55 protein-coding genes and 1 tRNA gene (1 of these 56 cut by a window edge) are annotated in these 55,327 nt (G+C 51.5%); 48 read left to right on the top strand and 8 right to left on the bottom strand.

The genetic code is table 11. The features are described from left to right. A partial coding sequence (locus H8K47_RS13745; protein WP_186881635.1) for an IS3 family transposase occupies positions 1-91 on the top strand: 91 nt, incomplete at its 5' end. 76 nt (positions 92-167) lie between these two features. Here the strand turns inward: H8K47_RS13745 and H8K47_RS13740 are convergent. After that, positions 168-1,847 carry a methyl-accepting chemotaxis protein gene (locus H8K47_RS13740; RefSeq protein ID WP_186881980.1) on the bottom strand — a complete coding sequence of 560 codons (1,680 nt, stop codon included), beginning with the start codon at positions 1,845-1,847 and terminating at the stop codon, positions 168-170. Positions 1,848-2,077: 230 nt separating this feature from the next. Between H8K47_RS13740 and H8K47_RS13735 the strand changes: the two genes are divergently transcribed. The 27 genes from H8K47_RS13735 (at position 2,078) to tatC (ending at position 26,585) form a co-directional block, all read left to right on the top strand. Beyond that, positions 2,078-2,785 (top strand): transposase, encoded by a 708-nt coding sequence (locus tag H8K47_RS13735; protein ID WP_186881979.1) that lies wholly within the window; start codon positions 2,078-2,080, stop codon positions 2,783-2,785. A 190-nt stretch (positions 2,786-2,975) separates the two neighbouring features. Beyond that, positions 2,976-7,658, top strand: a complete 4,683-nt coding sequence (locus H8K47_RS13730) for a glutamate synthase-related protein (RefSeq protein WP_186881978.1) — start codon at positions 2,976-2,978, stop codon at positions 7,656-7,658. A gap of 114 nt (positions 7,659-7,772) precedes the next feature. After that, positions 7,773-9,236: a glutamate synthase subunit beta gene (locus tag H8K47_RS13725; protein WP_186881977.1), complete on the top strand. Its 1,464-nt coding sequence runs from the start codon at positions 7,773-7,775 to the stop codon at positions 9,234-9,236. 315 nt (positions 9,237-9,551) lie between these two features. Beyond that, positions 9,552-10,355 (top strand): ABC transporter ATP-binding protein, encoded by an 804-nt coding sequence (locus tag H8K47_RS13720; RefSeq protein ID WP_186881976.1) that lies wholly within the window; start codon positions 9,552-9,554, stop codon positions 10,353-10,355. Next, positions 10,352-11,122 carry a lipid asymmetry maintenance ABC transporter permease subunit MlaE gene (gene mlaE, locus H8K47_RS13715; RefSeq protein WP_186881975.1) on the top strand — a complete coding sequence of 257 codons (771 nt, stop codon included), beginning with the start codon at positions 10,352-10,354 and terminating at the stop codon, positions 11,120-11,122. The genes H8K47_RS13720 and mlaE overlap by 4 nt, the downstream gene beginning before the upstream one ends. 115 nt (positions 11,123-11,237) lie before the next feature. Beyond that, positions 11,238-11,714: an outer membrane lipid asymmetry maintenance protein MlaD gene (mlaD, locus tag H8K47_RS13710; protein WP_186881974.1), complete on the top strand. Its 477-nt coding sequence runs from the start codon at positions 11,238-11,240 to the stop codon at positions 11,712-11,714. Then, entirely contained in the window at positions 11,711-12,484 is a 774-nt protein-coding gene (locus H8K47_RS13705) for an MlaA family lipoprotein (protein WP_230405189.1), read from the top strand. The genes mlaD and H8K47_RS13705 overlap by 4 nt, the downstream gene beginning before the upstream one ends. 84 nt (positions 12,485-12,568) lie before the next feature. Then, positions 12,569-13,207, top strand: coding sequence for an MlaC/ttg2D family ABC transporter substrate-binding protein (locus H8K47_RS13700; RefSeq protein WP_186881973.1), 639 nt, complete (start codon positions 12,569-12,571; stop codon positions 13,205-13,207). A 10-nt stretch (positions 13,208-13,217) separates the two neighbouring features. After that, a complete protein-coding gene (locus H8K47_RS13695) occupies positions 13,218-13,505 on the top strand; it encodes an STAS domain-containing protein (RefSeq protein WP_329604173.1) in 288 nt (95 codons plus the stop codon). Between the two features lie 151 nt (positions 13,506-13,656). Next, the gene (locus tag H8K47_RS13690) at positions 13,657-14,577 is read left to right on the top strand and encodes an ABC transporter ATP-binding protein (protein ID WP_186881971.1); all 921 of its coding nucleotides are present in this window, start codon (positions 13,657-13,659) and stop codon (positions 14,575-14,577) included. Positions 14,578-14,582: 5 nt separating this feature from the next. Next, entirely contained in the window at positions 14,583-15,338 is a 756-nt protein-coding gene (locus H8K47_RS13685; protein ID WP_186881986.1) for an ABC transporter permease, read from the top strand. Positions 15,339-15,451: 113 nt separating this feature from the next. Further along, on the top strand, positions 15,452-15,688 hold the full coding sequence (locus tag H8K47_RS13680; RefSeq protein ID WP_162019418.1) for a BolA family protein: 237 nt from the start codon (positions 15,452-15,454) through the stop codon (positions 15,686-15,688). Next, a complete protein-coding gene (murA, locus tag H8K47_RS13675) occupies positions 15,688-16,938 on the top strand; it encodes a UDP-N-acetylglucosamine 1-carboxyvinyltransferase (RefSeq protein ID WP_186881970.1) in 1,251 nt (416 codons plus the stop codon). Before H8K47_RS13680 ends, murA begins: the two co-directional genes overlap by 1 nt. Then, positions 16,938-17,591: an ATP phosphoribosyltransferase gene (hisG, locus tag H8K47_RS13670; protein ID WP_186881969.1), complete on the top strand. Its 654-nt coding sequence runs from the start codon at positions 16,938-16,940 to the stop codon at positions 17,589-17,591. The genes murA and hisG overlap by 1 nt, the downstream gene beginning before the upstream one ends. Positions 17,592-17,609: 18 nt before the next feature. Further along, positions 17,610-18,923, top strand: coding sequence for a histidinol dehydrogenase (hisD, locus tag H8K47_RS13665; RefSeq protein ID WP_186881968.1), 1,314 nt, complete (start codon positions 17,610-17,612; stop codon positions 18,921-18,923). Between the two features lie 16 nt (positions 18,924-18,939). Then, positions 18,940-19,716: a DNA-methyltransferase gene (locus tag H8K47_RS13660; RefSeq protein WP_186881967.1), complete on the top strand. Its 777-nt coding sequence runs from the start codon at positions 18,940-18,942 to the stop codon at positions 19,714-19,716. Between the two features lie 72 nt (positions 19,717-19,788). After that, positions 19,789-20,874: a histidinol-phosphate transaminase gene (gene hisC, locus H8K47_RS13655; protein ID WP_186881966.1), complete on the top strand. Its 1,086-nt coding sequence runs from the start codon at positions 19,789-19,791 to the stop codon at positions 20,872-20,874. Then, positions 20,871-21,473, top strand: a complete 603-nt coding sequence (gene hisB / locus H8K47_RS13650; RefSeq protein WP_186881965.1) for an imidazoleglycerol-phosphate dehydratase HisB — start codon at positions 20,871-20,873, stop codon at positions 21,471-21,473. Before hisC ends, hisB begins: the two co-directional genes overlap by 4 nt. Positions 21,474-21,523: 50 nt before the next feature. After that, on the top strand, positions 21,524-22,162 hold the full coding sequence (gene hisH / locus H8K47_RS13645; RefSeq protein ID WP_186881964.1) for an imidazole glycerol phosphate synthase subunit HisH: 639 nt from the start codon (positions 21,524-21,526) through the stop codon (positions 22,160-22,162). Positions 22,163-22,249: 87 nt separating this feature from the next. Then, on the top strand, positions 22,250-23,041 hold the full coding sequence (gene hisA / locus H8K47_RS13640; RefSeq protein WP_186881963.1) for a 1-(5-phosphoribosyl)-5-[(5-phosphoribosylamino)methylideneamino]imidazole-4-carboxamide isomerase: 792 nt from the start codon (positions 22,250-22,252) through the stop codon (positions 23,039-23,041). Further along, on the top strand, positions 23,038-23,802 hold the full coding sequence (gene hisF, locus H8K47_RS13635; RefSeq protein ID WP_186881962.1) for an imidazole glycerol phosphate synthase subunit HisF: 765 nt from the start codon (positions 23,038-23,040) through the stop codon (positions 23,800-23,802). The genes hisA and hisF overlap by 4 nt, the downstream gene beginning before the upstream one ends. Further along, positions 23,799-24,200 (top strand): phosphoribosyl-AMP cyclohydrolase, encoded by a 402-nt coding sequence (gene hisI, locus H8K47_RS13630; protein ID WP_186881961.1) that lies wholly within the window; start codon positions 23,799-23,801, stop codon positions 24,198-24,200. The genes hisF and hisI overlap by 4 nt, the downstream gene beginning before the upstream one ends. Next, positions 24,197-24,550 (top strand): phosphoribosyl-ATP diphosphatase, encoded by a 354-nt coding sequence (locus H8K47_RS13625; protein ID WP_186881960.1) that lies wholly within the window; start codon positions 24,197-24,199, stop codon positions 24,548-24,550. The genes hisI and H8K47_RS13625 overlap by 4 nt, the downstream gene beginning before the upstream one ends. Before the next feature lie 55 nt (positions 24,551-24,605). Then, the gene (locus tag H8K47_RS13620; protein ID WP_186881959.1) at positions 24,606-24,977 is read left to right on the top strand and encodes a histidine triad nucleotide-binding protein; all 372 of its coding nucleotides are present in this window, start codon (positions 24,606-24,608) and stop codon (positions 24,975-24,977) included. Between the two features lie 38 nt (positions 24,978-25,015). Then, on the top strand, positions 25,016-25,228 hold the full coding sequence (gene tatA, locus H8K47_RS13615) for a Sec-independent protein translocase subunit TatA (protein ID WP_186881958.1): 213 nt from the start codon (positions 25,016-25,018) through the stop codon (positions 25,226-25,228). Positions 25,229-25,264: 36 nt separating this feature from the next. Beyond that, complete coding sequence (tatB, locus tag H8K47_RS13610; protein WP_186881957.1) at positions 25,265-25,759, top strand: Sec-independent protein translocase protein TatB; 495 nt, start codon at positions 25,265-25,267, stop codon at positions 25,757-25,759. A gap of 58 nt (positions 25,760-25,817) precedes the next feature. Continuing rightward, positions 25,818-26,585, top strand: a complete 768-nt coding sequence (gene tatC / locus H8K47_RS13605) for a twin-arginine translocase subunit TatC (protein WP_186881956.1) — start codon at positions 25,818-25,820, stop codon at positions 26,583-26,585. Between the two features lie 13 nt (positions 26,586-26,598). On the opposite strand, the gene H8K47_RS13600 is transcribed toward tatC, so the two are convergent. Then, positions 26,599-27,267 carry a DUF2461 domain-containing protein gene (locus H8K47_RS13600; RefSeq protein ID WP_186881955.1) on the bottom strand — a complete coding sequence of 223 codons (669 nt, stop codon included), beginning with the start codon at positions 27,265-27,267 and terminating at the stop codon, positions 26,599-26,601. 3 nt (positions 27,268-27,270) lie between these two features. Next, a complete protein-coding gene (locus H8K47_RS13595; protein WP_186881954.1) occupies positions 27,271-28,437 on the bottom strand; it encodes a Do family serine endopeptidase in 1,167 nt (388 codons plus the stop codon). Between the two features lie 9 nt (positions 28,438-28,446). On the opposite strand from H8K47_RS13595, the gene H8K47_RS13590 reads away from it, so the two are divergent. Continuing rightward, a complete protein-coding gene (locus H8K47_RS13590) occupies positions 28,447-29,214 on the top strand; it encodes a Nif3-like dinuclear metal center hexameric protein (protein ID WP_186881953.1) in 768 nt (255 codons plus the stop codon). 91 nt (positions 29,215-29,305) lie between these two features. Here the strand turns inward: H8K47_RS13590 and mscL are convergent, their stop codons facing one another. Next, positions 29,306-29,728 (bottom strand): large conductance mechanosensitive channel protein MscL, encoded by a 423-nt coding sequence (mscL, locus tag H8K47_RS13585; protein WP_329604172.1) that lies wholly within the window; start codon positions 29,726-29,728, stop codon positions 29,306-29,308. A 479-nt stretch (positions 29,729-30,207) separates the two neighbouring features. Here mscL and petA point away from each other — a divergent pair, with 479 nt between their 5' ends. The 10 genes from petA (at position 30,208) to H8K47_RS13535 (ending at position 41,504) form a co-directional block, all read left to right on the top strand. Then, positions 30,208-30,822 carry a ubiquinol-cytochrome c reductase iron-sulfur subunit gene (gene petA, locus H8K47_RS13580; protein ID WP_186881952.1) on the top strand — a complete coding sequence of 205 codons (615 nt, stop codon included), beginning with the start codon at positions 30,208-30,210 and terminating at the stop codon, positions 30,820-30,822. Further along, entirely contained in the window at positions 30,822-32,234 is a 1,413-nt protein-coding gene (locus tag H8K47_RS13575) for a cytochrome b (RefSeq protein ID WP_186881984.1), read from the top strand. Before petA ends, H8K47_RS13575 begins: the two co-directional genes overlap by 1 nt. Positions 32,235-32,259: 25 nt before the next feature. Beyond that, positions 32,260-33,024, top strand: coding sequence for a cytochrome c1 (locus H8K47_RS13570; RefSeq protein ID WP_186881951.1), 765 nt, complete (start codon positions 32,260-32,262; stop codon positions 33,022-33,024). 148 nt (positions 33,025-33,172) lie between these two features. Next, the gene (locus H8K47_RS13565) at positions 33,173-33,784 is read left to right on the top strand and encodes a glutathione S-transferase N-terminal domain-containing protein (RefSeq protein ID WP_162018945.1); all 612 of its coding nucleotides are present in this window, start codon (positions 33,173-33,175) and stop codon (positions 33,782-33,784) included. Positions 33,785-34,038: 254 nt separating this feature from the next. Next, on the top strand, positions 34,039-34,512 hold the full coding sequence (locus tag H8K47_RS13560; RefSeq protein ID WP_186881950.1) for a ClpXP protease specificity-enhancing factor: 474 nt from the start codon (positions 34,039-34,041) through the stop codon (positions 34,510-34,512). A gap of 61 nt (positions 34,513-34,573) precedes the next feature. Continuing rightward, positions 34,574-34,649 (top strand) — tRNA-Thr (locus H8K47_RS13555). A gap of 231 nt (positions 34,650-34,880) precedes the next feature. Next, positions 34,881-37,067: a S9 family peptidase gene (locus H8K47_RS13550; RefSeq protein ID WP_186881949.1), complete on the top strand. Its 2,187-nt coding sequence runs from the start codon at positions 34,881-34,883 to the stop codon at positions 37,065-37,067. A 253-nt stretch (positions 37,068-37,320) separates the two neighbouring features. Continuing rightward, positions 37,321-38,739 carry a PAS domain-containing protein gene (locus H8K47_RS13545; protein WP_230410213.1) on the top strand — a complete coding sequence of 473 codons (1,419 nt, stop codon included), beginning with the start codon at positions 37,321-37,323 and terminating at the stop codon, positions 38,737-38,739. Further along, positions 38,696-39,085 (top strand): ATP-binding protein, encoded by a 390-nt coding sequence (locus H8K47_RS13540; RefSeq protein ID WP_186881947.1) that lies wholly within the window; start codon positions 38,696-38,698, stop codon positions 39,083-39,085. The genes H8K47_RS13545 and H8K47_RS13540 overlap by 44 nt, the downstream gene beginning before the upstream one ends. Then, positions 39,075-41,504 (top strand): two-component system response regulator, encoded by a 2,430-nt coding sequence (locus tag H8K47_RS13535; RefSeq protein WP_186881946.1) that lies wholly within the window; start codon positions 39,075-39,077, stop codon positions 41,502-41,504. Before H8K47_RS13540 ends, H8K47_RS13535 begins: the two co-directional genes overlap by 11 nt. A 146-nt stretch (positions 41,505-41,650) precedes the next feature. Here H8K47_RS13535 and H8K47_RS13530 read toward each other — a convergent pair whose 3' ends face one another. The 3 genes from H8K47_RS13530 to H8K47_RS13520 form a co-directional block, all read right to left on the bottom strand. Continuing rightward, positions 41,651-42,238: a UbiX family flavin prenyltransferase gene (locus tag H8K47_RS13530; protein WP_186881945.1), complete on the bottom strand. Its 588-nt coding sequence runs from the start codon at positions 42,236-42,238 to the stop codon at positions 41,651-41,653. Positions 42,239-42,242: 4 nt separating this feature from the next. Then, positions 42,243-42,554, bottom strand: a complete 312-nt coding sequence (gene grxD / locus H8K47_RS13525) for a Grx4 family monothiol glutaredoxin (protein ID WP_186881944.1) — start codon at positions 42,552-42,554, stop codon at positions 42,243-42,245. Positions 42,555-42,710: 156 nt separating this feature from the next. Continuing rightward, positions 42,711-45,059 (bottom strand): Tex family protein, encoded by a 2,349-nt coding sequence (locus H8K47_RS13520; protein WP_186881943.1) that lies wholly within the window; start codon positions 45,057-45,059, stop codon positions 42,711-42,713. A 257-nt stretch (positions 45,060-45,316) separates the two neighbouring features. On the opposite strand from H8K47_RS13520, the gene H8K47_RS13515 reads away from it, so the two are divergent. The 5 genes from H8K47_RS13515 (at position 45,317) to H8K47_RS13495 (ending at position 49,895) form a co-directional block, all read left to right on the top strand. After that, entirely contained in the window at positions 45,317-46,243 is a 927-nt protein-coding gene (locus H8K47_RS13515; protein ID WP_186881942.1) for a dienelactone hydrolase family protein, read from the top strand. A 230-nt stretch (positions 46,244-46,473) separates the two neighbouring features. Next, positions 46,474-47,982: a COG3014 family protein gene (locus H8K47_RS13510; protein ID WP_186881941.1), complete on the top strand. Its 1,509-nt coding sequence runs from the start codon at positions 46,474-46,476 to the stop codon at positions 47,980-47,982. Positions 47,983-48,003: 21 nt separating this feature from the next. Then, positions 48,004-48,405, top strand: coding sequence for a YcfL family putative periplasmic lipoprotein (locus tag H8K47_RS13505; RefSeq protein ID WP_186881940.1), 402 nt, complete (start codon positions 48,004-48,006; stop codon positions 48,403-48,405). A gap of 35 nt (positions 48,406-48,440) precedes the next feature. Continuing rightward, positions 48,441-49,055: a penicillin-binding protein activator LpoB gene (lpoB, locus tag H8K47_RS13500; RefSeq protein WP_186881939.1), complete on the top strand. Its 615-nt coding sequence runs from the start codon at positions 48,441-48,443 to the stop codon at positions 49,053-49,055. A gap of 21 nt (positions 49,056-49,076) precedes the next feature. Beyond that, positions 49,077-49,895 carry a penicillin-binding protein activator LpoB gene (locus tag H8K47_RS13495; protein ID WP_186881938.1) on the top strand — a complete coding sequence of 273 codons (819 nt, stop codon included), beginning with the start codon at positions 49,077-49,079 and terminating at the stop codon, positions 49,893-49,895. A gap of 189 nt (positions 49,896-50,084) precedes the next feature. Here the strand turns inward: H8K47_RS13495 and H8K47_RS13490 are convergent, their stop codons facing one another. Further along, positions 50,085-51,431 (bottom strand): MFS transporter, encoded by a 1,347-nt coding sequence (locus H8K47_RS13490; RefSeq protein WP_186881937.1) that lies wholly within the window; start codon positions 51,429-51,431, stop codon positions 50,085-50,087. Positions 51,432-51,581: 150 nt separating this feature from the next. On the opposite strand from H8K47_RS13490, the gene cyoA reads away from it, so the two are divergent. The 4 genes in view from cyoA to cyoD are tightly spaced (at most 7 nt apart) and all read left to right on the top strand, a layout consistent with a single transcriptional unit that may run on beyond the window. Further along, positions 51,582-52,598 (top strand): ubiquinol oxidase subunit II, encoded by a 1,017-nt coding sequence (gene cyoA, locus H8K47_RS13485; protein WP_186881936.1) that lies wholly within the window; start codon positions 51,582-51,584, stop codon positions 52,596-52,598. A 2-nt stretch (positions 52,599-52,600) separates the two neighbouring features. Beyond that, positions 52,601-54,598 carry a cytochrome o ubiquinol oxidase subunit I gene (gene cyoB / locus H8K47_RS13480; RefSeq protein WP_186881935.1) on the top strand — a complete coding sequence of 666 codons (1,998 nt, stop codon included), beginning with the start codon at positions 52,601-52,603 and terminating at the stop codon, positions 54,596-54,598. Positions 54,599-54,605: 7 nt separating this feature from the next. Then, positions 54,606-55,232 carry a cytochrome o ubiquinol oxidase subunit III gene (cyoC, locus tag H8K47_RS13475; RefSeq protein ID WP_186881934.1) on the top strand — a complete coding sequence of 209 codons (627 nt, stop codon included), beginning with the start codon at positions 54,606-54,608 and terminating at the stop codon, positions 55,230-55,232. Then, positions 55,229-55,327, top strand: partial view of a cytochrome o ubiquinol oxidase subunit IV gene (cyoD, locus tag H8K47_RS13470; protein ID WP_186881933.1) — the start only. It continues 354 nt past the right edge of the window; the window shows 99 of its 453 coding nt (coding positions 1-99); it begins with the start codon at positions 55,229-55,231; the stop codon falls past the right edge of the window. Before cyoC ends, cyoD begins: the two co-directional genes overlap by 4 nt.

The following is a 55,327-nucleotide window of genomic DNA, read 5'->3' as shown; positions in this document are numbered from 1 at the left end:
CTACATCCACTACTATAATCATGACCGTATAAAACTGAAATTAAAAGGGCTGAGTCCTGTTCAATACAGGAATCAGCCCTTGGCCACGTAACTATCAAGCTGTCCAACTAAATGGGGTCACTTCACAGGGCTCCTTTTTTATTGTTTAAATGACCTGCTGTTGCAGATCAAAACTCTTCCCAATCCTGTTCATCACTTTTCCGCGTGGCAGGGCGGTTCAGTTGCGCTGGACGAATCACGGGGCTTTTTGCCGGAGGGCTGCTACGCACTGGTGCCGGGCGCGGTGCTGGCGTGCCGGGGGCTGTGAGATGAGTAACGCGGAATTGCTCAACCACGTGTGACAGTTTTTCTGACTGATCTCGCATACTTTCGGCAGCAGCGGCCGCTTGTTCGACCAATGCGGCATTTTGCTGCGTCATTTCATCCATCTGGTTGATAGCAAGGTTAACTTGCTCAATACCTGAGCTTTGTTCCTGGCTGGCGGAGCTGATTTCTGCCATGATATCTGCTACCTGTTGAACGCTATTGACAATATCTGCCATGGTTTTACCGGCAGTATCTACTAACTTACTGCCGTGCTCTACTTTGCCGACCGAGTCGTCAATGAGCGCTTTAATTTCTTTGGCGGCAGACGCACTGCGCTGTGCCAGGTTGCGCACTTCGGATGCCACCACCGCAAAGCCGCGTCCCTGTTCACCGGCACGTGCCGCTTCTACTGCCGCATTTAGCGCCAGAATATTGGTCTGAAACGCAATGCCGTCGATGACCGCGATGATATCGACTATTTTGTTCGAGCTTTCTTTGATCGAGCCCATGGTTTCAACCACTTGCCCAACCACCTCACCGCCCCTGACCGCAACGCCACTAGCGGAAACCACCAGTTGGTTCGCCTGACGTGCGTTGTCGGCATTCTGTTTGACAGTTGAAGTCAGCTCTTCCATTGAGGACGCCGTTTCTTCCAGCGAGCTGGCCTGATTTTCTGTGCGCGACGATAAATCTGCGTTACCGGAGGCGATTTCAGAAGCGGCCACATTGATAGCCTGTGTACCTTCCCTGACATCAGCGATGACGTGGCTAAGGCCTGCACTGATGCCGTTGATGGCATTCATTAGCATGCCAATCTCATCGCCACGAGTGACTTCCAAATGATCACGCAGATCACCTTGAGCCATTTTTTGTGCTACTTCGGTTGCTTCATGCAGCGGGTGGGTGATGGAATTCGTCATCAGCCAAGCGCAAACGATCGCAAACAGTGAAGATAACAGGATCAATACGACCAGCAGAACGCGGCTGTTTTCATAGCTTTTCTGAATATCTGCTGCGGTTTCATCAATTTGCAGACGCTGTTCTTTGAGGATTTCTTCGACTTTTTTGACGTAGGCGCTTGAGGTTGGCACGAATTTTTGATCGAGCAAGGCATTCGCTTCATCAGCCTGACCTTCCTTTTTGAGCGCAACGATTTTATTACGTGCTGCCAGGTAGGCTTCACGTAATTCACTGACTTCTTTCAGCAGCTTTTGCTCTTTTTCGCTTTTCATTTTAAGCGTGATTTCTTTGAGTAATTCCGCAGAGGTTCTTGAGGATTCAGCCTGATCTGCTTCAAAGAAAGTCGCGAGCGATGGGTCGCTACTCTTGGCGATGGCCGCTGTTCTGCGTATCCCGGTGTGAATATTGCGATACCAGTCGCTCATCAGACGTTCAGTCGCAAGCGGTTCCTGCAACAGGGTTCGGGTCGCTGAGGCAACGGAATTAAGTTGCGTCAGGCCAACCAAGGTCGAGCAGATCGATAACAATAAGATCAGGGCGAAACCCAGACCCAGTCGTTTGCCAACAGAAAGTTGTTTCATTAAATTATTCATAATCAAATTGGGACACGCGAATTTGGAGGAAGGAGCTTTCAAGGGTATGTCACTTTGAAAAATTCCTGTAGCGCAACATTGTAAGTGCTAGATAAGTGTGCATAGATGAAAGCTATTCACTTATGTAGTGTAGATCTAAATCGTCTAGGATAACTGAGTATCGTCGCTTAGACCTTGATTTACTTTACACTGCAGATATTTATACATTCAGATTTCTTATGGCCAGGTTACCGCGGCTGGTGATCCCATCAGCCTTGCATCATGTGGTTCAGCGTTGTCACGAAGGCGTGCAACTGTTTCGGGATGAGCAGGATTACCTGCAGTTTCTAAGCTGGTTGCGTCAGGGGGCGCGTCAGTTTCAAGTGGCAATTCATGCCTATGTGCTTATGCCGGATCATGTGCACTTGCTATTGACACCGGCAGATGGGGATGGCCTGGGCAAGCTGCTCCAATGGCTGGGGCGTTACTATGTTCCTTATTACAATCGCAAGTATGTGCGTATGGGTAGTCTGTGGCAAGGGCGCTACAAAGCAACTGTGCTGGAAGCGGAAAATTACTTTTTGCCATGCAGCGTTTTTGTGGAATCCAATCCAGTCCGTGCGGGTTTGGTGGAAGAGGCGGCGGCTTACCCCTGGTCCAGCTATCAGCATCACGCAGGTCAGCGTATCGATCCCGTCTTGTCTGACCATCCTATTTTTTGGGCTTTGGGTAATACCCCGTTTCAACGTGAAGCCAATTACAAAGAACTGATGGCGCAGTCCCTGAGTAAGTCTGTGATGGATCAATTGCGTCAGGCAACCCAGCACGCCTGGGCCTTGGGTAGTGAAAATTATGTGCAAATGCTGAGTAAAGGCGCATCGCGCCGGCTGGTGCCGGGCAAACGTGGACGACCACGCAAGTTGCCTGTTGCGGAGACGTCCAATTAAGTAAGTCATGCCTGAGACCTTATCGCGCCATCTTGAATTGTTGAAAATAATTACTCTGACCCTATTTAATATAGAGTGAAAAAATAGAGTGATTTTAAACACTCTGACCCTGTTTTATTTCGATTGATGTTTCTATTGCGCTGCACTATTCTCTTTTCCAGACAGTCCATTTTGCCTTCTGGAGATAGTGATGCAAGCTCAAGGTTTATACGATCCTAGCAACGAACATGACGCCTGTGGTGTGGGTTTTGTCGCCCATATCAAAGGTAAGAAAAGCCACGCGATCATTGATCAGGGCTTGTTGATCCTGAAAAATCTCGACCATCGCGGTGCGGTCGGTGCCGACGCACTGATGGGTGATGGTGCCGGTATCCTGATACAGATACCAGACGCGTTTTACCGTGCAGAAATGCTCAAACAGGGTATTAGCCTGCCACCCCCAGGTGAGTACGGTGTAGGTATGATCTTTTTGCCGAAGGAGCATGCGTCCCGCCTGGCCTGTGAGCAAGAGATAGAACGTGCTGTGCGTGCCGAAGGCCAGGTGGTGCTGGGCTGGCGCGATGTACCGGTCGACCGCGACATGCCTATGTCGCCAACAGTGCGCGAAAAAGAACCGGTGATCCGTCAGATCTTCATCGGACGTGGGCCAGACATCATGGTGACTGACGCGCTGGAGCGTAAGTTGTACGTGATCCGTAAATCGGCTGTCCACGCGATTGAAGCGCTCAAGCTGCTGCATGGTAAAGAATACTTTGTACCATCGATGTCGGCCCGTACTGTGGTCTACAAGGGCTTATTGCTGGCCGATCAGGTAGGTGTGTATTACAAGGATTTGCAGGACAGTGCCTGCGTCTCAGCGCTGGCGCTGGTACATCAACGCTTTTCTACGAATACTTTCCCGGAATGGCCACTCGCTCATCCTTACCGCATGATTGCGCATAACGGTGAAATCAATACGGTCAAAGGAAACTTCAACTGGATGCGTGCTCGCGAAGGCGTGATGAAATCGGCGGTGCTGGGCGACGATTTGCAAAAGCTGTATCCCTTGATTTTTGAAGGCCAGTCGGACACAGCCAGCTTTGACAATGCGCTGGAACTGCTGGTGATGGCGGGTTATCCGATTGCCCAAGCCATGATGATGATGATTCCTGAAGCCTGGGAAAATCACAGCATGATGGACGACAATCGTCGTGCGTTCTACGAATACCATGCAGCGATGATGGAACCTTGGGATGGTCCGGCAGCGATGGCATTTACCGATGGCCGTCAGATTGGCGGCACGCTGGATCGCAATGGCTTGCGTCCAGCGCGTTACATCGTGACCGATGATGATCTGGTCGTGATGGCTTCAGAATCGGGGGTGTTGCCTATTCCGGAATCGAAAATCATCAAGAAATGGCGTCTGCAACCCGGCAAAATGTTTCTGATTGACCTGGAAGCCGGTCGCATTATCGACGACAAAGAAATCAAAGATACTTATGCCAATGCCAAGCCTTATAAGCAATGGATACAATCGGTACGCATCAAACTCGATGGTCTTAAAGGCCAGGCTGCTGAGCAAGTGGAAAGCGCCAGTCTGCTCGACCGTCAGCAAGCTTTTGGCTATACCCAGGAAGACGTGAAATTCCTGCTGACGCCGATGGCGCTCAGCGCGGAAGAGGCGATAGGCTCCATGGGGAATGATGCGTCACTGGCGGTGATGTCGAATAAACTCAAGCCGCTGTATAACTACTTCAAACAGCTGTTTGCGCAGGTGACGAATCCGCCTATCGATCCTATTCGTGAGGCGATGGTGATGTCGCTGGTTTCCTTCATCGGCCCGAAACCGAATCTGCTCGATACCAATAACATCAATCCACCGATGCGGCTGGAAGTCGCACAACCTGTGCTGGATTTTGAAGATATCGCCAAGCTGCGCAATATCAGTGCCAATACCGGCGGTAAGTTCAAGTCCTATGAGCTGGATATTTGCTATCCGGTCGCCTGGGGCAAGGACGGTATCGAAGCCCGGCTGGCGTCTATCTGTGCGGAAGTGGTGGACGCGGTTAAATCCGGTCACAACATCATGATCATCACGGACCGTAAGATGGACGCCAACAATGTCGCGATTCCTGCGCTGCTGGCGACGTCAACCGTGCATCAGCATCTGGTCAGCAAGGGTTTGCGTACCACGACAGGTCTGGTAGTCGAAACTGGCTCGGCACGCGAAACCCATCATTTTGCCTTGCTCGCAGGTTATGGTGCGGAGGCGGTGCATCCGTATCTGGCGATGCAAACGCTGGCTGATATGGTAAAAGATCTGCCCGGTGACCTGAGTGCTGAAAAAGCCATCTACAACTATACCAAGGCGATTGGTAAGGGCCTCATGAAGGTGATGTCCAAAATGGGTATTTCGACTTATATGTCGTATTGCGGCGCGCAGATTTTTGAGGCGATTGGCCTCAACAAATCCCTGGTCGACAAATACTTCCGTGGTACAGCATCGAATGTCGAAGGCATAGGCGTGTTTGAAGTCGCAGAAGAAGCCTTGCGTCTGCATCAGGCCGCCTTCGGTCAGGACCCGGTATTGGCCAATGCGCTGGATGCCGGTGGTGAATATGCATTCCGTATTCGTGGTGAAGACCATATGTGGACGCCGGATGCGATCGCGAAGCTGCAGCATTCGACCCGTGCCAATAACTACAATTCTTACAAAGAATATGCGCAGATCATCAATGATCAGTCTAAGCGCCATATGACTTTGCGCGGTTTGTTTGAATTTAAGATTGATCCGGCTAAGGCAATTCCTTTGGAGCAGGTCGAACCCGCCAAAGAAATCGTAAAGCGCTTTGCGACCGGTGCGATGTCTCTGGGCTCTATCAGTACTGAGGCGCATGCCACACTGGCGATTGCGATGAACCGTATCGGCGGTAAATCTAATACCGGCGAAGGTGGTGAAGATCCGGCGCGCTATCAGCAAGAGCTCAAAGGCATCCCGATTCGCAATGGTGAGACACTGGCATCGGTGATTGGTAAAGAACAGATAGAAGTAGATATCCCGCTGCAGGATGGCGATTCGCTGCGCTCCCGTATTAAGCAGGTGGCATCTGGCCGTTTTGGTGTGACGGCTGAATACCTGAGCTCTGCGGATCAGATACAAATCAAAATGGCACAGGGTGCTAAACCCGGCGAAGGTGGGCAGTTACCTGGACACAAAGTTTCCGAATATATCGCCAAGCTGCGTTTCTCTGTGCCAGGTGTTGGCCTGATTTCTCCGCCGCCGCATCACGATATTTACTCTATCGAAGATCTGGCACAGCTGATACATGATCTGAAAAACGTGAATCCTCAGGCATCGATTTCGGTCAAGCTGGTCTCTGAAGTCGGTGTGGGTACGATTGCGGCTGGTGTGTCTAAAGCCAAGGCTGACCACGTTGTGATTGCAGGACATGATGGCGGTACCGGTGCGTCGCCGCTGTCCTCGATTAAACATGCGGGTACACCTTGGGAACTGGGCTTGTCTGAAACTCAGCAGACGCTGGTACTCAATGGCTTGCGTGGACGGGTCAGGGTACAGGCGGACGGTCAGATGAAAACCGGTCGTGACGTTGCCATTGCCGCGATGCTGGGTGCCGATGAAATCGGCTTTGCCACTGCGCCGCTGGTGGTCGAAGGCTGCATCATGATGCGTAAATGTCACCTCAATACTTGCCCGGTCGGCGTTGCGACACAGGACCCGGTATTGCGTGCCAAATTCTCTGGTAAGCCTGAATATGTCGTGAACTACTTCTTCTTCGTTGCCGAAGAAGTGCGTCAGATCATGGCGCAGCTGGGTGTGCGTACTTATGATGAATTGATAGGCCGCGTCGATTTGCTGGATAAATCGAAGGCGGTCGCACACTGGAAAGCCAAAGGTCTGGACTTTGCGCGCATCTTCCATCAGCCGCAAGCCGGTGCCGATGCAGCAATTCGCCATGTGGATGTGCAGGATCATGGACTCGACAAGGCATTGGACAACAAGCTCATCGCACAAGCCAGACTGGCGCTGGATACCGGTGAAAAAGTATCGTTCATCCAACCGATCAAAAATCTGAACCGCACAGTCGGTGCGATGTTGTCGGGTGAAGTGGCGAAACGTTATGGCCATGCCGGTCTGCCGGACGACACTATCCATGTACAGTTGCAGGGTACCGCAGGCCAGTCGGCCGGTGCTTTCCTTGCACACGGTGTGACGCTGGATCTGGTCGGTGAAGGTAATGATTACGTCGGTAAGGGGTTGTCGGGTGGTCGCATTATTATTCGCCCGAATACAGAATTCCGTGGCTGGGCAATCGATAACATCATTTGTGGAAATACCGTGTTGTATGGCGCGATAGCTGGTGAAGCTTTCATCAATGGCGTGGCCGGTGAGCGTTTTGCGGTACGTAACTCCGGTGCGGTTGCGGTTGTTGAAGGTACCGGTGACCACGGCTGTGAGTACATGACTGGCGGTACGGTGATCGTGTTAGGTCAGACCGGACGTAATTTCGCAGCGGGTATGTCGGGCGGTATCGCTTATGTGTATGACCCGGATGGCGAATTCGAAGCGAAGTGCAATCTGGCCATGGTCAGTCTGGAGCCGGTATTGGCGGGTGATGCGCAAGCTGCGACGGTTGACGCATCTGTCTGGCATAGCATCTTGCGTGGTGGCGAAGGCGAAACCGATGAGGCTATTTTACGCAGCCTGATTGAACGTCACTTCAAACATACCGGCAGTACGCGGGCACGCAACATACTGGATGACTGGGCACGCAGCCGTGCCAAGTTCATCAAGGTATTCCCGAATGAATACAAGCGTGCACTGGCTGAAATGGCAGCAGCTAAACAGGCGCCTGTCAGTGCCAAGGCTGCCTGACGCGAGCTCGCTATCGATGCGGCGCGCATCACTGCTACGCAGAAGGTCTGCACGCAGTGATGCCGCTTAACAGGATTTCAGGGCGATCAGCCCCTTACGAATTGAGGTTTTATCATGGGAAAAGTCACCGGTTTTATGGAGTATCAGCGACTGCAGGAAGCCAGCGAGGCACCGCAGTCACGTAAAAAACATTACAAAGAATTTTTAGTCCATCTGGATGATGCGCAGGCGAAGACTCAGGCTGCGCGTTGCATGGATTGCGGTATCCCGTTTTGCAATAATGGCTGTCCGGTCAATAACATCATTCCTGACTGGAATGATCTGGTGTACAACGGTAATCTGAAGCTCGCACTCGACACACTGCATTCCACCAATAATTTTCCGGAATTCACCGGACGCATCTGTCCTGCTCCTTGCGAGTCGGCCTGTACGCTGGGCATCAACGATGACGCCGTCGGCATCAAATCGATAGAGCACTACATTATCGACAAGGGCTGGGAAAATGGCTGGGTCACGCCGCAGCCGGCCAGTGTAAAGACAGGAAAAAAAGTGGCGATTGTTGGCTCCGGTCCAGCCGGGTTGGCAACAGCTCAGCAGTTGGCGCGCGCAGGGCATGAGGTGACGGTATTTGAAAAAAATGATCGTGCCGGCGGTTTGCTGCGCTATGGCATTCCAGACTTTAAACTCGAAAAGAGTCATATCGATCGCCGCATAGAGCAAATGCAGGCGGAGGGGGTGGTGTTCCGCACGGGCGTGCTGGTCGGTAAGGATTTTCCTGGCAATATCACTAACTGGTCGAAAGAAATCATCAGTCCTGAGCAATTGCAAAAAGACTTTGATGCAGTGGTGATTGCAGGTGGTGCCGAGGTGCCACGTGATTTGCCAGTGCCGGGCCGTGAACTCAAAGGCGTGCACTTTGCGATGGAATTTCTGCCGGCGCAGAATAAGGTCAATGCCGGTGATAAGCTCAAAGACCAGATACTGGCTGCCGGCAAGCACGTGGTCGTGATCGGTGGTGGTGACACAGGCTCTGACTGCGTTGGTACCTCGAATCGCCATGGTGCCAAATCAGTCACTCAGTTCGAATTGCTGCCGCAGCCTCCTGAACAGGAAAATAAAGCGCTGGTCTGGCCTTACTGGCCAACCAAATTGCGCACTTCGTCGTCGCATGAAGAGGGCTGCGAGCGCGACTGGTCAGTCGCCACCAAACGTCTGGAAGGTAAGGCTGGCAAGGTCGATAAGCTGATTGCCTGCAGAGTTGAATGGAAAGACGGCAAAATGCAGGAAGTGCCGGATTCTGAATTTGAGCTGAAAGCAGACCTGGTCTTACTGGCCATGGGTTTTGTCTCGCCAGTGCAACAGGTGTTGGACGCATTTGGTGTCGACAAGGATGCGCGTGGTAACGCCAGAGCGAGTACAGAAGGTGCAGGCTGCTATCAGACCAATGTCCCTAAGGTCTTTGTGGCTGGCGATATGCGTCGTGGTCAGTCGCTGGTGGTATGGGCTATACGCGAGGGGCGTCAGTGCGCGCGTGAGGTCGATCTGGCTCTGATGGGCGCTTCCGTATTGCCACGTTAATCGCGGCATTTGTAATGTAAATATCAACAGGATTCCCTCATCGATACGGGGAATCCTGTGGGAAAAAAGCACAGACAAAGTTTAAATTTAGTGACTTTTTGTAATTAATGACCCAATATTCATTAATTTTCATAGTATTTCTACTACTGGTTTTGAATAAAATTTTATGAATTGATTAAATTTGTGATTATTATTTTTTAAAAATCATTTATTTAAATTAATATAAGTTTTATTGCAAAAAAATCATTTTCAACTCCCCACCTTCTTGAGTGTTCTGCATTACAATCTGGTTTTTGCAAAACACTATTGATTACTGTGTCCAATCTTGTCGAAATTCGTGATATCCAATTCGGATATGGAAGCAGGACTATTTTGTCCGGCCTGCGTATGGATTTCCCACGTGGTAAGGTCATCGCCGTCATGGGTGGGTCCGGCTCTGGGAAAACCACGATACTGCGCCTGATCGGCGGGCAAATCCAGCCACAGCAAGGCAGCGTGACCGTTAATGGCCAGGCTGTGCATACGCTGGATGCTGCGGGTTTGTACGCCATCCGGCGCAAAATGGGCATGCTATTTCAGCACGGTGCCTTATTCACGGATCTGAGTGTGTTTGATAACGTGGCATTTCCCATGCGTGAACACACTAATTACTCTGAAGCGGTGATTCGTGATCTGGTGATGTTGAAGTTGCAGGCTGTTGGCCTCAGAAATGCGGCACATCTGATGCCGGCTGAGATTTCCGGTGGGATGGCACGTCGCGTTGCACTGGCGCGTGCGGTGGCACTTGACCCGCAATTGATCATGTATGACGAACCCTTCGCTGGTCTGGACCCGATTTCTATGGGCGTGACTGCGAATCTGATCCGCAATCTGAATGATGCACTGGGGTCGACCTCCATATTGGTATCACATGATGTGCATGAATCGTTTGCGATTGCTGATTATGTGTATTTCCTGTCTCAGGGAAAAATTGTGGCGCATGGAACTCCGGAACAGATGCGTGACTCTGAGGATCCGTATGTGAAGCAGTTTGTACATGCAGAAGCCGATGGGCCGGTGCCATTTCATTACCCCGGTAAGTCACTGATGGACGATCTGGGTCTGAAGGGGAACGCATGATGTTTGAATGGATAGGCCGTCACATACGGGAAGGGGCGGCAGACCTGGGTTATGCCACACGCTGTTTTTTTTCAATATTGTTCAGTGCAGGTGGCTTGTGGCGCAGGCCTAGGCTGATTACCGACCAGATACACTTTATCGGTAATTATTCGCTGGTGATTATTGCGATTTCCGGTTTGTTTGTTGGCTTTGTACTTGGGTACCAGGGTTACTACACGCTGAATCGCTACGGTTCAGAAGAGGCGCTCGGTTTGCTGGTCGCGCTATCGCTGACACGCGAGCTGGGTCCGGTCGTCACCGCTTTATTATTTGCCGGTCGCGCAGGAACTTCATTGACGGCAGAAATTGGCCTGATGAAGGCGGGTGAGCAGCTGGCTGCAATGGAAATGATGGCAGTCAATCCTATACAAAGGGTATTGGCGCCACGTTTTATTGCGGGTCTGATCGCTATGCCGATACTGACTGCGATTTTCAATGCAATGGGGATCATCGGTGGCTATATCGTTGGTGTGAAACTGATCGGCGTGGATAACGGCTCGTTCTGGTCGCAGATGCAGGCAGGTGTTGAAATCTGGCAGGATATTGGTAATGGTGTCATTAAGAGCATCGTTTTTGGTTTTGCCGTGACTTTTGTGGCGCTGTTCCAGGGCTATGAAGCGCAGGCCACGCCTGAGGGTGTAGCGCGTGCGACTACCCGCACTGTTGTGGTGTCTTCGCTGCTGGTGTTGTGGCTGGATTTCCTGCTGACCGCCTGGATGTTTCAGTAGCAGCCAGGCTGCACTGCGGATTTCGGACACATAAAGATACGTAACGAATTAATTCTCTTGATATTCGCTGGCAAACTTCCGGATGGTGATGGACGTTGCTGCGTAAGGAAATAAAATGCAAAAAAAATCTCTGGATTTCTGGGTGGGTTTATTTGTCGTGCTCGGTGCAGCAGCATTGCTGTTTCTGGCGCTCAAAGCTGGAAATATGAGCGCATTGTCGCTGGAAAAAACCTATGATGTAGTAACCCGTTTTGACAATATCGGTGGCTTAAAACCGCGTGCAGCGGTCAAGAGTGCCGGTGTGGTCGTTGGCCGTGTGTCCGATATTCGTTTTGATGACAAGACGTTTCAGGCGACCGTGACGTTGCAGTTGCAGTCTCGCTACCAGTTCCCGAAAGACAGTTCGGCTAAAATCCTGACGGCTGGTTTGTTAGGTGAGCAGTATATCGGTCTTGAACCTGGTGGTGATGCCCAGAATTTGGCTGCCGGTGACCGTATCAAGATGACTCAGTCCGCAGTGGTACTGGAAAATCTGATCAGTCAATTTTTATTCAGTAAAGCTGCAGACAGCAGTTCGGAACAAAAGAAATGAACGCGAAACCATATATCCCGGGCTATTCCCGTTTGATGGCTCTGCTGGTGCTCATGCTGAGTATGATGCTTAGTGCATGCAGTACCGTGAAAATGGAGCAGATCAAGGCTAAGGCTGATCAAACGCTTGATGTCATCAGCACTAAAACCAATATCGGTAAAAATCCACGTGATCCGCTAGAAGGTTTTAACCGTGTGATGTTTAACTTCAATGACAACGTGGATCAGGCTGTATTGCAACCGGTCTCACGTGCCTATCGCGATGTAACACCCGGTTTTGTGCAAACTGGCATAGGCAATTTTTTTAGCAATATTGGTGATGTCTGGAACGCAGTTAACAACCTGTTGCAAGGTAAAGTGGGGGATAGTGCCTCTGATTTTATGCGCTTTGCATTGAATTCGACCTTTGGTCTGGGTGGTTTTCTGGATATAGGCTCGCCAGCTGGGCTGACCAAACATAAAGAAGATTTTGGTCAGACTTTAGGGCGTTGGGGCGTCCCATCTGGTCCTTACTTAGTACTTCCGGTATTCGGACCTTCTACTTTGCGCGATACAGTTGCGATGCCTGTCGATCTAAAGGCAGACTTGTGGACGTATAAAGAGCCGGTTTATATCCGCAATACCGGTACGGTGATACGTCTGGTGGATAAGCGTGCATCGGTACTGGATGCGGGGTCATTAATTGAAGAGGCCGCTTTGGATAAATATGTGTTTATCCGCGATGCTTATCTTCAGCGGCGTGCAGGGCAGATCAACCCTGAGCAGGATTAAGTCTGCTGTAATCTATTAACTCTGGGGCCTGAACCGGACTTTGCGTATGCGCATTGAACGGTACGGGCTAATAAGGAAAGAAACATGAAATCATTTTTTTACCGCTTCGTTATCACGCTGATGGCAAGTCTGAGCTTTGGCGGTGTCGCGCTGGCACAGGAAGCCCCTGATCAGTTGGTTAAGCGTCTGAGCCAGGAAATTCTGGATCTGGCTAAAAACGACAAGGATATCCAGGCCGGTAACCAGAAGCGTGTATATGACATGGTGGAAAGTAAAATTCTGCCGTATATCGACTTTCCGAGAATGACTTCTCTGGCTGCTGGTAAAAGCTGGCGAGAAGCCACACCTGAGCAACAAAAGCAGTTGACCAACGAATTCCGCACTTTGCTGGTATTTACTTATTCCGGTGCAATTTCCCAAATCAAGGATCAGCGTGTGGAATTTAAACCTTTACGTGCTGCGCCGGAAGATACCGAAGTTGAAGTCCGCTCACAGGTGATTCAATCCCGTGGCGAGCCAATTCAGTTAAACTATCGTCTCGAGAAGCTGCCAGCGGGCTGGAAAATCTATGACATCAATGTGTTGGGTGCCTGGTTGGTAGAAACCTATAAAGGCAGTTTTTCTGCTGAAATCAGCAAATCCGGTATGGATGGTCTGATTAAGACTCTGGTTGAAAAGAACAAAAAACTGGCAGCAGCTTCGGCTAAATCCGGTTCAAAATAATAGGTGATCTGTGTTTACAGTCGGTCAGGAACTCACTCAGCATAATGCAATGCAAGTCATTGCTGCCGGTAAGGCAGCGATACTTGCGGGAGAGTGTGAGTTTGATTTCTCAGGGCTTTCCCAGCTGGATTCTTCAGCCGTTGCGGCGATGATCGCGTGGCAGCGAGATTTGCTGGTAAAAAGTCAACAAATTACTTGTCTTCATGTTCCTGCCGGGCTGGACAGTCTGATTCGTCTTTACGGACTCAGCGCGCAATTTGTTACGCATACCTCTGTACATACACCTGAGCGACATTGACGCTCACGGCAATGAGCCACTGACCTGAACGAAGTTTCGGGTCAGTCCGGTTCTCTCTCTGAAAATCCCCTATAATCAAAGGTTTCGCCACTGAAAATTGGCGCTTACCTTAAATCCACTTTCTGAATGCACTGAAGTGCAAGCACGCCACATGGCAGCCATACAAATTAGCAATATCCAAAAACGTTACCAGTCTTTACAGGCTTTAGGTGGCGTCTCGCTATCGATAGAAGAGGGTGAGTTTTTCGGCCTGTTGGGTCCAAATGGTGCAGGTAAGACCACGCTCATTTCTATCCTGGCCGGCCTCAACCGTGCCGACGCGGGTAATATCAGCGTCCAGGGACATGATGTGGTCAGCGATTATCGCAATGCGCGTCGTAACCTCGGTGTCGTGCCACAAGAGCTGGTATTTGATCCTTTCTTTACCGTGCGTGAAACCCTGCGCATGCAATCCGGTTATTTTGGTATCAAAAATAACGACAAATGGATTGATGAAATTATGGAGAACCTGGATCTGACCAATAAGGCAGATGCCAATATGCGTTCGCTGTCAGGTGGCATGAAACGCCGGGTTCTGGTGGCGCAGGCACTGGTGCACAAGCCACCAGTGATCGTACTGGATGAGCCGACCGCCGGTGTGGATGTTGAATTGCGTCAGACCCTGTGGAAGTTTATTTCCAGACTGAACCGTGATGGTCATACCATCGTGCTCACGACCCATTATCTGGAAGAAGCTCAGGCGCTGTGCAATCGCATTGCGATGCTCAAGTCGGGTAAGGTCGTTGCGCTAGACAGTACCGCGGCACTGATACAAAGGATATCCGGTTCGCAGTTACGCATAACGGTTGCAGCCAGCGGAAATACCCAGTTGCCACAGGTGCTCAGCGATAAAATCATCAGCCATGAAGTGACCGCGGATCCGCGTCAGTTTGTGTTGCGTGTCACCGATTTCAATCAGGTTGAATCCATATTGGCGGCTTTCCGTCAGGCCGGTTGTGTGTTTGAAGATATGCAGTTGTTACAGGCCGATCTGGAAGATGTCTTCCTGCAGATTATGGAGGGCGGACAATGAGTAATATGACTGGCTTTAACACCTTGTTGTACAAGGAAGTGCTGCGCTTCTGGAAGGTTGCGACACAAACCATTACCGCACCGGTCATGACAGCCTTGCTGTATCTGCTGATTTTTGGCCACGTGCTGGAAGAACATGTTCAGGTCTACCCGGGAGTGCGCTATACCGCCTTTCTGGTGCCGGGTCTGGTGATGATGAGTGTGCTGCAGAATTCTTTTGCCAACTCGTCCTCCTCATTGATTCAATCCAAGATCACCGGCAATCTGGTATTCGTCTTGTTGCCACCTTTGTCGCATTGGGAAATTTTTGGTGCTTATGTGCTTGCCGCTATTTTGCGCGGGCTGACGGTGGGTGCGGGCGTGTTTATTGTGACCGCCTGGTTCGCTGATTTGCATTTTGTTGCACCGCTGTGGATAGCCTTGTTCGCCTTGCTTGGCGCAGCGATGCTGGGAACCATGGGACTGATCGCCGGTATCTGGGCAGAGAAGTTTGACCAGTTAGCCGCATTCCAGAACTTCCTGATCATGCCGGCCACTTTCTTATCCGGCGTGTTTTACTCGATACATTCCTTGCCTGCATTTTGGCAGGGCCTGTCGCGCTTTAATCCCTTCTTTTACATGATAGATGGTTTCCGTTTTGGTTTTTTTGGCAAATCGGATGTCGATCCTGTATTTAGTTTAATGATCGTTACCGTCTTCTTTCTGCTGCTGGCGGGACTGGCGGTACAAATGCTGAAGCGTGGTTATAAGTTGCGCCACTAATTTTGAGACATGAATACAAGGATTTCACTGCCGCTGCGATCAGCCGTTAGCAGGCGGTTAAACGGTGGGTGTAAGTCCTGTTAACCAGAAACCAGATTGCTAGAAAGATGAACGTGTTACCTACTCCACAACAGATTCAAGACTATATCGCCGCTGGCCTCGACTGCACGCATCTGAGTGTAGAAGGCGATGGCCAGCATTTTCAGGCGGTTATCGTCTGTGCCGCATTTCAGGGTAAACGCCTGATTCAGCGCCACCAGATGGTGTATGCGGTATTGGGTGACCGTATGCGCGAAGAGATTCACGCCCTGTCGATGAAAACACTGACTCCTGAAGAGTACCAGGCATAATGGATAAATTATTGATTACAGGTGGTCACCGCCTACAAGGTGATATTCGTATTTCCGGCGCGAAGAACGCGGCCTTGCCAATATTGTGCGCAGGTTTGCTGAGTGCTGAAGATGTGACTCTGCATAATGTTCCTTCGCTGCAGGACGTGAATACCATGTTGAAGCTGTTGCGTCAGATGGGGTTGCAGGTTAGCCAGGAAAACGGCGTCACCGTACTGAATGGTGCGCAGATCGACAAGCTGGAAGCGCCCTACGACCTGGTGAAAACCATGCGTGCATCGATATTGGTGCTGGGACCTTTGCTGGCGCGTTTCGGTGAGGCTAAAGTGTCGCTGCCTGGTGGCTGCGCGATAGGCTCACGCCCTGTGGATCAGCATATCAAGGGCTTGCAGGCGATGGGCGCTGAAATCACCATCGAGGCGGGTTATATCCATGCGAAAGCCAAACGCCTCAAGGGTGCGCGCATCGTGACCGATATGATTACGGTCACCGGTACTGAAAATCTGCTGATGGCGGCAACGCTTGCAGAAGGTGAAACCGTGCTGGAAAATGCGGCACGTGAACCTGAAGTGACCGATCTGGCCCATCTGTTGGTCGCCATGGGCGCAAAGATTGAAGGTATAGGTACGGATCGTCTGGTGATTCAGGGGGTTACTGCCTTGCATGGCGCCAGTCATGCCGTGATTGCAGACCGTATCGAGACCGCGACTTTCCTGTGCGCGGTGGCAGCGACTGGTGGTGACATCACGCTGACCCATACCCGCAGCGACATCCTCGATGTGGCACTCGATAAGCTGCGCGAAGCGGGTGTGATACTGACCACAGGTCCGGACTGGATACGGGCTCAGATGAGCAGCCGTCCTAAGGCGGTTGGCTTCCGCACCACCGAATATCCGGGCTTTCCTACCGATATGCAGGCACAGTTTATGGCGTTGAACTGTATCGCGCAGGGCACCAGCCGCGTCACTGAAACGATTTTTGAAAACCGTTTCATGCATGTGCAGGAAATGAATCGCTTAGGTGCAAAGATAGAAATCGACGGACACACCGCGATCGTGAATGGCGTCGATAAATTGCTGGGCGCACCGGTGATGGCCACCGATTTACGCGCATCTGCCTCGCTGGTGATTGCCGGTATGGTGGCAGAAGGCGAAACGCTGATAGACCGCATTTACCATCTGGACCGTGGCTACGACAGAATGGAAGTGAAATTGTCCGCAGTTGGTGCACAGATACAACGGATCAAATAATGGGATCACAATTAACGCTGGCGCTCTCCAAGGGGCGGATTTTTGAAGAAACCCTGCCTTTACTCGAAGAGGCAGGCATACGTGTCACCGAAGACCCGGAAAAATCACGCAAACTGATCCTGGCCACCAGTGATCCTGATGTGCGCGTGATCATCGTACGGGCTTCCGATGTGCCGACCTATGTACAGTATGGCGCGGCTGACTTTGGTGTGGCCGGCAAGGATGTGCTGCATGAGCATGGCGGTGAAGGCCTGTATCAGCCTATCGATCTGCACATCGCCAAATGCCGCGTTTCTGTGGCGGTGTCGGCTGGTTTTGATTACGAAAATGCGGTACGTCAGGGAGCACGTTTGCGCGTCGCGACCAAATACACTGAAACCGCACGCCAGCATTTCGCCAGCAAAGGCGTGCACGTCGACCTGATCAAGCTGTACGGCTCCATGGAGTTGGCGCCGCTGGTGGGCTTGGCCGATGCCATCGTTGATCTGGTGAGTACCGGCAGTACGCTGCGTGCCAATCATCTGGTCGAGGTGGAGCATATTATGGACATCTCCTCGCGTCTGGTGGTGAATCAGGCGGCGTTGAAATTAAAGCGCGAACGTCTGCAACCGATACTGGCAGCATTTGAGCGCGCATCTTTGTCTAAAGCATAAAATCTGAAGAGAATTTTCATGGCATCACTGATTACCCGACTCGACGCATCGGCCCCGGATTTTGCAAGCCGCCTGTCTTCTCTGCTCGCCTTTGAAGCCAGTGAAGACGAAGCCATAGACCGCGCTGCGGCGCAGATACTGGCCAGTGTGAAAGCGAGTGGCGATACGGCGGTATTGGAAGCGACCAATCGCTTTGACCGCTTGCAGGCCAGCAGTGTGGCTGATCTGGAGCTGAGTCAGCAGGCTTTGCAGCAGGCATTGGACTCACTGGCGCCGGAGCGCCGGCTGGCGCTGGAAACTGCGGCACAACGGGTACGTGCTTACCATGAGCGCCAAAAACAGGAATGTGGTTCTGCCGGTTTCAGCTATACCGAGGCAGATGGCACTGTGCTGGGTCAGAAAGTCACGCCACTCGATCGCGTTGGTATTTATGTGCCGGGTGGTAAAGCGGCCTATCCGTCCTCAGTCTTGATGAATGCGATTCCAGCCAAAGTGGCCGGAGTCGGCGAAATCATCATGGTGGTGCCGACCCCGGATGGCGTACAAAACCCGCTGGTACTGGCTGCCGCTGCGATTGCCGGTGTCGACCGCGTATTCACGATCGGTGGTGCACAGGCTGTTGGCGCGCTGGCTTATGGTACGGCTACTATTCCTCAGGTCGATAAGATCGTCGGTCCCGGTAACGCCTATGTAGCAGCCGCCAAGCGCCGTGTATTTGGTACGGTCGGTATTGATATGATTGCGGGTCCGTCGGAGATTCTGGTGTTATGCGATGGCAGCACTGATCCTGACTGGGTGGCGATGGATTTGTTTTCTCAGGCTGAACACGATGAACTGGCGCAGTCCATCCTGTTATGCCCGGATCAGGCTTACCTCGATGCAGTACAGGCCAGTATCGTCAAGCTGTTACCACAGATGCCACGTCAGGAAGTGATCCGTACATCGCTCGCCAATCGTGGTGCTTTGATTAAAGTTGAGGATATGCAGCAGGCCTGCGAGATCGCCAACAGTATCGCGGCTGAGCATCTGGAAATCTCGGCTGCACATCCGCAGCAATGGGCCGATCAGATACGCCATGCAGGTGCGATGTTCCTGGGTCGTTATTCATCAGAAGCGCTGGGCGATTATTGCGCCGGACCGAACCATGTGTTGCCGACTTCGCGTACAGCGCGCTTCTCGTCGCCGCTGGGTGTGTACGATTTCCAGAAACGTTCATCCATGATACATGTGAGTGAGCAGGGCGCGCAGACACTGGGCAAAGTTGCGGCAGAACTGGCGTATGGCGAGGGATTGCAGGCGCATGCCCGCAGTGCCGAACTGCGCCTGAAGTGAAGTGCCGGAACTGCCCATGACTGAGACCTGGCGTAACCGGATTTTTTGCGAAGATGCCTTACGGGGCATGGAACGCATTCCCGATGCCAGCGTAGATTTGCTGCTGGCGGATCCCCCGTATGGACTGGGCAAGGATTACGGTAATGACTCCGATAAGCTGGAGTCAGCCGCTTATCTGGAATGGATGACGCAGTGGGTGGATGCTGCACTGCCTAAGCTGAAGCCGAATGGCAGCCTGTATATTTTTCTGACCTGGCGCTATTCGCCGGAAGTGTTCGTGATGCTCAAGCAGCGTATGACCATGCTCAATGAAATCATCTGGGACCGGCGCGTACCATCCATGGGTGGTACAGTCAGAAGATATTCATCGGTGCATGACACCATCGGTTTTTTTGCGAAGGCAAAAGACTATTATTTTGATTTGGATGCGATCCGGATTCCTTACGATGCTGCCACCAAGAAGGCGCGCAGCCGTAAGATTTTTGAGGGTGCTAAATGGCTGGAACTGGGTTTTAATCCTAAAGATGTATGGAGTGTGTCGCGTTTGCATCGCGAGCATGCAGAACGGGAAGATCATCCCACCCAAAAACCGCTCGAAATCATTGAGCGTATGATCAAGGCTTCTTGCCCACCCGGCGGTGTAGTCTTCGATCCCTTCATGGGCAGCGGCACGACTGCCGTTGCGGCACAACGTTGTGGGCGTGATTATGTCGGATTTGAATTAAATCCTGACTATTGCGCCATGATAGAAAAGCGTCTGGCTGCCGGTTTAACGCATGAGCTATCTGCCTGAGGCAGCCCATGATCGCGGCGTTTGTCGTCGCGCCGGACGCAATGTAAATGTCTGAGTGAGTTGGAGTCGAGATTGAACGCTTTCCCTGCGGCGGCTGTGATCCGTCCTGAAATTGCTGCCCTGGCAGCCTACCATGTTCCTGATGCAGATGGCTTTCTGAAGCTCGACGCGATGGAAAATCCGTTTTCTTTACCGCCCGCTTTGCAGCAAGAGCTGGCGCAGCATTTGTCACAGGTGGCATTGAATCGCTACCCGGTACCGTCTTATCAGCAACTGAAGCAGCTGATCGCTGACAAACTGGGGGTGCCGGCCGGGCGTCCTGTCGTGCTGGGCAATGGTTCAGACGAACTGATCGCGATGATGTCGGTTGCCTGTGCGCGTCCTGGCGCCAAGGTATTAGCTCCCGTGCCTGGCTTTGTGATGTATGCGATGTCAGCCAAATTAGCCGGGCTAGAGTTTATTGGCGTGCCATGCCATGCTGATCTGACCCTGGATGTGGATGCGATGCTGGAAGCGATACAGTTGCATCGTCCTGCCATCACGTATCTGGCCTATCCGAATAATCCTACCGGGACTTTGTTCGATGCTGTCCAAATGGAGCAGATACTGCGCGCAGTGGGTGATACCGGCATCGTGGTCGTGGATGAAGCCTATCAGCCATTTGCACCTGCGACATTTATGTCCAGACTGGATGAGTTCCCGAATCTGGCTGTGATGCGCACCGTTTCCAAGCTGGGGCTGGCCGGCATACGGCTAGGCTATATGACAGGACACCCGCAACTGATGCAGGAATTCGAAAAAGTCCGCCCACCCTACAATATCAATGTGCTGAGTCAGGCGGCAGCCGAATTCGTGCTGCGCCATGTGGAGGTGCTGGAGGCACAGGCTGCCCTCTTGCGCGAGCAGCGCAGTGAGCTGGCTTCTGCATTGTCGGCCTTGCCTGGCGTACAAGTATTTCCTTCTTCAGCGAATTTTTTGCTGATTCGTGTTGCGAATGCTGAACAAGTGTTTGCGAAATTAGTCCAACAAAAAATTTTAGTGAAAAATGTAGGTAAAATGCATAATCTGCTGCACGACTGCTTACGGGTGACTGTCAGCTCTGCACAAGAAAATGCTTCATTTCTCGCTGCGTTTGCAGCATCTCTTGAAACAACATGAATAAGCCAACAGAACGCATTGCGGCGCTTACCCGCAATACCAATGAGACCCAGATCCGTGTCGCCATCAATCTCGACGGCAGCGGTAAGCAGAATCTGCACACTGGCGTCCCTTTTCTCGATCATATGCTGGACCAGATTGCCAGACATGGTCTGATTGATCTGGATATCGAAGCCACCGGTGATTTGCATATTGATGCACACCATACGGTCGAGGATGTCGGCATTACTTTGGGCATGGCGTTTGCAAAAGCAGTCGGCGACAAAAAAGGCATACGTCGTTATGGCCATTCTTATGTGCCGCTGGACGAGGCCTTATCGCGGGTGGTGGTCGATTTTTCTGGTCGTCCCGGTCTCAGTTATCACATTCCGTTCACCCGTGCCATGATAGGCCAGTTTGATGTCGACCTGACACGTGAGTTTTTCCAGGGTTTCGTGAATCACGCGCTGGTGACGCTGCATATCGATAATCTGCGCGGAGACAATGCGCATCATCAGTGTGAAACCGTGTTCAAGGCATTTGGCCGCGCGCTGCGCATGGCCACAGAGCACGATGAACGCGCTGCTGGTACTATCCCATCCACTAAGGGTACTCTCTGACATCAGGATTCAATACCGGTTTTCCGGCTGGATAAAACCGGTCCCTCATTATGAATAAAATTGTTGTAGTTGATTATGGTATGGGCAATTTGCGCTCGGTGGCGCAAGCCCTGCGTGCTGTTGCTCCCGAAGCGGAAGTGCTGATTTCCGGTGCTGTCGCTGATATTCGCAGTGCCGACCGTATCGTGTTACCCGGTCAGGGCGCGATGCCGGATTGCATGCAAAGCCTGCGTGATTCCGGTGTGCAGGAAGCGGTATTGGAAGCCAGTCGCAGCAAACCACTGTTTGGCGTCTGTGTCGGTGAACAAATGCTGTTTGACCTGAGCGAGGAAGGAAATACGCCTGGCCTGGGATTATTGCCGGGTAAAGTGGTACGCTTCCAGCTTGATGGTCGTCTGCAGGCAGATGGCTCGCGCTTTAAAGTGCCGCAAATGGGCTGGAACCGTGTTGCACAGGCTCAGAGCCATGCGTTGTGGCAGGGTATCCCGGACCAGAGCTATTTCTATTTTGTGCATAGCTATTTTGCACAGCCTGAGGTTGCGGCGCACACGGTAGGTGTGACGGACTATGGACAGGCTTTTACCTGTGCCGTGGCACGTGACAATCTGTTCGCCACCCAGTTCCATCCGGAAAAGAGTGCGGCAGCAGGCTTGCAACTGTATAAGAATTTTGTACACTGGAAGCCCTGAGCCTCAGAACAACCGGCATTTTATTATCTGAATCATTTCTGAATTTTTAGTCTTTTACAGTCTTTTAGACGCCTACTTTTTTACATCATGCTGCTCATTCCTGCTATCGACCTCAAAGACGGTCACTGCGTACGCCTCAAACAAGGTGATATGGACCAAGCCACTGTGTTTTCCGAAGACCCGGCCGAGATGGCCAGGCATTGGCTGAAACAAGGTGCGCGCCGCCTGCATCTGGTCGACCTGAACGGCGCATTTGCCGGTAAGCCTAAGAACGAAGGTGCAGTGAAAGCAATACTGCAGGCAGTGCGTGACTATGCCGAAGAAACCGATACCGAAGAAATTCCGGTGCAGCTGGGCGGCGGTATCCGTGACCTGGACACCATAGAACGCTATCTGGATGATGGACTGTCCTACATCATCATCGGCACGGCGGCAGTGAAGAATCCGGGTTTCCTGGCTGACGCTTGCAGCGCCTTCCCGGGCCAGATCATCGTTGGGATCGACGCCAAAGATGGAAAGGTTGCGACCGATGGCTGGAGTAAATTATCCGGCCACGAAGTAATCGATCTGGCGCAGAAATTTGAAGGCTATGGCGTCGAAGCCATTATTTACACCGATATCGGACGCGATGGCATGATGGGTGGCGTGAATATTGACGCCACCGTTAAGCTGGCGCAGGCCGTTTCCATCCCGGTGATCGCATCCGGTGGTGTGCACAATCTGGCCGATGTGGAAGCGCTGTGTGCGGTACAGGACGAGGGCATAGAAGGCGTGATTTGTGGCCGCTCGATTTACGAGGGCACGTTGGACCTGGAATCGGCGCAATTGCGCGCCGACGAATTAAGCGGCGATTTGCCGGAAGAAGATGAGGCCGAATGACGCTCGCCAAACGTATTATTCCGTGTCTGGATGTCACTGCCGGACGCGTAGTCAAAGGGATTAATTTTCAGGAATTACGCGATGCCGGTGATCCGGTCGAAATCGCGCGTCGCTATGATCAGCAAGGCGCGGACGAAATCACCTTTCTCGATATCACGGCTACTTCCGATGAGCGCGATCTGATCCTGCCGATTATTGAAGCGGTTGCTTCTCAGGTATTTATTCCGTTAACGGTAGGTGGCGGCGTGCGCTCTGTGGCCGATGTCAGACGCCTGCTGAATGCCGGCGCTGATAAAGTCGGTATCAATACGTCTGCAGTGACCAATCCGCAACTGGTGGCTGATGCCGCGCATAAATACGGTTCGCAATGCATCGTGGTGGCGATTGATGCCAAGCGCGTCGCCGAGGGCAAATGGGAGGTATTTACTCACGGAGGCCGCAATGCGACCGGACTCGATGCGGTGCAATGGGCACAGAAAATGGCCGCGCTCGGTGCCGGTGAAATTCTGTTGACGAGTATGGACAAAGACGGCACACGCTCTGGTTTTGACCTGGGCCTGACCCGTGCCGTATCGGATGCTGTGTCGATACCTGTGATCGCTTCCGGCGGCGTTGGTGGTTTGCAGGACTTGGCCGATGGGATCAAACTGGGCGGCGCCGATGCGGTGCTGGCCGCCAGTATTTTCCATTATGGTCAGCATACAGTAGGCGAAGCCAAGCAGTTTATGGCGGCGCAGGGTATTCCTATGAGGTTGTTATGAGTGCGGCAAAATGGCTCAATAAAGTACGCTGGGACGATCAGGGACTGGTACCTGTGATCGCTCAGGAAGCAAGCAGCAATGATGTATTGATGTTCGCCTGGATGAACCGTGAAGCCTTATCGCGTACCGTAGAACTGGGGGAGGCCGTGTATTGGAGTCGCTCCCGTAAAAAACTGTGGCACAAGGGCGAAGAATCCGGTCATGTCCAGAAGGTGCTGGAGATCCGTCTGGATTGTGATGAAGACGTGGTGCTGCTGAAGATAGAACAGGTCGACAGTATTGCCTGTCATACTGGCAGACATTCCTGTTTTTTCCAGAAATTTGAAGGCACTTTACACGATGGCGACTGGCTGGCTGCCGATCCTGTCCTGAAAGATCCGGAAAGCATATACAAATGAGCGTAGTACAACAAAGCATACTGGAGCGTCTGGCCGACATCATCGAGAGCCGCAAGCTGGCCAACGGTGGTGATCCTGCGAGTTCTTATGTGGCCAAATTGTTCAGTAAAGGTGACGACGCCATCCTGAAAAAAATCGGTGAAGAAGCGACAGAAACCGTGATGGCTGCTAAGGATGCACGCGTGTCCGGTGATGCCAGTCAGGTTCTATATGAATGTGCGGACCTCTGGTTTCATTCTCTTGTCATGTTAGCCCAGTATGATTTGCGCCCTCAGCAGGTATTGGATGAGCTGGCGCGGCGTGAGGGATTATCGGGTTTAGAGGAAAAAGCATCCCGTCAGGATGCCTGATACTTTAGACGATTAACTTGCATGGCTATGTTCAACTCATCTGACTAGGAAAATCGTGGATAACTGTATTTTTTGCAAAATAGTTGCTAAACAAATTCCATCCAGCATTGTGTATGAAGATGAAGACTTACTGGCGTTCAAGGATATCCGTCCGGCCGCGCCTGTGCATCTGCTGGTGATTCCTAAGCGTCATATCAGTACTTTGTCCGACGCAAAGCCCGAAGATACTGTCCTGCTGGGGAAAATGCTGGCTTTGGCGCCAAAGCTGGCAGCAGAGCATGGTTGTGCACCCGTACTGCAGGCAGATGGCAGTCTGCACGGCGGTTACAAAACCTTGATCAATACTGGTCCGGATGGTGGTCAGGAAGTGTATCATTTGCATCTACACGTCATTGGTGGTCCGCATCCCTGGCGTGGACAGCATTAATTTTTTCACGAGAGTGTGACTCTCAATAGGAGCAGGTAATGGGTTCATTCAGTATTTGGCATTGGGTTATTGTTCTGGTGGTGGTGATCCTGGTATTCGGCACCAAAAAATTGGGCAATGTAGGCGCTGATCTGGGCAAGGCAGTCAAAGGTTTTAAAGATGGCGTGAAAGGTGAGGAAGATAAACCGGCTACGCAACAGACTGCGCAATCGACCATCGACGTCGATGCCAAAGAAAAATCCAAGCAGTAAAGTGTCAGCTTACGTACACTTACCCGGAGACTGTGCATGATCGATCTGGGTATCAGCAAATTAGCATTGATAGGCGTGGTCGCGCTGATCGTGATCGGCCCGGAAAAACTCCCTAAGGTGGCCCGCATGGCGGGTACCTTGCTGGGAAGGGCGCAGCGCTATATCAATGATGTGAAAGCGGAAGTCAGCAAAGAGATAGAGCTCGAGGAGTTGCGTAAGATGCAGCAACATGTCGAGCAGGCTGCGCAGCAGGTTGAGCAGACTGTGCAGCAATCCTGGACCGAGGCTGAGACGGGTTTGCGCAACCTGGAAGAACCGGAAGCGCTCGCGCAAATTGCGCCTGCGGCCACGCTGAGTCATGCCCGTCAGGATGCCAAGATTAAGGATTTTCGTCGCAAGCGTCTGGCCAAAACCAGCGCTTTGCCAGCTTGGTATAAACACAGACATGGTCAGCGCAGCCATATCAGTTCCGGTGCCGCCCGCATGGCGCGTCATCGTGCGCAACCTCGTCCACCTGCCAGCTTCTTCTGAGCGGTTTTTTCCTACGTGACTTTATGACAGACGAAATGAATTTATCCATGGTGGGTGCATGACTGATCAGCATGAACAGGGAGGCGCAGAAGAGAGTTTTATTTCTCATCTGGTTGAACTGCGTGACCGCCTGGTCAAGGCAGCTTACGGCTTACTGGCCGCCTGCGCGGTTTTGATGGTGTGGCCTGGGCCTTCTGCTATCTATGATTTTCTGGCGCAGCCTATGCTGGCCTCCTTACCAGCCGGTTCCAAAATGATCGCGACTGGTGTGATCGCCCCTTTTTTGGTACCCATGAAAGTAACGCTGTTGATCGCATTCATGCTGGCATTGCCGTGGATACTGTATCAGGCCTGGGCCTTTATTGCGCCTGGCCTGTATGCGCACGAAAAACGCCTGGTCGCACCTTTGGTGATCTCGTCCTCGCTGCTGTTTCTGGCAGGGGTCGCGTTTTGTTATTTTCTGGTGTTTGGCCGTGTCTTCAAGTTCATTAACGAATTCGCGCCCGCTTCCATCAATGTGGCACCCGACATAGAAAACTATCTCGATTTCATCATGTCGATGTGCCTGGCCTTCGGCGTGACTTTTGAAGTGCCGGTGGTGGTGGTGGTACTGGTCAGGATGGGGCTGGTGTCGGTAGAAAAACTCAAGGCGATTCGACCTTATGTGATCGTTGGTGCCTTTGTGATCGCGGCGATCGTGACTCCTCCCGACATCGTTAGCCAGTTTTCACTGGCCTTACCGATGTGGTTGCTATATGAGCTGGGTCTGTTAATCGCACCCTTGTTTGTGCGGGTGACGCAGGCGCCAGACGCTGCTGAACAATAGATCAAGCGCTGGTTCAGGCTGCGCGTAACCACTGCACCAGCGGTTGCGCGCTTTGAAATGCGTTGATCAGTGTGGACTGCACCTGGGCGCTGTCCCAGCCATCGATCTGGATTTCAGTCCAGACCATAAAATTCTTGAGTTTGATGTATTCAATCAGTGCGTGGCTGGCATCAAAACCCTTAGGTGGGCGTTGTAGTTTACCTTCTTCTTGCAAGGTACCGAATTCCCGTTTGAGCTTCTTATCTGCCAGGACTGACTGAAAGCCTGCGCTGTCATTCAGGATATGCGTACGTATCGCTTTCAAGCGGTCAGATGGTGGCATGTATTCGCCGCAGGCAAAGAACAAACGTCCATTCCCATCTAACTGAAAATAATAGGCCGGACCACCACCTTCGCTGGGCTTTTTTCTGCCATTTGGAACGATGGAAGAAGAAAAGGTCGTTTTGTAAGGCGACTTATCCTGCGAAAAGCGCATATCGCGGTTAATCCGGAATAAAGCTTTCTTAGGATCGCAGCCCGCTATGGCCGGATCAAAGCGAGCGATCTCTGTGATCAGTGACGTAACCAGCTGTACAAATTCAGCGCGCAAGATGTCGTAGCGCGGCTTATTCATAACAAACCAAGCACGGTTATTATTTTCTGCCAGTTCGCTCAGATACGCTTTCAGATCGATCAGGTGCATAGCTTACTCTTCGCGGTTGAGGACGGGACGTTTGCCGATCGCGATATCCAGCGTCGGCTCGGAGCTACTCCGTAATACCTTAATCTTCGCATGGTTCCCTGGCTTCAGTTGTGCGACCAGATTCAGTAACTCAGTCGTGCTGGTGACGTTTTTGCCCTCTACCGTCAACAAAATATCGCCTGGTTTCATACCGGCTTTAAATGCCGGGCCATCGCGTACCACGCCGGTGATGATTGCGCCGGATTTCATCTTTAACCCGAAACTGTCAGCCAGTTCGGGCGTAATGTCCTGCAGCTCTACACCGATCCAGCCCCGTACTACCTGACCCTGACTGATGATGGACTCCATCACTTGTCGCGCGATGGAAATAGGAATTGCAAAACCTATCCCTACCGAGCCGCCGTTTTGCGAGTAAATCGCTGTGTTAATCCCCAGCAGATTGCCATTCGCATCTACCAGCGCACCGCCGGAATTTCCTGGGTTAACTGCTGCATCGGTTTGAATGAAATTCTGAAATGCGCTGTCAGCCAGGTTGGTGCGTCCCAGCGCGGAAACGATACCCATGGTGACGGTTTGTCCCACACCGAAAGGATTGCCGATCGCGAGTACCACGTCGCCGACCTGAGCCTGATCGGAATTGCCGAGGGTGATGACGGGTAAGTTGCTCATCTCGATTTTGATGACAGCCAGATCGGTCTCGGGATCGGTACCCACCACTTTTGCACGTGCTTTTCTGCCATCGGTGAGCGCGACTTCAATTTCATCTGCGGACTCAACCACGTGATTATTAGTCAGAATATAGCCTTCAGCGCTGACAATGACGCCAGAACCAAGACTGGACTGGCGCTCTGTACGTTGCCCTTGCTGATCGCCGAAAAAACGGCGCAGGAAGGGGTCGTTCAGCAAGGGATTGCCCGAGCGTCTGGCTTCTTTTGAGGTGTAAATATTGACCACCGAAGGCATCGCTTTGCCTGCCGCGCCCCGATAAGAATTTTGCGCCGGTGTCTGACTGACCAGTGCTTCTTTAAGCGTGACGCCGGCACTGATACGCGTTTGTGAAGCGGGATTGAAACCTGAGCGTACCCAATCAGGTTTAAGCGTGGTTACAATAAACCAGATCGCCAGACCAACAGTCACAGTCTGTGCAAACAACAACCAAAGACGTCGCATAAGGAAGATATGGAAAAGAAAAGTGTGAATCGGGATGAACTGGCTATAGCACTGGAAAATGAGCTGCAAGTTAATCGTTTCCGTGATTATTGCCCAAATGGCTTGCAGGTGGAAGGGCGAACTGAAATCCGGCATCTGGTGACGGGGGTCACGGCGAGTCTGGCTTTGCTGGAGCATGCGCTTGAGCTGGGTGCCGATGCAGTACTGGTACATCACGGTTATTTCTGGCGTGGTGAGGATATGCGCCTGGTTGGACATAAATACAAGCGCCTGGCCTTATTGCTGAAAAACGATATCAGTCTGTTTGCCTACCACTTACCGCTGGATAGTCATTCTGAACTGGGAAATAACGCGCAACTGGCACGTCTGTTGAATTTCACGCCTACAGGGCGCTTTGGTGATGACGATATAGGCTGGATGGGGCAGGTTGCTGATGCTGCACTACGCACCGTGGGGGACTTGCAGAAGCACATTGCTGCTGTGCTTGGCCGTACCCCCTTATTGATTGGTGACCCGGAACAGACTCTGGGTCAAATTGCCTGGTGCAGCGGTGCGGCACACAGCATGTTGGACCGCGCAGTTGCTGCCGGTGCCAGCGTTTATCTGTCTGGGGAAATTTCAGAGCCTACGGTACATCTGGCACGTGAGACTGGCGTGGCTTACCTGGCTTGCGGTCACCACGCGACCGAGCGCTACGGCGTACAGGCGCTGGGCAATTGGATAGCACAGCAGTTTGGCATCAGCCATCAGTTTATTGATGTCGACAATCCGGTCTGATGTGCGGGGCGCGATAGTTGGCCCCGAAGCAACAACAGCCAGCGACAAAAGGTGCTGGCTGTTGCTTGACGGAGACAAATTACCAACTCAGTTATTTTTTCAATGCATCGCGAATTTCGCGTAATAACAACACATCTTCCGGCGTCACAACTGGGGCTGGCGCAGCTACCGGTTCATCCTTTTTCATTTTATTGAACAGGCGGACCATCTGGAAAATGACAAAGGCCAGTATCAGGAAATTCACGGTAACAGTGATGAAGTTACCATAGGCAATAACGCCGCCTAATTTCTTGGCTTCTGCCAGCGCCAGTTGCGTACCCTGTCCGTTCAACGGCAAGTAATAGTTAGAAAAATCCAACCCGCCACCCAGCAAACGGGTAATGGCTGGCATCACAATATCTCCCACCAATGAGTCCACAATCTTACCGAAAGCAGCACCGATGATCACACCGACGGCCAGATCGATGACATTACCTTTGGCTGCAAATGCCTTAAATTCTTGCATCATACTCATAAAAAAACTCCCTTTTTTCATTAATAGTTATGCCACGATTTTGCGGACAGATGTATTCTAAAGTGCAAGCAGTAAAATTGGCGCAAAGACATTGTTAATGATGTTTTCCCGAAAATACCGAATAAACACATTTTTCGCATTTTTGCATCCAAATATGTCAAAAAACAGTGAAAATGTTTAAAAAATCGCGTATTTTTGTTGTTTGGGGATCTTTTGCTTTAAAACCATATTCCGCTACTTTATAATTTAAGGTTGCTAGAAGTTAGAGCTTATTTCATCCGTAGCTGTGGGTGCGGATAAGGCAATTCGGGACATTTGTGTCTGTTGTTGTGCGCGACTCAAAAAACGGATTGTCTGGCATGTCTGCACAGGTTTTACCGGTGCAGACAGTGTCAGTTCCCGGAGGGGTGACCTCCGACTCGTATTGATGAAATGAGTTCTAGTCGTCGGGTTTTGACTTTTGACAGATTGGGGTTGGTATGAGTAACGAAAAGCAGGTCGATTCTGGCCGCCGCGGTTTGCTCGTCGCCACTTGCGCGGCAGGTGGCGTGGCGGGCTTGGCTACGGCGGGAGCATTGGTAAGCACGTTCCAGCCATCAGAGCGCGCGAAAGCGGCTGGTGCGCCGGTAGAAGTGGATATTTCCGCTTTGAAATCCGGTGAAATGACAACGGTGGAGTGGCGTGGTAAGCCAGTCTGGATTCTGAAGCGGACACCGGAAATGTTGGCCAGTCTGGCCAAGACCGAAGATAAAGTTGCTGATCCGCAATCCAATAAGCCTTACACCATGGATATGCCGGAGTATTGCGATAAGCAAAGCCGCTCCCGCAAAGAACATCCGGAAATTCTGGTGACAGTCGGCATTTGTTCCCATCTCGGTTGCTCCCCAAGTTCCAAGTTCCAGGCTGGTGCCCAGGCATCGTTGCCAGATGACTGGCAAGGTGGCTTCTTATGCCCATGCCATGGCTCTACGTTCGATCTGGCTGGTCGCGTATTCAAAAATAAACCAGCCCCGCAAAATCTGGATGTGCCGCGCCATATGTTCCTGTCGGACACCAAGATACTGATTGGTAAAGATGAGAAAGGTGAGGCGTAATCATGGCATTTGTTGAGAAAAAACTGCCTGCGGATGCGTCTGCAGCTGAACACGCACTGAACTGGGTTGATTCCCGCTTCCCGCTGACCAAGCTGTGGAATGATCAGTGGGGTAAATACTACGCACCGAAAAATTTCAATTTCTGGTACATCTTTGGCTCATTGGCGATGCTGGTGCTGGTGATTCAGATCGTGACCGGTATTTTCCTAGTCATGCATTACAAACCCGATGCAAATCTGGCATTCGCATCGGTGGAATACATCATGCGTGATGTGCCCTGGGGCTGGTTAGTGCGTTATATGCACTCTACCGGTGCTTCGGCTTTCTTTATCGTGGTCTACCTGCATATGGCCCGTGCCTTCATGTATGGTTCCTACCGTAAGCCGCGTGAACTGATCTGGTTGTTTGGTTTCGCGATTTTCCTGTGTCTGATGGCAGAGGCGTTCTTCGGTTACCTGTTACCTTGGGGGCAGATGTCTTATTGGGGCGCACAGGTGATTGTGAATCTGTTTGGTGCAATTCCTTTCATCGGCCCTGATCTGTCTTTGTGGATCCGTGGTGATTACGTGGTGTCGGATGCAACATTGAACCGTTTCTTCTCTTTCCACGTGATTGCAATTCCGCTGGTCTTGCTGGGTCTGGTTGCAGCGCATCTGATCGCTCTGCATGAAGTTGGCTCTAACAATCCTGACGGTATTGAAATCAAGGATAACATTGGTGCTGATGGTCATCCGGTGGATGGCATCCCATCCCATCCTTATTATTCGTCGAAAGATATCTTCGGTGTGACGGTATTCCTGACGCTGTTCAGCGCAGTTGTATTCTTTGCGCCGGAAATGGGGGGGTACTTCCTTGAATACAACAACTTTATTCCGGCTGATTCGCTGAAAACGCCGCCACATATCGCGCCGACCTGGTATTTCACGCCTTTCTACTCGATCCTGCGTGCAACAACATCGGAATTCCTGTACGTAGTGCAGGCCGGTATCGCAGCTTATGTCGCGTTCATTTACATCAAAACCAAGCTGCCTACTGTCATCAAAATGGCGATTGCTGGTATCGCACTGGTTGCGATCGCTGGCATGATGCCTGGCGCACTGGATGCGAAATTCTGGGGTGTGGTCTTGTTCGGTGGCTCTGTTGTGATCCTGGCTTTCCTGCCTTGGCTGGATTTGTCACCAGTGAAATCGATACGCTATCGCCCAGACTGGCACAAGTATGTGTACATCATCTTCGCGATTGCTTTTGTGATCCTGGGCTACCTCGGTGTGCAGGCACCGTCACCGACAGGCGAACGTGTGTCGCAGGTTTGTGCAGTGATTTACTACGGCTTCTTCCTGTTGATGCCATGGTGGAGTGCGATGGGTACATTCAAGCCTGTACCGAAGCGTGTGACTTTCAGCGCTCACTAAGTCAACTAAGCGAGGACGAATTAGCATGAAATTACTTAAAAAACTGATCGCTGCTGTTGCTTTGGTTCCAGCATTAGCGTTCGCAAGCGGTGCCACCCATCCTTTGGATAAGGCGCCGGACCGTACAACAGATATGGCAGCTCTGCAAAATGGTGCCAAACTGTTCGTTAACTACTGCCTCAACTGCCACTCAGCGTCCGCAATGCGTTACAATCGCCTGCGCGATATCGGCCTGACAGAAGATCAGATCAAGCAAAACCTCTTGTTCACAGGAGAAAAAGTGGGTGATCTGATGAAAAACACCCTGTCAGCCAAGGATGCAAAGGCCTGGTTTGGTGCAGTACCGCCGGACTTATCCGTGATCGCAAGAGCAAAAGCATCTGAAGCAGGAACCGGTGCAGATTGGTTGTATACTTATCTGCGCACCTACTACAAAGATGAGTCCCGTCCTACCGGCTGGAATAATCTGGTCTTCCCGAATGTGGGTATGCCACATGTTTTATGGGAATTGCAAGGTGTTCGCACTGCGAAATTTGTAGAAGAAAAAGATGCACATGATGCATCCAAATCGGTACACAAATTCAGTGGTTTTGAAACTGTCGCGGCTGGTAAATTAAGCGCTGCCGAATATGACAATGCTGTGGGTGATTTGGTTGCATATTTGCAATGGATGGGCGAACCTGCCCAAAATATCCGCAAGCGTCTTGGGGTAGTAGTCTTGATTTTCATGGCAGTTTTAGCGACACTTGCATGGCGTTTGAACGCTTCCATCTGGAAAGAGGTCAAATAATTGCATGTATCTTGTCAATGTGAAGAGTTTCACATCTGACAGGAATTTTTCAGATCGTCCGTTTTTCTCCGTCGTAAGCGGACGAGTAATCCCAAGGGTGAGGTGCGTCAAGGTGCCTCGCCCTGATCGTTTTTAAGGAACTATAAAAATGATGGTTCTCTATTCGGGTACAACTTGCCCATTTTCTCAGCGTTGCCGTCTGGTCTTGTTTGAAAAAGGCATGGATTTCGAAATCCGTGATGTTGATTTGTTCAACAAACCGGAAGATATTTCGACCATGAATCCTTATGGTCAGGTGCCTATCCTGGTCGAACGTGAACTGATACTCTACGAATCCAACATCATCAATGAATATATTGATGAACGTTTCCCGCATCCGCAACTGATGCCGGCTGATCCGCTGCAACGTGCGCGTGCACGTCTGATGCTGTTCAACTTCGAAAAAGAGCTGTTCGTTCACGTGCATACGCTGGAAAACGACAAGAGCACGACATCCGCCAAGGCACAAGATAAAGCACGTGCCGAGATTCGTGACCGCCTGACTCAGCTCGCTCCATTGTTTATCAAAAATAAATACATGCTGGGCGAAGAGTTTTCTATGCTGGACGTGGCGGTTGCGCCTTTGTTGTGGCGTCTGGATCACTACGGCATTGAATTGTCCAAAACCGCTGCGCCTATCATGAAATATGCTGAACGCATTTTCTCGCGCCCGGCTTACATCGAGGCATTGACGCCATCCGAGAAAGTGATGCGCCGTTAATCAGGGCTGGTCAGGATGTGAAATATGTTAAGGCTGACTTTTTTCTAAAGTCAGCCTTAACTTTTTGTGGCAAAATTTCTGACTATCAGAATCTTTGTTCCCGGATTCTTTGTTTCACTCGTTAGGACTTACGCAAAATTGTCACAGCAAGGCATGGCGACGCAGGCAGTACGCATAGTACGACAAGGAGCCATAACGCAGCTGGGGCGGTTTTGCGTAAGTCTTATTTATATCAAATTAAGCAGGTACTACAGATGCAGGAAACTTCAACCAAGCCGTATTTCATGCGGGCAATTTACGAATGGTGCACCGATAATGGCTATACACCGTATATGGCGGTCAAAGTCGCAGCTGGCGTACAAGTGCCTATGGAGTTTGTACGCAATGGCGAAATCGTGCTGAACATCAGCTTCGGCGCAACCAGTAGCTTGAAAATGGACAATGACGCAGTGAGTTTCAAAGCCCGCTTCGGTGGGGTATCGCGTGAGATTCACGTACCGGTCGGCAATGTCATTGCGGTCTATGCCAGCGAAAACGGTCAGGGCATGGCATTCGAAGTATCACTCGACGACGCGCCAGAAGCCAATGAGCCGGATGAGCAGGAACAACGGCCGCGTTCAGGACTTGGATTGGCATCAGTCAATACCGGCGAGAACACCGAATCTGCTGCAGAAACAGAAAAAGAACAAAAAAAACCGGGAAAACCCTCGCTAAAAATCATAAAGTAGCCTATAATACGTGTCTTCGGAACTGCTGCAGTAAAATGTAGCAATGGTCGAAACGATTTTCGCCGGCTTAGCTCACTTGGTAGAGCAGTTGACTTGTAATCATCAGGTAGCCAGTTCGATTCCGGCAGCCGGCACCAATAAAAACCCATCGTTAGCAATAACGGTGGGTTTTTTATTTTACCCCTGCTGTTTATATTATTTCGCATACAAGCTGCGTTGCGCCTTCTGCGCTGCCGCGACGACACCGCTAGTGATGGCAGAAAATGGCTTGTCGTTCGGTTTAGGGAACGATTATGCGCTGCGCTGGTCATATCCGCCATTCTCTGCGGGCAACTGCAGCTTAGTCTTTCACTCAACCGAGGTGTCAATTGAAAACAATATGGGCTTGGGCTTGTCTGCCTTTTGCTTGGACTGCTGCGACGAATGTCGCCGCGCAGGATGGAAAACTCAGTCTGGAGATGTTGTATCACCCGACGCAGAAAGTGAAGTTTGAAACCCGTCCGCTGACGCGTCTGTCTTGGGATGCGCAAAACCGGCTGATCGAGACCCAGATTAAAGACGGTGCGCTGCAGCTGTTCGTGGTGAATCCGCACACCTGGGAAAAACAGGCACTTGCGGTCGATGGCAATATCGTGCAGATCTTGCGCCAGGCTGGCATAGAAGAAAATCAGCAAGTGGCGCTGGCTGAAAAGCTCGGTGCACAGATCACACCCGGTCAGACGGCCTATCTGTTCACCTATAAAAACGATCTATGGTTGTTGGACACCCAAAAAGCCCAGGCGCGCGAGTTGACGCATACCCCGGACCAGGTTGAAGACGAAGCGATTTTATCGCCGGATAATCGGTCCGTTGCCTACCTCAAGGGCAATGACATGTATGTCACCGATATCGCGACGGCGAAAGAAACCCGGCTTACGCATGATGGCAGTGAAACCAATTTTAATGGACGGCTGGATTGGGTCTATATGGAAGAGATTTATGGCCGGGGCAAATTGCGTGCGTTCTGGTGGTCGCCGGATTCCAAGCGTCTGGCTTTCCTAAATTTCGATGAGAGTAAGGTGCCCGTCTACACCCTGAGTGGTGATCACGCGCAGCCTGTCAAAACCGATCGCACCCGTTATCCCAAAGCAGGTGATCCGAATCCTACTGTGCGTTTAGGCGTGATCGATCAAGAAGGTAAAATCGCCTGGACAGAAAATCCTTACCCCGGCAAGGAGACTCTGATTGTGCAGGTAGGCTGGACGCCGGATGGTCGCTTGCTGGCCTCCTGGCAGGATCGGGTACAAACCTGGCTGGATCTGCGTTTGTATGACGCCAAGCGCAGCGCGAGTCAGGTGGTGGTGCATGAAAGCAGCCCGGCCTGGACCGAGCGTCTGCCTTTCCCGACTTTTCTGAAAGATGGTGGCTTCGTCTGGGAGTCAGATCGCACCGGGCATCGCCATGTGTATCGCTACGACCAGCAATTCCGTTTGGAGCATGCAGTTACCAAGGGCGACTGGGATGTGCGCACGGTGTATGGCGTGGACGAAGCGAATGGACGTGTGCTGTTTTCTGCCAATGAACGTAATCCTATCGGTAATGATGTGTATAGCATAGGGCTGGATGGTAAAGCTCAGCAGCGGCTGACGCAGGACAGCGGTACCCATCAGGTACGCTGGAACAAGACTTACAGCATGTTCCTTGATAGCTGGAGCAGTCTGAAGCAAACTCCGAAACAGGCCTTGCTGAGTGACAGCGGCAAAACATTGCGCGCGATCGATGATGTCGGTATGCCTGAGGCCATGAAAGGTGTGCGGCTGGCTAAAGTCAGTCAGCAACAGATCAAGGCGCGCGACGGCTTTTTATTAGAAAGCCTGCTGTATCTGCCACCGGATTTCGATCCTCAGAAAAAATACCCTGTGTATCAGCACTTGTATGCAGGCCCAATGGCGCCACAGGTGAATGACCGCTGGAGCAATGATCTCTACCATCATTTCCTTGCTCAGCAAGGTTATATTGTGTGGGTGCTGGATAACCGCAGCGCCAGTAATAAAGGTCTGGCGAGCGCCTGGCCTATCCATAAAAAACTGGGGCAGCTTGAATTACAGGATCAGCTTGATGGTCTGGAATGGCTGCGTCAGCAAGGATGGGCAGATATGGAACGCGTTGCGCTGAATGGCTGGAGTTATGGCGGTTATATGACCTCGTATGCCATGACGCATAGCAAGGCATGGAAGCTGGGGTTTGTCGGTGCACCTGTGACCGACTGGCATCTGTACGACAGCGTTTATACCGAACGCTACATGGGCCTGCCATCAGAGAATAAAGAAGGCTATGACAAGGGCAGTGTGCTCAAAGCCGCCAAGGATCTGCACGGTAAAATCCTGATCATGCATGGCACCATGGATGACAATGTTCATCCACAAAACGCCATCATGCTGATTGATGCGCTGATACAGAACGGCAAAGACTACAGCCTGCAACTCTACCCAGGCCAGGGCCATGGCCCACGCGGCGATTGGACGGTCTGGTCCTTGCAGAAAGCGAAATGGGAATTTTTGAAGAATAATTTGTAAGTCAGAGGCAATTTCAACGAGTCTGGAAATTGATGCAAGAGAAAGGGATGCTACGGCATCCCTTTTTTATTTTCTGACATGTTTGTCTGCAGCCAGGCTGAGCTTTCCGGTAAAAAACTTGCTTGCAAGTGAACAAAATAATTGAACTTCTGCAATCCTGGAATATATTGGATTGGCGACAATCCATACTTCTGGGAGGGGCGCTTTGCATAGCCTGACCGAGCAAGATATTCAGCAGATATTTCCTGTCTTAATGGAGGTGCTTCCCATCGGAGTCACCATTCTGGATAGAAATTTATATTTGCAATATATTAATTCAAGGCACGCTGAGCTGAATCATTTAAAGCTTGAGCAGCAACTGGGCAGGCATTTGCGTGAATTTTTACCGCAGGCTGCAGATGTGATCGAGCCAAAATTGCAGTTTGTGATTGATACCGGGCGCCCTCTGGTCAATCAGGAAATTCGGGGCTCCACGCCACTTGCCAATGGCCGTCACCTTTATCGCCTAGCATCGTATTACCCGGTGATGGCCGGGCAGAGCGTCAGTCACGTGGTTGCGATTATCCGTGATGCGGCAGTGGACGACTTCCAGCATCAGTTGCATACCGAGAGTCAGCAGCGGCTGTTGCGGGTGCTGGATAACCTGTTTGCTTTTGTTGGGGTACTTGATTTGGATGGCACACTGATCAATGCCAACCGAGCCCCACTGGAAGCGGCAGGGATCAGTTTAGCCGATGTGATCGGTAAAAAATTTTGGGATTGTTACTGGTGGTCTTACTGCTCAGACATACAGCAGCAACTGAAGGAAGCAATAGCGATATGCCAGCAAGGGGGGATTTCTCGCTTTGATGTTCCGGTACGTATGCTCAACGGAGAGCTGATGTGGATAGATTTTATGCTGGCTCCACTCAGGAATCAGGCTGGCGAAATCACACATTTGATACCCTCCGGTATCGATATTATGAAGCGGCATCAAAGTGAAGCTGCACTGCATCAGTCTGAGGAGAGATTGCGCTCCGTGATCGAGTCGTCAGATGATGCGATTATCACTAAGTCGCTGGATGGATTGGTGACCAGCTGGAACCCGGCTGCCGAGCGTCTGCTTGGTTATTCCTGCTCAGAAATGCTGGGGCAATCAATTACAAAATTATTCCCTTCTTCTAAAGTTCGCGAAGAACAGGAATTATTGAAACGGATAGCGAGCGGTGAGCGGGTCGCCTCATTTGAAACCGAGCGAATTCATCGCAATGGGAAAACGGTTTATGTCTCCATCACGATTTCACCACTCAGAGACCGGGCAGGAAAAGTGATTGGTGCCTGCAAGCTGGCCAGGGATATTTCGCCGCAAAAGCAACAAATGCAGATGTTGGAGCAGGCGCTGGAAGAAAAAACGGTGTTGCTGCATGAGGTGCATCACCGCGTCAAAAACAATTTGCAGATAGTCTCCAGCCTGCTTAATTTGCAGGCACGTAAAGCCAGTCCTGAAGTTGCCTCGGCACTCGGCGAGAGTCAGAGCCGGATTAAGTCTATGGCCTTGATACACCAGTTATTGTACGAGTCCAGCGATATGTCTGAAGTTGGTTTGTCTGATTTTCTGAAGGGCCTGATTAACTTATCGGGCTCGATGTATGGCATTGAAAAAAAAAGGAATACAGCTCAGGCTGGAGGATGATTCACAAGGCGTCTGTCTCGATATGCAGAGAATGATACCTTGTGGCCTGGCACTTAATGAGTTATTGCTCAATGCGATCAAACATGCGTTTCCTCAGGCTGAGGAGGGACTGATCGCGATCCGAATAGCACTGGAACATCGCTGTATCTGCATAGTCGTCAGTGACAATGGTTGTGGTTTGCCGCCGGGATTTCAATGGAAGTCCAGCTACGGACTCGGTAGTCAGCTGATTCCTATGTTTGTTCATCAATTGCACGCCGAGCTGTTAACCGAAAGCAATTCACTTGGCACTACTATCTCAATCCGTATCCCGATCAACGGGCTGGAGCACAACTATGCAGGCTGAACGTATCCTGATTGTCGAAGATGAACCGGTAGTCGCTTTAGACTTGCAACAAAGTCTGATGGAAATGGGGCATCAGGTACTGCCTATTGCGACCAGCTTTACAGAGGCGATCAAGGTGGTGCAACAAGACCAGCCCAGTCTGATTTTGATGGATATACATATCGACGGTGATACTGACGGGATCGATGCCTGCGAGATCATTTCCCAGCGTTGGAAGTTGCCGGTGATTTTCCTGACCGCCTATGCGGATGATCTGACGGTTAGTCGCGCTGCGAATGTAAAACCATTTGGCTATGTGATGAAGCCTTTTGAATCTAAGGAATTAATGGCGGTTATACAGGTCGCACGTTCGCGTCACAACACCGAAGGTATGCTGGCCGCGTCGGAGCAGCGCCTGACGATGGCCTTGGATGCGGCTCAGTTAGGGAGCTGGCAATGGTCACATCAGCATGACAAGCTGGAAGGCGATGAGCGTTTTTTCCGGATACTTGGCGGTGGCTTGCGGCCCTTCCAATGTAGCCTGGCTGACTTGCTGCATTTGGTGACTGAGCAAGACCGGAACAGGCTTAGTCACTGGTTTCAGCAAACAGAGTTTTTCAGCGACAGCTTTTGCATACCGCGTAGCGGGCAAGAGCCAGGTTGGATAGAAATATATGGGAAACTGATTGATAACCTGAACGGTGAGCAGGTGTTGATTGGTGCAGTACGCGATATCAGCTTGCGTAAACGAATGGAAGATCAGTTGCGCCAGGCCAGCGTTGTTTTCAGTGCGGCGGTTGAGGGCATGCTGATATTGGACGCAGAATGCAGGATCGTCAATGCGAACCCTGCTTTCTACCAGATGAGCCACTTTTCAGAGCAGGAAATTATGGGTGAAAATCCAGAAGATTTTTTACTGCTTAGACGAGAAAGCGACCCTTCCTATCTAACAATTGCCGCCAGTGAGCCTGGATATTGGACGGGGGAAGCACGCTGCAAACGTCAGGATGGCAGTCTGATCTCTATCTTGCAGCACGTCTGTGTGGTGCGCAATAGGGATGGGCAGACGCAGCAGATTGTCGTCTCCGTTTCTGATATCAGTTTTATCCGTGAAGCAGAGCAACAATTGGAACATCTGGCTTTTCATGATCCGCTGACGGGGATGGGAAATCGCTACCTGCTGGATCAGAGGCTGGCGCAGGAAATGTCGCTTAGCCAGGTTAACGGTGGCAATGTGGCCATTATCTTTATCGACCTCGATGGCTTTAAAGCGATTAATGACTCTATGGGACACCATATTGGTGACCGTTTGCTACAGGAAGCTGCGCGTCGTATCTCGGGCCAGATACGACGATATGATGAAGCGATACGGCTGGGTGGAGATGAGTTTGTCGTGATTGTGCCGAATCTGACGCAGCAAAGTGACGGCAGGCTGGTTGCTGACAAAATTTTGCAAGCTTTGTCTTTGCCAGTGCGTATCGATGAACATCAGTTCCGTATCGGCGCCAGTATTGGTATTGCCACCTTTCCTCAGGATGGTGATGGTTTAAGTGAAATCCTGAGTGCCGCCGACAGCGCGATGTATGAAGCCAAGCGCCAGGGTAAGGGCAGAATTTGCGTTTACACCAGCGATATGACCGACACGGTACGAACCCGTCTGAATCTGGAGCAATGCTTGCATCACGCATTGGAACGACAAGAGCTGGAACTGTACTACCAGCCGGTCTTCGATTTGGCAGAAGGAAGTTTGGTTGGATTTGAAGCCTTGATCCGTTGGAATCACCCGGTATCCGGATTGCTGCTGCCAGATCAGTTCATTCGTATTGCGGAAGAATGTGGATTGATACAAAGCATAGGCAGCTGGGTCTTAGATAGCGCTCTGCAGCAGCTGAGTCAGTGGAGTGAAACAACCGGAACTACACTGGTGATGGCCGTGAATGTCTCACCAAAACAATTTCTGCAGGACGATTTCCTGACATTGGTCGAGGCCGCATTACGCCGTTGGCAAGTGCCTGCGCATCAGTTGGAAATCGAAATTACAGAATCTACTTTGCAGGATTTTCAGCGTAGCCGTGGCATCGTCAGTGCTTTGCGTGGACTCGGAGTACGTGTTGCTATTGATGATTTCGGTACCGGTTACTCTTCGCTGGCTTTACTTAAACATTTACCGGTTTCCCGCATCAAAATCGACCGCTCGTTTATCCTCGCTTTACCTGATAATAAACGGGATCTTGGCCTGGTCAGCGTGATGCTGAAGATGGCCAGCAGCCTGGAGTTGCAAGTCACTGCGGAAGGCGTGGAAACCCGTCAGCAGGCTGAGGCCCTGCAGCAACTCGGCTGCCCGACAGTTCAGGGTTTTTACTACGGTTATCCATTACCTGCGGCAAGGGCTTTGCAGGGCGCATTCACCAGCGTACAGCGCTGTGATGACAAATGCTAACTGCTAAATGTAGCACTGGAATGAAGCAGATATTCGACAGGTGTATACCCTGATGTCGCGTGACTTGCGGGTGACTTCTGGCAGATTCAATGAGATTGTTCGCTGCTGCGTAGGTCCGTGACCTGCAGCAATTCAGCTGAGTAGAATCAGGTTTTCAACCCCACCCAGCGCGGTGTGAGCTGGTGGTCGACAGCAAACATATCAAGCACCCGGCCTATCGTGTGGTCGACCATTTCTTCTATGCTTTGTGGGCGCTGGTAAAAGCCGGGTAGCGGCGGAAAAATAACGCCGCCCATTTCTGTGACTGCGGTCATATTGCGCAAATGTGCGAGATTAAATGGCGTTTCCCTCACCATCAACACCAGACGGCGGCGTTCTTTGAGTACCACGTCGGCTGCGCGCGTGATCAGGTTATCCGATAAGCCGTGAGCGACCGCAGCCAGTGTCTTCATCGAGCACGGTGCGATGATCATGCCATCGGACAGGAAGGAGCCGCTGGCTATGCTGGCGCCGACATCGCGCACATTGTGTACCACGTCAGCCAGTGCTTCGACATCTTTGCGTTTGAGGTCTAGTTCCTGATGTATATTGAGCACACCTGCCTCGGACACCATGACATGGGTTTCAACTTCAGGCAGTGTACGCAAAATTTCCAGCAGACGGACGCCATATACCGCTCCGGTTGCGCCAGTGATGGCGACAATCAGACGTTTGCGGGGAATGGCGGCCGGCATGGAATCAGTCTTTCAGCAGGGATTGCAGTTCGCCGTTTTCAAACATTTCATTCATGATGTCAGAGCCACCAATGAATTCACCCTTGATGTATAACTGAGGAATAGTTGGCCAGTTAGAAAAGTCTTTGATACCTTGGCGCACGGCCGCATCTTCCAGCACATTGACGGTCACCAGGTTTTGTACGCCGCAGGCTTTCAGCAACTGAACAGCACGGCCAGAAAAGCCGCATTGTGGGAACTGGGCGGTTCCTTTCATAAACAGCACGACAGGGTTTTGGGTTACGGTTTCTTTGATCCAGCTTTGTACGTCGCTCATGGCAGTTTCCTTTAAAAACGAATGTTGCCATTATCCCAGATTTTGCGTTTAGCCGTATCGTCACAATGCCTTGTCTGTATGGCAAACACGGGCAGAATAAAAAAGCGACCGACTGCGTGGCAATCAGCCGCTTTATATCTGACTAAGTTGGCCAGATCAGCCGCGTAATTTAGCAAACGCTGCTGCCATCGCATTGTTGGCCGGTGCGGCCGCCTGATTGCGTGACTGATGCTGATTCAAACGCTTCGCATCTTGCCGGTCACCACGTTGTTCCGGTTTGCTGCCGGCTTGCGGTGCGCTGTCAGACAGGCGCATGGTGAGGGCGATACGCTGACGTTTGACATCCACTTCCAGCACTTTCACTTTCACCACCTGACCTGCCTTGACCACCGTGTGCGGATCTTTGACGAAGGTCGACGACAGTGCAGAAATATGCACCAGTCCATCCTGATGCACGCCAATGTCGACGAAGGCGCCGAAGGCTGCCACATTCGTGACTACGCCTTCCAGTATCATGTCAGGACGTAAATCCTTGATGTCTTCCACGCCATCCTTGAAGGTCGCAGTGGTGAATTCAGGGCGCGGATCACGGCCTGGTTTTTCCAGCTCTTTCAGAATATCGGTGACAGTCGGTACCCCAAATTTTTCGTCGGCGTAGCGCGCAGGACTCAGGGTCTTCAACAAACCGCTGTCGCCGATGACGGCCTTCACATCTTTTTGTATATCGGCCAGAATTTTTTCTACCAGCGGATAAGATTCCGGATGGACGGCGGAGGCGTCGAGCGGATTGCTGCCATTCATCACGCGCAAGAAACCAGCAGCCTGTTCAAAGGTTTTGTCACCCAGTCGTGGTACGGCGCGCAAATCGGCACGCGTGCTGAACATGCCTTTGGCATCGCGGTAATTCACGATGCTTTGAGCGACGCTGGCAGACAAGCCCGAAACCCGCGCCAATAAAGGCGCAGAGGCGGTATTCACGTCGACACCGACCGCATTCACACAGTCTTCCACCACTGCATCGAGCGAGCGTGCCAGCTGGGTCTGGCTGACGTCATGCTGATATTGACCGACACCGATGGATTTCGGATCGATCTTCACCAGCTCCGCCAGTGGGTCTTGCAGGCGGCGTGCAATCGATACTGCACCACGGATGGAGACATCCAGATCGGGCAATTCTTTAGACGCGAATTCCGAGGCGGAGTAAACCGACGCACCCGCTTCAGATACCACAATTTTAGTCAGCTTCAGTTCAGGCTTGAGCTTGATCAGATCCTGCGCCAGTTTGTCGGTTTCGCGTGAGGCCGTGCCGTTACCGATAGAGATCAGCGATACCTGATATTTTTCTGCCAGTTTTGCCAGCGTATGCAGAGAACCATCCCAGTCATTGCGTGGCTGATGTGGGTAAATCGTGGCATGTTCCATCACCTTGCCAGTCGCATCGACGATCGCGACTTTAACGCCGGTACGCAAGCCTGGATCCAGGCCCATGGTGGCGCGCGGTCCGGCTGGCGCTGCCAGTAATAAGTCTTTCAGATTGCGGGCAAAAACATGGATTGCCTCGATTTCTGCTTGTTCACGCAGCTTGCCCATCAGTTCGGTTTCCAGGTGCATGAACACCTTCACGCGCCAGGCCCAGCGTACGGTATCGGCCAGCCATTTATCCGCCGGGCGGTCTTTCTGGCTGATGCCAAAGCGTGCAGCGATACGGCCTTCGCAAGGGTTCAGCGGGGCATCCCATTTCGGTTTTTCTTCTTCGCTGTCAAGACGCAGTGTGACTGTCAGCATTTCTTCACGGCGACCACGGAACAAGGCCAATGCACGGTGTGAAGGAATGGTGCTCAGCGTTTCTGAATAGTCGAAATAATCAGCGAACTTTTCGCCCGCATCCTGCTTACCTTCCACCACTTTAGATTCCACGATGCCGTGCTCATTCAGGTATTCACGCAGGGTTTGCAGCAGGGTCGCATCCTCGGCAAAACGTTCCATCAGGATCTGGCGCGCACCATCCAGCGCAGCTTTGACATCGGCCACACCGGGATTGTCGCCATTAGCGGTGGTGAAGGCGGGCTTGAGATAAGCGGCTGCCTCTGTTTCGGGATGCAGAGCGGGATTGGCGAGCAAGGCATCGGCTAAAGGCTGCAGGCCAGCCTCTACTGCGATCTGGGCCTTGGTGCGACGTTTAGGTTTATAAGGCAGGTACAGGTCTTCCAGCCGGGTTTTATCTTCTGCCAGGCTGACTGCTGCGAGCAGGTCGGGCGTCATTTTGCCCTGTTCCTCAATCGAGGCGATGATGGCTGCACGGCGGTCTTCCAGTTCACGCAGATAGCGCAGCCGCTCTTCCAGTAAACGTAACTGGGTATCGTCGAGGCCGCCGGTAACTTCTTTACGATAACGGGCAATGAACGGCACGGTCGCACCTTCATCCAGCAGGGCGACAGCGGCTGCTACCTGTACCGGTTTGGCAACGAGTTCTACGGCGAGTCTTTGTTCAATTGAAGGCAACATAAATCCAGCATCCAGACATAAAAAAGCAATGAAGGCGCTGATGATACGCAATTTGCGGCTTTGCGCCAGTCTTGACAGCCAGACTGGCAGGGGGTAGAACTCGCTGCGCTGGCCATCAGCGATGCTGTGTCTGCAGCGCCAGCCTTACCTGAATTGGAAACACTTGTAAAAACAAACAGGAGAAATCCGCTTTGCCTCCTCAGCTTTTCATTTGCCTCGCACGTTGCTTGCAAGCTGCTCTGGCATGTTTTTGCCTGATGCTGCAGCCAGTGCTGGCACAGAGTTCAAGCGCGGCACAGAGCTTATCATTCCGGTTTGCAGACGGCGCTTATGCAAATTATTTTTATCTGGACAAGGAGAATCACGCGCAGAGCGGCCTGGTGCAGGCCGCGGATAGCAGCCACGAAAACTGGATCTTCGTCGTCGGTGGTTCTGGCTGCGCGAGTATGGGACGCTATTTGCCCGGCTACTTTCGCGGTCTGGAAGGCGAATCAGGTGTTAGTCGTATCTGGTTGTTACAGAAACGCCATGTCGCTGCGCAGGATGATGGCAGCAATTGCAGCGCCGCCTTTGTGCAGGACGATCATTTTAGCCGCTGGCAGGCAGATCAGCTGGAGTTCATCCGTTTTCAGCTCGCACAAGTCCCGACCGACAAAACGATACGTGTGGTCATGATGGGTATTTCTGAAGGTGCGGAGCTGGCCCCGGTGTTGGCGCTGGCATTGCCCGTCACTACCCATCTGGTGTTGCTGGCGCATAGTGGGGATGGCGCGATGGGAACGTATCAGACGCTGGCCCGGGCTTACGGCCATATGCATTCAGGGTGGAAGCAGTTGCAGGCCGCGCTGAGGTTGGCGCCAGCCGATCCGGATCGCAGCCTTATTCATGGCCGCAGCTGGCGCTATTGGTCAGAAATTCGTGCCGTGGAGCATCAGAGTAATTTGCGGGCATGGAAGGGGCCGGTCTTGTGGGCATATGGCGACGCAGATGCGCTGATTCCTAAAGATGCCAAGAGTAAATTGCAACAAATGGTTAAGCCAGCGTCTGGACAATGGCGAATCTGTGTCTTTCCCGGTGCAGATCATGGCTTACTCAGCCCGGATCATACTTACTTGCCAGATTTTATGTGGCAGCTGGATCGTTGGCTGGCATCTTATTCCGCACTTGATCCTTGTCTGGAGTAAATATCACTTCGATGACTGTGCTGAGACAATGCGGCAAAGGGATTCAACAGAGGCTTGAGTTAAGTTAGGTTTTTTACAAATAATTACAATTATAAGTAGTTATTTGTTATTTTGATAATGTAAAAATACTTGTTTTACATATAATCCTATGCTCATGTGAAATTGTTATATTTCGACAATTTTTACCTCTCTTAATGGTTTCCCCTTTATTTTCCTTTCCTTCCAGAACTATGCGCATTTCTAATTTTGCAGTGACTCCGCTGGTAGCGGCACTCGTACTCACGGGTTGCGTGACCACTCCTACCCACGAAAGCAAGGTGGCCGCTTCTCTGGCGGTGGCAAAAACCGGTCAGATTGAAGAGGCGATACAGCAGGTTGAAGCGCAGACTCAGGGCAAGAATGAAAATGACCTGCTGCTGAATCTGGAAAAAGGCGAGTTAATGCGCATTGGCAAGCGCTATCAGGACAGTCTGAATGCCCTGAATGTGGCGGACACCAAGGTCAAAGAGTGGGAAGAGAATGCTAAGAGTAATCCGCAAAAACTGATGGCGCAGATAGGCGCGACGCTGATGGGCGATGCCAGCCGTGACTATGAAGGCCAGGATTACGAAAAAGTGATGCTGACTATCCGTATGGCGATGAACCGTATTAATCTGGGTGACCTGGATACAGCGCGGGTAGACATTAAGCGCACGCATGAACGTGAAGCGGTGATTGCAGAATTCCGCTCCAAAGAAACTGTGGCGGCGGAAGAAGAAGCCAAGTCCAAAGGCGTCAGTACCGGCAATAAAGAATTGAATGGCTATCCGGTCGAAACCCTGAATGATCCAGAAGTTTTGAAGCTGAAAAACGGTTATCAGAATGCGCTCAGCCATTATCTTTCCGGCTTTGTTTACGAAGCACTCAATGAGCCTGGTCTGGCTGCACCCGGCTATCGTAAAGCGATTGAATTGCGTCCGGAATTGCCGGTGCTGGAAGAGGGCTTGAAGGGATTAGATCAGCGTACCAGTTTCCGGCGCAAGAAAGGTGTGACTGATGTGTTGTTCGTAGTTGAAGCGGGTAATTCGCCAGCGCGTCAATCGAAAAAACTGACCTTGCCAATTCCTACCGGACGTGGACTGATCACCATGTCGCTGGCTTTCCCAGTGATTTATCCGGATAAAGATGCACCGCAGATCAATACCATTCAGGTTGGAAATCAGAGTCTGCCGACAGCCTTGATTACTGATTTTAACGTGATGGCACGCCGTGCCTTGAAAGATGAACTGCCAGGCATTTATACCCGTGCTGCAATCCGCGCGGCGGTGAAAGGTGTGGCGCAGGATCAGATCAATAAAAATTTTGGTGCCTTAGCCGGTTTGGCCGCCAATATCGCAGTTGCCGCGACGGAGAGCAATGCCGATGACCGCATGTGGCGCAGTCTGCCAGAGCGCGTATTCGTGGCACGTGCCTTCCTGCCGCCGGGTGATTACGACGTGAACTTCACCGGCCGTCCTGGCGAAACCAGTAAAATTTCAGTGGATGGCCGCTACATGGTGGTGCCGGTCCGTTTGTATCAAAACAAAACCTATCTGGGTGATCTGGCCAAATTTGGTACAGTAACGCCAGTGGCTCAGGTCGAGGATAAGCCTGCCACCACCGCACATGATGCGAAGCCGGCAGCAAAGAAAAACGCCGTTAAAACTAAACCTGCACAGGGCGCCACGAACACAGGTGCGACTGCAGTAAAAACCAATTAATTGTCTCGCAAAGGATAAGACATGTTGAAAAATGCCCGCGTAATCGCAATCAGCGCCTTACTCGCTGCGTGCTGGATGGCTCCGGCCCACGCAGCTAACGATATCCCGAATGCCTCATCGGCAGGCATCGCCGCCAAGCTGATGGTGCGTGGCACGCTGGAAGGCGTACAGGTCGTGGATTTGCGCTCACAGCGTCGCAATGATGTGATGGTGGTACAGGCTGAAATGCTGAATCTGACCGACAAAGATGTGCGTGTGTACTACCGCTTCCGCTGGACCGATGCGGCGGGTATGCAAGTCGGTGATGGTGAGGTCTGGAAGCCGCTGACCATACTCGGCCGTCAGAGCCAACTGATCAAAGGCACAGCCTACGGTCCGCAGGCAAGTGACTTCAAAATCGAAATGAGTGCTGAGCCACGCTGAGCACCGCACCAGTCATTAATTTAAGGAATTTACTCATGAAACAATTCGCAAAATTGTCCAAAATGATTTGTCTGCTGGCGCTGGCTGGCGTATCGCTGACTGCATGTCAGACCAAGTTGTCGCAACCCACTGTCAGCCTGGCGCGTCAGGTCAGCTATGGCGATAACAAGGCAGTAGAAACCGTCACGAATGAATTTGGTTCTACGGATCTGCAAATGATTGCAGAAAAAATGGTGGGTTCTTTGCTCGAAGATCCGGTACTCGCCAATCGTCCTACGTTGACATTGGCCGGTGTGCGTAACAAGACCAGCGAATACATCGATACCAAGTCGATCATGAACAGTATTCAGACTGCACTGGTGAAAAGTAGAAAAGTGAAATTCACCCGCAGCGCTGACGAAATGCAGCAAGGTGTGGATGAGTTGCAGCGCCAGAATCAAAGCGGCCTGTACAAAGCACAGGGCAAGGCGAAAATCGGTAATATGACTGCAGCGAAATATTCACTGGAAGGTGAAATCGTTTCCATCGTCAAGCAGAACGCAACCACCAAAGACGTGTTCTACAAAATGACTCTGAAACTGTACGACATCGAAGAAGGTTCGATCGAGTGGCAGGACGAAAAAGAAATCCGCAAGACATCCAAAAAATAATTTTCCGGTAAAGGAAGCACGATGTTGAATGTGAAACAAATGATCGCTGCGCTGGCCTGTGGCCTGGCCAGCATCAGCGCCTATGCCGCTGAGCCTAAGATAGCGGTGACTGATCTGACCTATGAAGAAAAAGTCAGCGAATATTTTCGTGTAGTGTCCGCCTCCAGCAAAAGTAGTGTCAAAGGCAGTTACAGCGAGCGTGAAACAGACCGCAGCTATTCACAGCGAGGTCACGTAGACGCTAAGAGCGAAAGTAATTATTTTGAAGCTGAAGGCTATTACACCTATATCGATCGTGGTGAATTGAAAACTTACACGGCTGATTTGAAAGGTGCCTTACTCAAAGGTGGTGGCGTACATCTGATTCAGGCCCGCCCTTATGTCGGTAAGCCAATGGAGAAAATTTTCGACATCATTGGTCGTATCAAACAAGGGATGTATCCAGGCGCGGATTATGTGTTGTTTGGTACCGTCAGTAATATCCAGTTCCGTCAGGAGAGCAATCAACTGCAATACGGAAATTCCATGACAGCCAGTTTGTCGCTGGATCTGGTGGCTGATTTTAGTCTTATCAACACCAAGACCTATGAAGTAAAAGCAGCATTCAGTGCCAGTGGCTCCGGTGTGGATACCAAGATCATCAGCCGTGCCGGTGATCGTGTCGTATTCAACCGTGGTAAAGTCATGCAGGAAACTTCGCGCAGTCTGGCAGAAGCGGCCTATGGTGAACTGATGGTGCAGTTTGGCCTGCCACGCGGCGCCAATCGCCCGGCTAACACAGGCAATGCTGCCCAGCCTGTCGTGACACCGGCGCCGGAACCGGTGACTGTGTATCGATAAGTGCCAGCATATTGGTATCAGAGGCATCAGTGCAGTACGCTGGTGTCAGTGAGTCAAAAAAACAGCCAGCAAAAAATGCTGGCTGTTTTTTTATGTCTTATCCCTGGAGGAAATTAATCGCAATACGACGTGGCTCGGACTAATTTGATTAGGGGGAGCCACATCAATGTGAACGAAGGTACAGCCGCGTCAGTTCTTAATCTCCAAAGCCCGGTTCAGATGCAGTGCGGCGAGTGAGCAGGCTGCGCCTGACAGCAGGTAGAGGCTGACGTAGGCAAGCCCGAAGTTAGCCGACAATCCCAACGCAATCAGCGGTGCAAAACCAGCGCCGACCAACCAGGACAGATCCGAAGTCAGCGCCGCACCTGTATACCGGTACTTCGCAGGGAAGTTAGCGGTTACTGCGCCAGCCGCCTGACCATACGACAAGCCGAGCAGGATAAAGCCAAATAACAGGAAAATGTTTTCGCCACTTTCGCCCGCCTTCATCAGTGTGGGTATAAAGGCACTGAGTGCAGCGATCAGAATGGCGAGTGTCCCTAAGGTATTACGACGGCCAATTTTATCGGCAATGAGGCCTGAAACCACCACCGATATCGCCATCAGGAAGGCGCCGGCGACTTGCAAGTAAAGGAAGTCACTAAGGCTGCGGCCGGAATACAGGGTAATCCAGGACAGCGGGAAGACCGTCACCAGATGGAATAAAGCATAGCTGGCCAGCGCGGCGAGCGCACCTATTAATACGTTGCGACCCTGAGTGCTCAGCAACTCTATGATGCCTACCGGTTGCAATTCACGTTCTTCCAGTAAATGGGTGTATTCATCCGTGGCGACCAGACGCAGGCGGGCGAACAGGGCGACTACATTGATGGCAAACGCAACATAGAAAGGATAGCGCCAGCCCCACTCAAGAAAATCGTCCGGCGACAGATTGGATAACATAAAGGCAAACATACTGGCTGCCAGGATGAAGCCGGTGGGAGCACCCAGTTGTCCCAGCATCGCGTACCAGCCACGCTTGTCTTCCGGTGCATTCAATGCCAGCAGGGAAGGCAAGCCATCCCAAGTACCGCCCAGCGCGATGCCTTGACCTATTCGCAACACGGAGAGCATCACAATGGCCGTGACGCCTATGCTGGCGTAGGTAGGTAGAAAGGCAATGCCAGCAGTCGAAAAGCCCAGCAGCACCAAGGCGATGGTCAGCTTTGCTTCACGTCCTAAATGTTGCTGCACAGCCATAAAAATCATGGTGCCTATGGGGCGTGCTAAAAAGGCAAAGGAAAAAATGGTGAACGCGTACAGTGTGCCTTCGAGGCGATCTTCGAAGGGAAAAAATACTGAAGGGAATACCAGTACCGAAGCAATGGCATAGACGAAAAAATCGAAATACTCAGATGTGCGACCTATAATGACCCCGATCGCGATTTCGCCGGGGTCGACAGAGGTATCCGCATGATCACCACGTTTGGGGGTACTGCCGTGGGCAGAAGGGTGGTTGGCGTACAGTGCGCCATTGTGGCTGCTGATGTTAGGCATAGTCGTCTCCGTCATCGTTGTTATGTCGATGGACGCAGTCGGCAGCTTTTCCCATGCAGGCAGAAAGGGTAGGACAAAACGTCCAATCGCTAATGCTTATCAGTGAGAGTACATTACCACATATTTACGTTCAGACTGGACTTTTCCTGTATGTTTTCTCAATTAGCTCGTCGCGGAATACTGCTGTTGCCCGCAATAATGATGGCTGGATGCAACACAATTGTGATGAATCCATCCGGAGATATTGCCGCTCAACAGAGTAAGCTCATTGTCATTTCGACATTGTTGATGTTATTGATCATCGTACCGGTGATTGCACTGACCTTCTTTTTTGCCTGGCGTTATCGTCAAAGCAACACTGAGGCACAGTACGAACCGGATTGGGATCATTCTACGAAACTCGAACTGGTGATCTGGGGTGCTCCTCTGTTAATCATCATTGCTTTGGGTATGTTGACATGGATTACCACGCATACTCTTGATCCATATCGAAAGTTGTCGCGTTTGGATGAGACACGTGCGATTCCTGCTAATGTCAAACCAATCACGGTTGAAGTCGTTGCACTGGACTGGAAATGGTTGTTTATTTACCCAGAGCAAGGCATTGCAACGGTCAACGAACTGGCAGTGCCGGTCGATGTGCCGATTCATTTCAAAATTACTGCATCGACAGTAATGAACTCTTTCTACATCCCGGCACTGGCGGGTCAGATCTATGCGATGCCTGGCATGCAGACTGAACTGAATGCGGTGATCAATAAAGCGGGTGATTACGAAGGTTTTTCCGCGAACTACAGCGGTGCAGGTTTCTCAGATATGCGTTTTAAATTCCGTGGTCTGAGCAACGACGATTTCGCGCAATGGGTACAGGCAGCGAAAAATACTCAGCCTGCGCTGAAGCGTGCTGAATATCTGGAACTGGAAAAACCAAGTATCAAAGATCCGGTTCGCCGCTACGCGACCGTTGAGGCTGATCTCTATCATGCCATTCTGAATCGCTGTGTTGTTGATGGCCAGGTTTGCATCGACAAGTTGATGAGCACGGATCTGAATGTGAAGAGTGCAGCGAATGGTAAGTTCTCCAATTTACTGGCGCAAAACCAGCAGGCCGGCCGTGGTCCGCTTGCTGAAATCTGCACGACGCCAACCACAACCACCGGAAAATAAAGATGTTAGACCAAATTGATTTGACAAAGCTGGTGCTTGGCCGCCTCAGCTGGGAAGCGATTCCCTTCCATGAGCCAATTCTGATTGCGACATTTATCGGCGTCCTCTTCGGTGGCGCCGCTGTACTGGGGGCACTGACTTACTTCCGCTTATGGGGTTACCTGTGGCGTGAGTGGATCACCTCGATTGATCACAAACGTATCGGTATCATGTATATGATACTGGGTCTGGTCATGCTGTTGCGTGGCTTTGCGGATGCGCTGATGATGCGTGCTCAGCAGGCACTGGCATTCGGCGATTCAGCCGGCTTCCTGCCGCCGCATCACTATGATCAGGTATTCACGGCGCATGGCGTGATCATGATTTTCTTCGTTGCGATGCCGCTGGTGACAGGTTTGATGAACTACATCGTACCTTTGCAAATTGGTGCACGTGACGTCGCTTTCCCTTTCCTGAATAACTTCAGTTTCTGGATGACGGCCTTCGGTGCCGTGCTGGTGATGGTATCGCTGTTTGTCGGTGAATTTGCGCGTACCGGCTGGCTCGCGTATCCACCGTTGTCTGGTATTTTGGGTAGCCCGGATGTGGGGGTGGATTACTATATCTGGTCCTTACAGATTGCCGGTGTCGGTACCTTGCTGTCAGGCGTGAACCTGATTGTGACTATCATCAAGATGCGTGCGCCTGGTATGAATCTGATGAAAATGCCGGTATTCACCTGGACTGCGCTGTGTACTAACGTATTGATCGTTGCTGCTTTCCCGGTACTGACCGCTGTACTGGCGATGTTGTCGCTGGACCGTACTTTTGGCACCAACTTCTTCACCAACGACATGGGCGGCAATGCCATGATGTATGTGAATCTGATCTGGATCTGGGGTCACCCAGAGGTATATATCCTGATCCTGCCTTGCTTTGGTGTGTACTCTGAAATCGTATCTACTTTCTGCAGCAAGCGTCTGTTTGGTTACACCTCGATGGTGTACGCAACGGTGGTGATTACTATCCTGTCTTACCTGGTATGGCTGCATCACTTCTTCACCATGGGTTCCGGGGCGAGTGTTAACTCCTTCTTCGGTATCACCACGATGATTATCTCGATCCCAACTGGTGCGAAGATATTCAACTGGTTGTTCACGATGTACCGTGGCCGTATCCGTTTTGAAGTACCTATGCTGTGGACGATTGGCTTTATGGTGACCTTCGTTATCGGCGGTATGACCGGTGTCTTGCTGGCGGTTCCACCTGCTGACTTTGTCTTGCATAACAGTCTGTTCCTGATCGCTCACTTCCATAATGTGATTATCGGTGGTGTGGTGTTTGGTGCGATGGCGGCGATCAACTTCTGGTTCCCGAAAGCCTTCGGTTACAAGCTCGACAGCTTCTGGGGTAAATGTTCATTCTGGTTCTGGTGTATCGGCTTCTACTTCGCGTTCATGCCACTGTACGTGCTGGGCCTGATGGGTGTGACACGTCGTCTGAGTCACTTTGATGATCCATCGCTGCAGATCTGGTTCCAGATCGCTGCTTTCGGTGCGGTACTGATCGCGCTGGGTATCGGTTCCTTCCTGGTACAGCTGGTCGTCAGTTACCTGCGTCGTCATGAAAACCGTGATGTATCCGGTGACCCATGGGGTGGCCGTACGCTGGAGTGGTCGACTTCTTCGCCACCACCTGCTTACAACTTCCCATTCACACCACGCGTACATGATAACGACGCATGGGATGACATGAAGAAGAATGGCTATCAGCGTCCGACTAAAGGCTTTGTGGATATCCATATGCCTAAGAATACCGGTGCCGGTTTCGTGATCGCTGCACTCAGCGGCGCATGCGGTTTCGCACTGATCTGGCAAATGTGGATTCCTGCTGTGGCCGCCTTCCTGGTGATGCTGACCGCAATCATAGTTCACACATTTAATTACAACCGCGACTATTACATTCCTGCTGATGAAGTGATCCGCACGGAAGATGAGCGCACACGTTTGTTAGCGAGCTAGGCCTGATATGTCTACAACTACACATAATGCTTTGAACGGAGACGCGGGTTCCCGCTTCTTCGTCCGGAAACATCATCCGGAAAATGGTACTTTGCTGGGTTTCTGGCTGTACCTGATGAGTGACTGTCTGATTTTTGCGTGTCTGTTTGCAGCCTATGCAGTACTGGGCCGTAACTATGCAGGCGGTCCAACCGGCGCAGAATTATTCGATCTGCCGCTGGTAGCATTGAATACTTCTATGCTGTTGCTGTCCTCGATCACGTATGGCTTCGCCATGCTGGAATCCCAGAAAAACCGTCTGGGTACCACCATGGTCTGGCTGGCGATCACTGGCCTTTTTGGCGTGGCCTTTATCAGTCTGGAATTGTATGAATTCATCCACCTGATCCATGAAGGTGCAGGTCCGCAACGCAGTGGTTTTCTGACTTCCTTCTTTGCACTGGTTGGTACCCACGGTCTGCACGTGACTTTCGGTATCGTTTGGCTGGTGACCTTGCTGTTCCAACTCAAGCGTCATGGCCTCACACCTGAAAATCGCCGCCGTCTGATGTGCCTGTCTATGTTCTGGCACTTTTTGGATGTGGTCTGGATCGGTGTATTTACCTTTGTTTATCTGATGGGAGTCTTGCCATGAGCGCACATCACACACATTCCGCACACGGTGATGACCACGCTCACGGTCATCATGGGCATGAAGATCACGGCAGCCATGGCAGCCTGAAAGACTAC

Origin of the sequence: Cognatundibacterium rugosum (assembly GCF_014284365.1) — a bacterium.
In the GTDB taxonomy this organism is placed as follows: Bacteria; Pseudomonadota; Gammaproteobacteria; order Burkholderiales; family Burkholderiaceae_D; genus Undibacterium; species Undibacterium rugosum.
This window is presented reverse-complemented; position numbering and strand designations above follow the sequence as displayed.

Coding starts and splice junctions, on each gene's coding strand:
- H8K47_RS13740 (WP_186881980.1), bottom strand. CDS start 1,847: ATGAAACAACTTTCTGTTGGCAAACGACTGGGTCTGGGTTTCGCCCTG.
- H8K47_RS13735 (WP_186881979.1), top strand. CDS start 2,078: ATGGCCAGGTTACCGCGGCTGGTGATCCCATCAGCCTTGCATCATGTG.
- H8K47_RS13730 (WP_186881978.1), top strand. CDS start 2,976: ATGCAAGCTCAAGGTTTATACGATCCTAGCAACGAACATGACGCCTGT.
- H8K47_RS13725 (WP_186881977.1), top strand. CDS start 7,773: ATGGGAAAAGTCACCGGTTTTATGGAGTATCAGCGACTGCAGGAAGCC.
- mlaE (WP_186881975.1), top strand. CDS start 10,352: ATGATGTTTGAATGGATAGGCCGTCACATACGGGAAGGGGCGGCAGAC.
- mlaD (WP_186881974.1), top strand. CDS start 11,238: ATGCAAAAAAAATCTCTGGATTTCTGGGTGGGTTTATTTGTCGTGCTC.
- H8K47_RS13705 (WP_230405189.1), top strand. CDS start 11,711: ATGAACGCGAAACCATATATCCCGGGCTATTCCCGTTTGATGGCTCTG.
- H8K47_RS13700 (WP_186881973.1), top strand. CDS start 12,569: ATGAAATCATTTTTTTACCGCTTCGTTATCACGCTGATGGCAAGTCTG.
- H8K47_RS13690 (WP_186881971.1), top strand. CDS start 13,657: ATGGCAGCCATACAAATTAGCAATATCCAAAAACGTTACCAGTCTTTA.
- H8K47_RS13685 (WP_186881986.1), top strand. CDS start 14,583: ATGACTGGCTTTAACACCTTGTTGTACAAGGAAGTGCTGCGCTTCTGG.
- murA (WP_186881970.1), top strand. CDS start 15,688: ATGGATAAATTATTGATTACAGGTGGTCACCGCCTACAAGGTGATATT.
- hisG (WP_186881969.1), top strand. CDS start 16,938: ATGGGATCACAATTAACGCTGGCGCTCTCCAAGGGGCGGATTTTTGAA.
- hisD (WP_186881968.1), top strand. CDS start 17,610: ATGGCATCACTGATTACCCGACTCGACGCATCGGCCCCGGATTTTGCA.
- H8K47_RS13660 (WP_186881967.1), top strand. CDS start 18,940: ATGACTGAGACCTGGCGTAACCGGATTTTTTGCGAAGATGCCTTACGG.
- hisB (WP_186881965.1), top strand. CDS start 20,871: ATGAATAAGCCAACAGAACGCATTGCGGCGCTTACCCGCAATACCAAT.
- hisH (WP_186881964.1), top strand. CDS start 21,524: ATGAATAAAATTGTTGTAGTTGATTATGGTATGGGCAATTTGCGCTCG.
- hisA (WP_186881963.1), top strand. CDS start 22,250: ATGCTGCTCATTCCTGCTATCGACCTCAAAGACGGTCACTGCGTACGC.
- hisF (WP_186881962.1), top strand. CDS start 23,038: ATGACGCTCGCCAAACGTATTATTCCGTGTCTGGATGTCACTGCCGGA.
- hisI (WP_186881961.1), top strand. CDS start 23,799: ATGAGTGCGGCAAAATGGCTCAATAAAGTACGCTGGGACGATCAGGGA.
- H8K47_RS13625 (WP_186881960.1), top strand. CDS start 24,197: ATGAGCGTAGTACAACAAAGCATACTGGAGCGTCTGGCCGACATCATC.
- tatA (WP_186881958.1), top strand. CDS start 25,016: ATGGGTTCATTCAGTATTTGGCATTGGGTTATTGTTCTGGTGGTGGTG.
- tatB (WP_186881957.1), top strand. CDS start 25,265: ATGATCGATCTGGGTATCAGCAAATTAGCATTGATAGGCGTGGTCGCG.
- tatC (WP_186881956.1), top strand. CDS start 25,818: ATGACTGATCAGCATGAACAGGGAGGCGCAGAAGAGAGTTTTATTTCT.
- H8K47_RS13600 (WP_186881955.1), bottom strand. CDS start 27,267: ATGCACCTGATCGATCTGAAAGCGTATCTGAGCGAACTGGCAGAAAAT.
- H8K47_RS13595 (WP_186881954.1), bottom strand. CDS start 28,437: ATGCGACGTCTTTGGTTGTTGTTTGCACAGACTGTGACTGTTGGTCTG.
- H8K47_RS13590 (WP_186881953.1), top strand. CDS start 28,447: ATGGAAAAGAAAAGTGTGAATCGGGATGAACTGGCTATAGCACTGGAA.
- mscL (WP_329604172.1), bottom strand. CDS start 29,728: ATGAGTATGATGCAAGAATTTAAGGCATTTGCAGCCAAAGGTAATGTC.
- petA (WP_186881952.1), top strand. CDS start 30,208: ATGAGTAACGAAAAGCAGGTCGATTCTGGCCGCCGCGGTTTGCTCGTC.
- H8K47_RS13570 (WP_186881951.1), top strand. CDS start 32,260: ATGAAATTACTTAAAAAACTGATCGCTGCTGTTGCTTTGGTTCCAGCA.
- H8K47_RS13565 (WP_162018945.1), top strand. CDS start 33,173: ATGATGGTTCTCTATTCGGGTACAACTTGCCCATTTTCTCAGCGTTGC.
- H8K47_RS13560 (WP_186881950.1), top strand. CDS start 34,039: ATGCAGGAAACTTCAACCAAGCCGTATTTCATGCGGGCAATTTACGAA.
- H8K47_RS13545 (WP_230410213.1), top strand. CDS start 37,321: ATGGAGGTGCTTCCCATCGGAGTCACCATTCTGGATAGAAATTTATAT.
- H8K47_RS13540 (WP_186881947.1), top strand. CDS start 38,696: ATGGCATTGAAAAAAAAAGGAATACAGCTCAGGCTGGAGGATGATTCA.
- H8K47_RS13535 (WP_186881946.1), top strand. CDS start 39,075: ATGCAGGCTGAACGTATCCTGATTGTCGAAGATGAACCGGTAGTCGCT.
- H8K47_RS13530 (WP_186881945.1), bottom strand. CDS start 42,238: ATGCCGGCCGCCATTCCCCGCAAACGTCTGATTGTCGCCATCACTGGC.
- grxD (WP_186881944.1), bottom strand. CDS start 42,554: ATGAGCGACGTACAAAGCTGGATCAAAGAAACCGTAACCCAAAACCCT.
- H8K47_RS13520 (WP_186881943.1), bottom strand. CDS start 45,059: ATGTTGCCTTCAATTGAACAAAGACTCGCCGTAGAACTCGTTGCCAAA.
- H8K47_RS13515 (WP_186881942.1), top strand. CDS start 45,317: ATGCTGCAGCCAGTGCTGGCACAGAGTTCAAGCGCGGCACAGAGCTTA.
- H8K47_RS13510 (WP_186881941.1), top strand. CDS start 46,474: ATGCGCATTTCTAATTTTGCAGTGACTCCGCTGGTAGCGGCACTCGTA.
- H8K47_RS13505 (WP_186881940.1), top strand. CDS start 48,004: ATGTTGAAAAATGCCCGCGTAATCGCAATCAGCGCCTTACTCGCTGCG.
- lpoB (WP_186881939.1), top strand. CDS start 48,441: ATGAAACAATTCGCAAAATTGTCCAAAATGATTTGTCTGCTGGCGCTG.
- H8K47_RS13495 (WP_186881938.1), top strand. CDS start 49,077: ATGTTGAATGTGAAACAAATGATCGCTGCGCTGGCCTGTGGCCTGGCC.
- H8K47_RS13490 (WP_186881937.1), bottom strand. CDS start 51,431: ATGCCTAACATCAGCAGCCACAATGGCGCACTGTACGCCAACCACCCT.
- cyoA (WP_186881936.1), top strand. CDS start 51,582: ATGTTTTCTCAATTAGCTCGTCGCGGAATACTGCTGTTGCCCGCAATA.
- cyoB (WP_186881935.1), top strand. CDS start 52,601: ATGTTAGACCAAATTGATTTGACAAAGCTGGTGCTTGGCCGCCTCAGC.
- cyoC (WP_186881934.1), top strand. CDS start 54,606: ATGTCTACAACTACACATAATGCTTTGAACGGAGACGCGGGTTCCCGC.